Source organism: Kitasatospora sp. MAA4 (assembly GCF_029893355.1).
Taxonomy (GTDB): Bacteria; Actinomycetota; Actinomycetes; order Streptomycetales; family Streptomycetaceae; genus Kitasatospora.
The window spans coordinates 1-55,811 of record NZ_JARZAI010000044.1 but is presented as its reverse complement, the minus strand read 5'-3'; the positions used below and the strand labels follow the sequence as shown (position 1 = coordinate 55,811).

Below are 55,811 nucleotides of genomic sequence, written 5' to 3'. Positions count from 1 at the left end.
GGGCCGACGGGGACGATGACCTGATTGGGGGTGTTGCGGCCGGGCTGGAAGTTGAGGTTGGAGGTGCCGGTGAACGGCGTCCCGGACGGGTAGGCAGCCAGGTAACTGACGTCGGTGGCCTCGGTGGTGGTGAGGTTGAGGACGACCGCGGTCGCGTTCGAGGGCACCGAGCCCTGACCGGTGACCTGGAGCGGCAGCGTGGAGTCCTGGCCGAGCTTGCCGGCGTCGCCGCCGTTGCGGGTGTCCAGGATCCGCGCGGGGGTGGTCGGGGTGAACTTCGATGCGGCGCCGGGGACGTAGTAGCCGTAGACGTCGGCGACGGCGTCGACCGAGCCGGTGTTGGTGGTGACCTCCACGCCGCTCTGGCTCCCGAGCGGGACGGTGACCAGGTTGGCGATGTTGGTACCGGCCGTGTAGTTCAGGTTGGACGTGGTGGGCTGGCTCGCGCCCTCCGGGAACACCGTGAGGTGGCCCGTCTGGTCAGCGTTGGTTGCGGTCAGGTTGAGCACGACCGCCGTCGCACCGGCCGGGGCGTTCGTGCTGATGTACCGCGGCGAGCCGGGCGTCAGCGGCTGGTGGCTGCCCATCATCGGGTTGCGGGTGTCCAGCACTCGGGTGGGCGTGATCGGCACGAAGCCGGCCGGGTCGTACTCGGCGTCGACCTGGGTGGTGGTGGTTGCGGTCGCGCCGCTCTCGTCGGTGAGCTGCGCGGTGACGGTGTACTTGCCCGGCTTGGGGAAGGTGTACGTGCCGGCGGACTGGGCAGTGACGCCGTTTCCGTAGTCCAGCACGGTCTTGCTGATCTTCCACGGGTCGGTGGTGCCGGTGGTCTCGAAGTCGAAGGTGAGCGGCGCGGGCTGCTTCGTCGCGGTCAGCACCGGGACGAGCGGGCCGGGCGCGTTGACCACGACCTGCTGATCGCGGGCGATCACCCGGCCGCCGACGCCGTCCGTGATCGTCACGGTCGGCGTGTAGCGGCCGACCGTCTGGTAGCTGTGGGTGGCGGTGGGGTCGGTGGAGACCACCGCCGGGCTGCCGTCGCCGAAGTCGTACGAGTAACTCAGCTTGGTGGGCCACATGTTCCAGGGGGTCACACGGAGGGTCGCGCTCATCGGCGCGGGGCCCTGGGGCGTGGGAGTGGTGCTTCCCTGGACTGCCATCGAGGCACTGATCAGACCCTCGAACTCGAACGCGCCGCGGTCCCGGAAGGTGCCGCCCGGGCCGGAGTTGGGCACCGTGGGGTCGTCGGTCACAGCGTGGCCCAGCAGGTCCGTGTCCAGCAGACCGGGTGCGTTGGGGTCGGCCGAGTCGATCGCCGGGGAGCCCTCGGAAAGCGTGTTGAACGGTCCGATGTAGTTGAAGGACACGTCGGCGTCGATGTCGTGGGCGGCCTGCCCGGTGGCGGTGCTCATTGCCGCCGCGGTCGGGTAGGCGGTGCCGGACCAGTTGTACGCGGAGCCGCCCGTGATCGGGTGGACGACGTTGTAGTCGCTCCGGCTCTGAGCGGCGGAGTCCGCGGAGACGGCGATCTCGCCCTGCTGGCTTCCCGGTCGGCAGGCCGTGGACTTGGACACGGTGGCGATGTTGTTCTCGATCACGGATCCGGTCGAGCCGCCGGTCAGACTGACGGCGGTGCCGCAGTCGGACACGACCGTGTTGTTGACGACAACGGTGTTCGGCGCACCGGTGGCGGTGATGCCGATGGCGGATTCGCTGTCGATTTCGTTGCCCACGACCGTGGTGCGCTGGACCCCGGCGTCGATCACGACGGGCGAGGGGTCCGACAGGTAGTTCCGGCTGATCGTCGTGTCGGTGCTCTGACCCGACACCTGCAGGCCGACGGCGTAGTTGCCGTCGATCGTGACCCGGGCGGAGTCGGTGATCGCGATCGCGTTGTTCGACTCCGTGAGGTCGAAGCCCTGGATCACGATGTCGTGGGCGCCCGAAACGGCGAAGGCGTGAGCCTGGTGGACCGGGTTCTGGTTGGTCTCGATCGCGGCCTGTGGCCAGTAGGGCTGGAGCGCTCCACCGCCGCTGAAGGTGATGGGGTGGCCCTGCGTTCCGGAGTGGGTGATGGTCACCTGGCTCTGGTACGTGCCTTCGAGCGGGATCTGGACGGTCTGCCCCGGCTGGGCGGCGTCGGCTGCGGCCTGGATCGTGCAGTACGGCTGTGCCTGGGTACCCGTTCCGCTGTCCGAGCAGTGGGCGGTGGCGGCGTTGTCCACGTACAGCGTGGTGGCGTCGGCCGAGGCGGCGGAAGGCAGCGGGAGGCCCAGGACGGTGATGAGGCCGGCGGCTGTGAGGCCGCCGATGGCGCGGTAGTTGCGCACGGTTCTTCCCCCCAAGAAAACGATCAGGGCGCGATGTTATCGGTGGTTGGTTCGGCGGTTCCCAGGGGTGCCCCTGGCTTCCGGGTCAGGGGGATCTCCGGGTTCTCTCGGGGACCGGATCCCTCGTTTCCGCCCTTCGCCCCTCGTACGATCGAAGTACCGAAAGCAGACGGGATGCGGCAACCAAGCGGGGGCCGACCCGAGGGGGAGAGAAGGAACGGACATGGCTGAGCTCTGGAAGTCACTGCCCTCTTGGGTACGCAACATCGTCGTCCCGATCATCGTGCTGGTGCTCGCCTGGAACCTGGTCTGGTTCGTGGTCGGTGTGGTCAGCGCCCTGGTGGGCTTCCTGATCAAGGCGCTGGTGGTGGTCGGCATCGCCGCGGCCGTGGTGATCCTGGTGAAGAAGGCCGCCAAGAGCTGACACCCTGCGCGACCGCACGACGACGCCCGCTCCACCGAACACGGTTGGGCGGGCGTCGTCGTGCGGTCGCGCGGTCTGTCCCGGGGGGCCGTCGGAACCGTCGTGACAGTTGTCATGCCGAACTTCGCACAGGCGGCACTGACAGCCGGTCTGCCCCGCGCGGGAGGCTGGGCGCACGGCAGGAGGCGACCAGCGAAGGAGCGGACCATGAGCGAGAGCGTCATCACCCCGGAGGCCGGCTCGGTGGCCGGCTCGGTGACCGGTGCGGTGACCGGTGCGGTGACCGGGCGGCCGGCGAACCCGCTGGTCAGCGCGCTGCGGCCGCTGGCGGTGGACATCGTCGTCCCGCTGGCCGTCTACTACCTGGCGCACTCGGCGGCCGGCCTGGGCCTGGTCGCCTCGCTCACCCTGAGCAGCGTCGTCCCGGCGGTGCGGACGCTGGTCGGCCTGGTGCGTGAGCGCTCGGTGAACGGGCTGGCGGCGCTGATGCTGGTGGTCAACGTGGTCGGGATAGCGCTCTCCGCGCTGGCCGGCGACCCGCGGCTGATGATCGCCAAGGACGGCGCCGTCAGCAGCGTGATCGGCGTGTCGATCCTCTGCTCGGCCTTCGGCGCCCGCCCGTTGATGAGCGCGGGGCTGAAGCCGTTCCTGACCAGGGGCGAGGCGGGACCCACCGCCGTCTGGGACCGGCTGGCCGCGGAGTCGACGGCGTTCCGCCGGGCCGAGCGCGGCTTCTCGGCGGTCTGGGGGCTCGCGCTGGTGGCCGACTGCGGCTTGCGGATCGTGCTCGCCTACACCCTCCCGGTCACCACGATGGCCTGGCTGACCACGGTGCTGCTGATCGGGACGATCGGGGTCGCCAGCCTGGTGAGCGGCCCGTTCAGTGAGCGTATGAAGGGCCTGCTGGCCGCCGAGATCGCCTGAATCCCCACCTACTGCTGAGGAGAACCCGACCATGCGCGGCAAGGGCATCAACTACGACACCGGCTTCAGTCCCGCCGGTGACACCTCCCGGCCGGAGTTCTCCGCCGACCAGGTCCGGGCGGAACTGCGGGTGATCGCCGAGGAGTTGAACTGCACGGCGGTGCGGATCTCGGGCGGCGACCCGGAGCGGCTGAGCGTCGCCGCCGCGTGCGCGGCCGAACTCGGCCTGGAGATCTGGTTCGCGCCGTTCCCCTGCAACATGACGGCGGAGCAGATGCTGCCCTGGTTCGAGGACTGCGCCCGGCGGGCGGAGCGGGTGCGTGCGGGCGGCGCCGAGGTGGTGCTGGTCACCGGCTGCGAACTGTCCATCTTCGCCCACGGCTTCCTCCCCGGGGACGGCTTCGCCGAGCGGGTGGCCAACGCGATGGCCCCCGACCCCGAGCTCTTCCGCGCGTACGGGAACCCCGCCGAACGGCTGAGCGCCTTCCTGGCCGAGGTCGCCGCCCGCGCCCGGCTGCACTTCGGCGGCCCGCTGAGCTACGCGGCCGGCCCGTGGGAGGAGATCGACTGGACGCCCTTCGACCTCGTCGGCGTCGACGCCTACCGCGACGAGCGCAACGCCGGCCACTACCGGCAGGAGCTGCGCGCGCACTTCGCGCACGGCAAGCCGGTGGTGGTCACCGAGTTCGGCTGCTGCGCCTACCAGGGGGCCGCCGCGCGCGGCGGGATGGGCTGGGACGTCGTCGATCACGAGGTCGAACCGCGCCGGATCAGGGGCGAGTCGGTGCCCGTGCGGGACGAGCAGGAGCAGGTCCGCTACCTGCACGAGCTGCTCGCGGTCTTCGAGGAGGAGGGCGTGGACGCGGCCTTCTGGTTCACCTTCGCCGCCTACGGTGCGCCGCACGACCGCGACGACCCGCGCTTCGATCTCGACCTCGGCTCGTACGGCGTGGTGCGGATGGTCCCGGGCGGCGGCCGTCCGGGGCTCGGCTGGGAGCCGAAGGCGGCCTTCGCCGCGCTGGCAGAGGCGTATGCGGAGCGGGACCGGGCTCGTGCGGGTCGGTGAGTACGCGCCGGTGCCCGGCTCGCGTCGAGGCGAACCGGGCACCGGGGGATTGAGGCAGCTCAGGACGCCGGGTCGGGGTCCGCCTGGACCGGGATGACCTGGCCGGCGGTGCGCCGGGGAGCGGTCTCGGCAGGGGTAGCGGTTTCGGCGGACACGGGGGTGTCGCCGGCGCTGTTCATCGAGCTGAGCAGCTGGCGGGCCAGGCCGAGGCCGGTGCCGCCCATGGTGAGGGCCTTGGCGAACATCTCGCCCATGCCCTCGGCCCCGTTGAGCAGCACCATGTGCTCGACGTTGCCGAACGCCTCCGCGCCGGCCCGCACGATCTCCGGCCAGTTCTCGGCCAACTGCTGGGCGACCACGGCCTCCTGGTTCTCGGCCAGAGCGGCGGCGCGGGCCTTGATCGCCTCGGCCTCGGCGAGGCCGAGGGCCTGGGCGGCGGCGGCCGCGGCCAGACCCTTGGCCTCGGCGGCGGCCGCCTCGGCCTGACCGGTGGCCCGGGTGGCGTCGGCGGAGGCCAGGCCGCGGGCCTTGGTGGCCTCGGCCTCGGCGAGGGCGGCGATCTTCACCCGGTTCGCCTCGGCGACGGCCTTGAGCTCGGTCTCCCGGGCCTGCGCCTCGGCGGCCGAGATCCGGGCGTCGCGGTCGGCCTCGGCCTTGGTGCGGGTCTCGTACGCGCGGGCGTCGGCCGGCTTGCGGACCTCGACCTGGAGCTGCTGCTCCTTGCGGTGCGCCTCCAGCTCGGCGACCTTGGTCTCCTGGACCACCACCTCCTGGCGGGAGGCGGCCTGGGCGAGCGGTCCGGCCTGCAGTGCGCGGGCTGCCGCGGTGTCCATCTCGGCCTGGTAACCAGCCTGCTGGATACCGGAGTTGCGGGTGGCCTGGGCCTTGCGGGCGAACGCCTCCTGCTCGGCCTCGGTGGCCTCGCGGTCGGCCGCGGCGGCCGCGATCCGGGCGTCGCGCTGGACGGCGGCGGCGTGCGGGGCGGCCAGGTTCTTGATGTAGCCCGTCGGGTCCAGGATCTCCTGGATCTGCAGCGAGTCGATGATCAGGCCGAGCTTCTCCATCTCGGAGCCGGACGCGGCCCGGGTCTCACCGGTCAGCCGCTCACGGTCGCGGATCATCTCCTCGACCGTCAACCCGCCGACGATCGACCGCAGGTGTCCGGCGAAGACGTTGTGGACCCGGTGGCCCATCATCTTCTGCTGGTCCAGGAAGCGGCGGGCGGCGTTCGCGATGGAGACCTGGTCGTCGCCGACCTTGAAGATCACCACGCCCTTGACCTGCACCGGGATGCCCTGGGACGTCACGCACTCGACGTCCAGGTCTGCCTCGTTGAGGTCCAGCGAGAGCTTGCGGACCACCTGGACGCCCGGCGTCACGAGCGTCCCGCGCCCGGTGACCACGCGGAACCCGAGGCCGTCCGCGACGCCCTCGGTGCGGTGCCGGGACCCCGAGATGATCAGTGCCTCATTGGGCTCGGCCACCCGCCAGCAGAGCTTGAAGAGAATGACGACCAGAATGACTGCTGCGGCGACCCCACCGCCGACGATGCCGAAGAACATCGGCTTTTCCCCCTTCAGGGCGCACGACGTCCCGTGACTGCGCTCGGTTGTGCAGGATGGCGCGGAACCCCGTGGCGAGAGGAGATTGTGCGCCGATTCCGATCAGTTGGGAAGTCCGGTGGGCTCAGCCGTACGAGGGGGCGACGTAGACCGTCCGCGGCGGCTGGTACTCGACCACCACGATGGGCGTGCCGACCGGCAGCAACTCCCCTGGCGCGGCCGGGTAGGCGAGGAACGCCTCGGTCCCCTGCCGCTGCGGTACGTGCACCAGCACCTCGCCGACCAGCCCCGGCCCGACCTTGCCCGTCACCCGTCCCGTGCAGCCGATCATGCGTCCGCCTCCCCATTCCGGCACCTGGCTGGTGCAGGTGCTCCCAGTGTGGCGCACTGGCCGGGACCTGCCCATACTGCGGACCCCCCTCTGGACCGCCGGGCGGTCGGCCGCTACCGTATGGACGTCTTTTGTGCAGGCAAGACCGCCTGCAGAACGGGAGCTCGGAGCACCGGGCTGAGAGGGCGCTGACAGGTACGCGGGCCGCGTACCGATCGCTGCGTCGACCGCAGGAACCTGGACCGGGTAATGCCGGCGTAGGGAGTAAGAGGGTCTGATGACCATTTTCGATGCACGTTCGGCTGCCCGGACGACGGCGGACGGCGCCAAGAACGCCGAGTCCGCCGAGACCACCGTGACCAGCGCCAAGACCGGGTACCCGACCCCGGCCTGGCGCAAGGCCTACCGCCAGGGCTCGCGCCCCGACCTGCGCGTCCCCTTCCGCGAGGTGCACCTCACCAACGGCAGGACTGTCCCGCTGTACGACACCTCGGGCCCGTACACCGACCCGGAGTACCAGCCCGACGTCCGCCGCGGCCTGCCCGCCCTGCGCGACCCGTGGATCCGCCAGCGCGGCGACGTCGAGGAGTACGACGGCCGCGAGGCCCGCCCCGAGGACGACGGGATCAAGCACACTTCCCCGCGCGGCGGAAACCTGCGCAACCTCGACGCGGTCTTCCCCGGCCGCCCCCGCCGCCCGCTGCGCGCCCGCGACGGCGTCGCGGTCACCCAGCTCGCGTACGCGAAGTTCGGGATCGTCACGCCGGAGATGGAGTTCATCGCCCTGCGCGAGGGCCTGGAGCCCGAGTTCGTGCGCAACGAGGTGGCCACCGGCCGGGCCGTCATCCCGCTGAACGTCAACCACCCCGAGGTCGAGCCGGTCGCCATCGGCACCAACTTCCTGGTGAAGATCAACGCCAACATCGGTAACAGCGCGGTGACTTCGTCCATCGAGGAGGAGGTGGAGAAGATGACCTGGGCGACCCGCTGGGGCGCCGACACGGTCATGGACCTCTCCACCGGCCGCAACATCCACACCACCCGCGAGTGGATCCTGCGCAACTCCCCCGTGCCGATCGGCACCGTGCCGCTCTACCAGGCGTTGGAGAAGGTGGACGGCAAGGCCGAGGAGCTGAGCTGGGAGGTCTACCGCGACACCATCATCGAGCAGTGCGAGCAGGGCGTCGACTACATGACGGTGCACGCCGGCGTGCTGCTGCGGTACGTCCCGATGACCGCGCGCCGCAAGACCGGCATCGTCTCGCGCGGCGGCTCGATCATGGCCGCCTGGTGCCTGGCGCACCATCAGGAGAACTTCCTCTACACCAACTTCGAGGAACTCTGCGACATCCTGCGCGCCTACGACGTCACCTTCTCGCTCGGTGACGGCCTGCGCCCCGGCTCGATCGCCGACGCCAACGACGAGGCGCAGTTCGCGGAGCTGCAGACGCTGGGCGAGCTGGGCCGGATCGCGCGCGCCAAGGACGTCCAGGTGATGATCGAGGGACCGGGCCACGTCCCGATGAACAAGATCAAGGAGAACATGGATCTCCAGAAGGAGATCTGCGACGAGGCGCCGTTCTACACCCTCGGCCCGCTCACCACGGACGTCGCGCCCGGCTACGACCACATCACCTCCGGCATCGGCGCCGCGATGATCGCCTGGTGGGGCACCGCGATGCTCTGCTACGTGACGCCCAAGGAGCACCTGGGCCTGCCCAACCGCGACGACGTCAAGACCGGCGTGATCACCTACAAGATCGCCGCCCACGCCGCCGACCTCGCCAAGGGCCACCCCGGCGCGCAGGCCTGGGACGACGCCCTCTCCGACGCGCGCTTCGAGTTCCGCTGGCAGGACCAGTTCGACCTGGCCCTCGACCCCGAGACCGCCCGCGCCTTCCACGACGAGACCCTCCCCGCCGAACCCGCGAAGACCGCGCACTTCTGCTCGATGTGCGGCCCGAAGTTCTGCTCGATGAAGATCAGCCAGAACATCCGCGACGAGTACGGCGACGGCTCCACCGCCGTGGCCAGCGAACTCGACGAGGAGGCCGCCGCCGGCATGGCCCAGAAGTCCGCCGAGTTCGCCGCCAAGGGCAACCGCGTCTACCTCCCGTTGGCGGACTGACCCCCGAGCGGGTTTGGGGCGCTGCGTTGGGAAGCCGGGGGGCTTCCCAACGCAGCGCCTCGGCGAACAGCCAGACGGTTCGACTTTTTCGATTTCAGATAAGAATTCTAAAAGCCTCGCAGAAGCTGAGGAAGCTGGCTGATCTGTTTTCTGTTGGGTTCATATGTGGTGCGATGGTTCGGGCTAGCTCCATTTTTCGGAGCCCGCCGCTGAAATATCCATGATCCTGAAGTAGTTTTTGCAGGCGTTCCCAAGTGCCGCCCCTGATATCGTCGGGATTGCGATACAGGGATTTATTCTCGAAGGCTTTTGGTAGTTTCGGGTAAGCTGCTCGCAGTGCATCTGGATCGCCAAGCATCCACGCTTCGATCTCCTCGCAAGCGATTCTTGCCTTCACATCGCCGCCAGATGCGGGATTCGAGTTCCCTTCCAGCATCCGAAGGCCCTTCACTTTGTTCACCATGGTGATAATTTCTGACTTCAGCTTCAAGCAGTCATGATCATCGCGGTCAATCAAGACAAGGATGCGGATGTCATTTTCCGCTGCCCATGTGCTATATCCAGCGAGGCGCTGAGGGAGTTTTCGAAGAAGGTCTTCCTTGCCCTGAAATACTCGGGTCTCAAATTCTCTTCCATGCTGTACTCCTGGCATTATCTGCGGTGCTAGCTGATGGATCAGAGCTTGTGCACTTGGCTCTTCGAGAAGAATTTCGAGCACCAGGAACTCACCGCGCCGATTCCGGTGCGAGGGGGTCTCCATGATTGAAGTAGCCCTCCATCCAGAGGTCGCCGAGCAGTGCTCCAGCGTCAATGTGAGATAGGACGGCCTTGCTGTCGGAGGTGCGGAACGCTTGTGTGTAGCCACTTTGGTTTCGGTAGAGCACCCTTAGCTCGTTCGGGCGGATTCCGTTCACCAGGAACGGAGAATGGGTCGATACGAAAACCTGTCCGCGCTCGGCCGCGGAACGGCATTCTTCCGCTAGCTCTACCAGCAGTCGAGGGTGAAGGTGGTTCTCTGGTTCCTCGATCCCGATCAAGCTGGGAGGCTCGGGGTCATGGAGCGCGATCAGATATGACAGCATCTTGAGAGTGCCGTCCGAGGCCCAGCGCGACTGGACGGGATCAGTGAACGGCGCATCCTTTACTTGAAGGAGAAGCCTGCCGTCGTCGAGCGGGCGGGTGCGAACCTCTTGGAGCTGAGGAACGCGAGAGGCAAGGATGCGAAGAATCTCTGCAAGTTGCTCGGGATGTTGCTCATCCAGGTACTGCATGACATTGGGAAGATTGTCACCAGTTCTGGAGAGGCGTTCCTGAGGTCCTGATTCTGGTGTTCCCCGTGCGTCATCAGCAGAAATATACGAGAGGTACCAGCCTGTGATAAATCGTCGGAGTGCGTTGACGCGAGGGTGAGCGGCAAGCTGGCCCAGGGTGCTCACTGCGAGGAGATCCGGAGAGGTCAATTTCTCCGGAACTCTCCGATCTTGCTCCTCGGGGGTCTCTCCAGCGATCACGGTGCCTTCGCCGTATTTGAAGTCCAAGAATGTGTAAGGCTTTCCGTACTGCTTTCCGCGGCGCCATTTGAGTGACTCTGAGGCGACTACCGGACCTCTTGGTCCATCTTCGATGGCGAGGTGATATGTAATCGGCGTAAGGCCGGGCTCGCGATATTTAATCTCGAATTCAACTGCTCCTGAAGAACCCCGAGATCTGATCTCCCTGCCGCGCCCGCGGCGGTCCCACGCGCGTCGAAGCCCATCATCGAAACACTCCGCAAGAAAAGCAAAGACATCGAACAACGTCGACTTTCCGCTTCCATTGGGGCCAGCAAAGACGGTGAGCGGGGTGATCTCCGACAGCTCCAAGTCACGGAGTACGCGGTAGTTACGCACTCGTAGGCTTTCGATTCTTGCTAGCCCAGGGCGGGGGGTGATAGCTGCCATCGATGAGGTTCCGTTCGAAAGGGGGCGAGATGGCGTGTTGTTAAGAGCAGGAACTCATGCCCAGGTCAGAGCAGCGGCCAAGACTGAGCTCCCGCTCCACTCTAGCCACGTTCTCGCAGTTCGCAGGCAAGCGTGAGATGTCTGCTGTCGTCAAGGCTGGTGGCACGTTGGTCGGCTGAGCGTGAGTGTGGCCACTTGCCCTGCGAGCTTCAGCTGAGGCGGTGCCAGCTGGCAGAGATCTCCAGGCTTCCGCTGCCCACGGTCCTCCATCAGCTATCCTCGAGCCCAGGCTGCTTTGGTTCTGTTGATGATCTGCTCGATGAAGATCAGCCAGAACATCCGCGACCTACGTGGCGAGGGCCCCAGCGCCCGTGGCCAGCGAGCTGGACGAGGAGGCCGCCGCCTCCATGGCCGAGAAGTCCGCCGAGCTCGCCGCCAAGGGCAACCGGGTCTACCTCCCGCTGGCGGACTGACCGGCAACGCCTCGGCCCAAGGCGCGGCGCTGTTACCTTGTGGCCCCGCGCGGCCAGAGGACCTGGACCGGCACTCCGAGACGTTCGGCGTAGGCCACAACGTCGGCCGTTCCCCCGTATCCCCGGGCCGGCAGGCCGTCCCAGACGGCAAGGAGCCGATCCGAGAGCTCGACCAGGATCTCGCTGCCGGCCATGTGCGCGGCCTCGTCGGACTCCACCATGCCGGTGCGGTGGACCTCGGACGCGCGTCGTAGGAGTTGGTCGTAGGCAGGGTGGTGCCACGCGGGCAGTCCTTCGCGGTACTCCTTGGCGGGGATGACCACCTCAAGCCGCCCGCCGCGCCGAAGGACGGCTTCGGCGAACCATGCGTCCGGTCCGTCAGCGATGCATGACACGCCGGTCAGCTCAGCCAGGTCCTCGCTGCGGAGAGCCTCGTCCAGCAGCTGCCGGACCTGGTGCTCGATGTCTGCTGCCAACCCTCGGTGCCCGGTGATCCCTATGTGCATCTGGTCCCTCCCTAGAGGTAGACGCCGTGCAGGCGCTCGTCAAAGTCCCTCACGACCTTCGGTGGTGAGGATGTGACAAGTGAACGCCGCAGAGCACGGGCCCGTTCAACGATCCGGCCAGAACGGTACTGGACCCCGGCATCGATCTCCCCTGCTGTTTGCGGCTGAACCAGTCGGCGGGCCGTCCTTCTCTGACATGCTGAAGGTTCGTCGAGAGGGGCCGCAGCGATGCAGTGGAAGATCCACGGGGAACGTCCGATCTACGAGAACCCATGGGTGAACCTGTGGATGGTCGATGTTGAGCAACCCGACGGTCACCGCTGGGAACACCACGTGCTCAAGTTGCGGCACCTGGCCGTGGCAGCCGTCGTGAACAGCGAGAAGCACGTGCTGATGATGTGGCGCCACCGCTTCATCACCGACTCGTGGGCCTGGGAACTTCCCATGGGGCTGATCGAAGCTGACGAGACACCGGCCGCAGCCGCAGCCCGCGAGGTGCTTGAGGAGACCGGCTGGACAACTGGCGAGATGAAGCCGCTCATTTACGCTCAGCCCGCGAACGGGATCACCGACTCGGAGCACTTCGTCTTCCGCGCCGACGCCGTCGAGTACGCGGGGCCGCCGACGGAGCGCAACGAGTCGGACCGGATCGAGTGGATTGCACTCTCCGAACTGCGCGGCATGATCGACCGCCGCGAGATCGTCAGCAGCGGCTCGCTGGTGGGAGTGCTGTACCTGCTGCTGGATGAGGCCGGCCTCTGATCAACCGGTCAGCTCGCCGATCCGGCTAGCGAGCGCCGCAGCGGCACGAGCGTTGCGGTGGGACCCGAGCGAAGTGCGGAACTCCCGGAGATGCGCGAGCACTCTGGGCGACTCCACGACCGCCGCGAGGTCGAGCGCTTTCCCTGCCGTTGCACAAGCCAACTCGACCTCGCGTCGTTGTAGTTGGGTTCGCGCGAGCCAGAACGTGTGGAACGCGCGGCCTCGAAGGTTCGTCGTCGGCTCGGCCTGTAGGGCCTCGGCGATGAGTGGTTCGGCTGCGGATGCGTCGCCGAGCTGACCGAGGGCGATTCCGGTATCGACGGTGAGCTTCGTCCGGTCGAAGTATCGGACCCACGCCGGATCGTCGTCCGCCGGGTCGATCCTCTCGAACTGGTGGAGGGCCTCGCCCAGGGCCCGGTGCGTCGCCTCTTGATCTTGCGCGCTGGCATGGCCGAAGGCTTCGCGCATGGACAGCATCGCCATCAGTCTCGGCGTGCTGCCGTCGAGGCGTGCACTGTCCTGCGCGGCCCGCGCGAGCGTGATGGCGTCCTGGGGTTTGTCCTGGTAGGTCGCCTGGAGACTGAGGCAGGCGAGCACATTGGCGATGAACGGGCGGTCATCGATCTCCCGGGCCAGCCGCAGCGACTCGGTGAAGTAGCTTCGGGCCGTGCTGTATTGCCGTGCGTCGAAGTACGTCCATCCGGTGAGGCGCGCGAGTTCGGCTGCGATGCCGTGGAGACTTCTCCGGAAGTTGGGATCGGCGGTGTCTCGGAGTATGTCCGTGACGTACCTGAGCTGTCCGATGACTGCTGGACGGAGAGCTTCGCCGCCATGCTCGTCATCGCGCCGCCAGTAGTCCTCGATGGAAGCCTGGAGAGAGCGCAGCACGGTGGGTGTGACCCGGGTGCCGGCCGCGATAGCGAGGATGTCGTCTAACTCACTGCTGGGCAGATCTGCCCCAACCGGCCAGGTTTCTCGGACCGGTTGGGCTACTGCGGCCGGTTGACGCTGTCCGGGGATTGCTGGACGCTCCCAGCTTCGAACGGCGAGGCCCAGCATGTGGCCCGGAATCCGGAGACCGTCCGCGATGCGCTCGATGACGGTCATGTTGGTGATCTTCGGCTTCCCATTCATGACTTCGCCCACCCTGCTGGGGGTCAGCTCGCAGGCCCTGGCGATGCGAGAGGGATGGAATCCGCCTTTTCGCTTGGCGAGTTGGAAGATCCGGGCGAAGTCCCGGGCGGTACAGGCGGCGATCATCTCGGGGTCCGCCAGCAGCCGGATCGGCAGCCCCGATGACGCTGTGGACTCGGTCATGTCCGGCACTCCTTACCCCAGGAAGATCATCACTCAGTGTCACGTGGGATAACTGAACGCGAGTTTACCCACTGTGGGTACACGCGCTGGCCTTATGCCGAAACGGACTGTCCCGCGACTCTGGGATTCCCCCGGGGGAAGCCCGGGGCATCTGACTGAGCCGGAGGGCGATCCGTACCGATGAGCCCGTTGGAAACCGCTTCATTCCCAGTCCCGTACGAGTGGGCTGTTGAGCCAAAGGCGGCGGCGGTGCCTCCCGCACGGCGGTTGATCATCGACCTTGCACGTTTCTGGAGGGTGCCACTGTCGGATGACGCCCTGCGCGATGTGGAGCTGTGCGCGAGCGAGGTGTTGGCGAACGCGATCAAGTACAGCAAGGCGCGGTGTCGTGTGACCGTGCGGTGGACGGGCGAGCGGCTGCGCGTGGAGGTCATCGACACCAGCCTTCGCCTTCCCGACCCGGAGACGGCCCAGGACACGGTCACGGGCGGCCGGGGCCTGCGGCTGGTCGCGGGCCTGGCGCACTCGTGGGGCTGGGCGCCTGTCGGTGCGGGCAAGGTCGTGTGGTTCGAGGTCGCTGCCGACCAGGTAGTGACCGGTGACCGGGTCGCGGACCGGCTCTCGCAGGCGCCCTGATCGCTCCTCCGTCTCAGCCCGTGGTGTCGCAGGCGCATTGGCAGCATGCACTACGACCCGCCGGAGAAGCCCCGAGGCTGACGATGCCGCCCGATGGGACGGCTGACCGCTGAACAATCCCAGTGAGGCCGGTCCCTGGTGCGTCAAGGGATGAGGCCAGTCTCGCTGGGCCAGATGCCAGGATGACGCACCTTCAGGAGGAGGATGACCATGGGAAAGCATGGCGGTGGATCGGGCAATGACGGCAAGGGCGATGGCAAGGGTGGTTCCCACTCCGGGAAGCCCGACACGGCTCCGCACGACGGACAGCGCAACACTCCCCCGACCAACCTGCCCAAGCCTGGGGGCAAGTGATGACGTGGGCTGAACTGACGTCGGCTCTGCGGGAGTCCGGGGCGCTCACGGCAGAGTGGGAGAAGGCGTTCGCCACGGTGCCGCGTACCGAGTTCACCCCTGATCGCATCCACTATGAAGGTGAGTGGGTCGACCGGGGGAAGGACAGCGCGCGGTGGTTGGACCTGGTGTGTTCGGACCTGCCGTTGGTCACCCAGCTCTACGACGACGGGCGCACGCCTTCGTCGTCCAGCTCGATGCCGACCGTGGTGGCCACCATGCTGCGGCAGCTCGATGTCGCCGACGGTATGAACGTACTGGAAGTCGGGACGGGTACGGGCTGGACCTCTGCCCTGCTCGCTCGTCGGCTTGGAGGCGAGTTGGTGACCACCATCGAGGTTGACACCAACCTCGCCGACATCGCGAGGAACCGGCTCGGCGGGGCCGGGCTCGGTGCCACGGTGGTGGCCGGGGATGGGACGCTCGGCTACCGGGGCAAAGGCCCGTATGACCGACTGCATGCCACAGCGGCGGTTCAGCGTGTCCCGTCCGCGTGGATCGAGCAGACACGGCCCGGTGGGCTGATCCTGGCCCCCTTCGGCACGGCGTTCTGCAATGGCGCGCTCGTCAAGCTCACGGTGTCGGAAGACGGGCGCTCGGCGTCCGGGCCGTTCGTCGCGGACGTGGCGTTCATGTGGGTTCGCGACCAGCGTCCCGAATCCGGACCGTTCGACATCGACGACGTACGTCACAGCGCCTCCGGCATTGACCCGAAACACGTGGACGAGGAGAGCACTGCGGCCTTCGTCATCGGGCTGCGACTGCCGGGGCTCTTCCGCCAGCGGGTCTGGGCCGACTACGACCCGTTGGGGACCGGCCGTTCCGAGGTTTGGGACGGAGTCTCGTACGCGCACTGTCGCTACGCGGACTGGGACGGCCCACACGCGGTCACCCAGTCCGGCCCCCGCGACCTGTGGGAGGAGATCAGTGCTGCATATGCGTGGTGGGAGCGCAGCGGCAGGCCTGATCTCACGCGTTTCGGGCTGACCGTCACCACGGCCGGCACCCAGCGGGCTTGGCTGGACGACCCGGCCAATGTGCTTCTGCGTCTCGGGGAGTCGGTGGGGTGATGGCCCGGGGAGTGCTGCGCACGGGGGAACCGGGTCTTCCTGCCCCCGGCGGACTGACTGACCGCCGGGTGACGAACGGTCCTGCTCCGGGAAGCCGGAGGGCTGCTCGGAGCAGGGCAGTCCTACCGGATCACGATCTGGAACTGTGCGCTGTCGTCCTGCGGGGTCGGGTCGCCGGGGAGGGTGGCTTCGGCGGTGCCGGTGAGCACGCCTGGCGACATGCCGGAGGAGACGAAGAGCGGGAGGTCAGCGGTGTCCGCTTCGCCGGGGCGGAGGCCGGCGGGGAAGGTGCAGGTCACGGTGTGGCCGAAGGGGAGGATGGTGCAGCTGGTCGGGGAGGTCGGGTTGGCGAAGAAGACGCCGGGTGGCACGTGGGCGGAGAGGGCGAACGGCTGGGTGGTCGTCGCGTCGCCGTTGTTGACCACGCGGACGTGTACTGCCGAGGTGCCGCCGGAGTCGACCAGAACCGGTGCCGGCGGCAGCACCAGGAGGTCCGGGCCGCGTGGGGCGTCGGCCGCTGCTGCGGGCGTTGCCGTGAGCATGAGCGCCAGCACTGATACCGCGAACGAACTGCGGGACATCGTTCTCACCTGCTTCAGCTACGCATCCGCCGGGGCGGCCGGTCGACCGCGCCACGCCCATCGTGCGGACCGCGCGGGCGGGAGACGGCGAAGGCGCGGCTGGATGAACCCGTACGAGGGACAGAATGGGGGCATGTCAGATGAGTTGAAGACCCCCCGCCGGATCGCCGACGACTACGTCGAGCTGGTCGCCGCAGCCGACCCGGCGACGTCCGCCCGGCTGGGCCTGCACCTGGACGACGACCGGCAGCCGGATCTGTCGCCCGAGGGCTTCGAGGCCGCCGCCGACCTCGCCCGCGCTGCGCTGGCCGCGCTCGACGCCGCGCCCACGACGACGGATCCCGCCGAGCTGGCGTGCGCCCGGCTGCTGCGGGAGCGGCTGACGGCCGAGCTGGCCGTGCAGGAGGCGGGCGACCACTTCCGCCAGCTGCGCAACACGGGATCGCCGTTCCACCAGCTGCGCGGGATCTTCACGATGATGCCCACCGCCACCGAGGAGGACTGGGCGGTGGTGGCCGGCCGGCTGCGCAACCTGCCCGGGGCGCTGGACGGTTACCGGGCCACGCTGGTCGAGGGGATCGCGCGCGGGCTGCTCTCGGCTCCCCGGCAGGTCGAGGCGGTGATCGGCCAGCTGACCGCGTGGACCGGCGAGGACGTCGGCGGCGCCGGATGGTTCGCCGAGTTCGTCGCGGACGGTCCCGAGCGGCTGCGCTCCGAGCTGGACGGCACAGCGCGACGGGCGACCGCCGCGGTGTCGGAGTTCCGCGACTGGTTGCGCGACACCTACGCGCCCGCTGCCGAGGGCACCCCGGACGCCGTCGGCCGGGAGCACTACCTGCGCTCGGCCCGCTACTGGACCGGCGCCGACCTCGACGTGGACGAGGCCTACGCGTGGGCCTGGAGTGAGTTCCACCGGATGGTCGCGCAGATGCGGGTCGAGGCCGACCAAGTCCTGTCCGGCTCCACCGTGTTGGAGGCGATGGGGCACCTCAACGAGCACGGCCACGCGGTAAAGGGGGAGGAGGCGATCCGCGACTGGCTGCAGCAGGTCATGGACGAGGCGATCGACGCCCTCGACGGAGTCCACTTCGACATCTTGGGCCCGGTCCGCGCCGTGGAGTCCCGCATCGCGCCGCCGGGGAGCGCCGCAGCGCCGTACTACGCCGGACCGAGCCTGGACTTCAGCCGACCGGGCCGCACCTACCTGCCGACCCTGGGCCGCGAGTCCTTCCCGACCTGGCAGCTCGTCAGCACCTGGTACCACGAGGGCGTTCCCGGCCACCACCTGCAGCTCGCGCAGTGGAACGTGGTCGCCGACCGGCTCAGCCGCTACCAGGTCACGCTCGGCAAGATCAGTGCCAACGTGGAGGGTTGGGCCCTCTACGCCGAGCGCCTGATGGACGAGCTCGGCTTCCTCACCGATCCCGCCAACCGGCTGGGCTACCTGGACAAGCAGATGCTGCGGATCATCCGGGTGATCATCGACATCGGCATGCACCTGGAACTCGCCATCCCCGCCGACTCCGGCTTCCACCCCGGCGAGCGCTGGACCCCGCTGCTGGCCACCGAGTTCATGGCCACCTACCACGGCAGCCCGGCCAAGCGGCGCGCCAGCGAGATCGACCGCTACCTCGGCCGCCCCGGCCAGGCGATCGGCTACAAGCTGGGCGAACGCGCCTGGCTGCGGGGCCGCGCGGCGGCCGAGCAGCGGCACGGCGCGGCGTTCGACCTGAAGTCCTGGCACATGAAGGCGCTCTCCCAGGGCTCCTTCGGCCTGGACGACCTGGCCGACAACCTCGCGGGACTGTAGAGCCGAACCGGGCCGGTCGGTCTCGTCCTGACCGGCCCTGGTTCGGTGGACGCTGCTATATTCATAGTTACTGTTGGCTTTATATAGAGGTGGCCAGTATGAGTGTGACGACGATCGACCTGGACGACGACGCCCTCGCGAAGGCTCTGCGTGTCTCCGGTGGCGCGACCAAGAAGGACGTGGTGAACGCCGCCCTCCGCGAGTACGCCGAGCGGCACGAGCGGGCCACCCAGCGCGCCCGGCACTTGCAGGCCGCCCAGCAGTGGGACTACGAGGGATGGCAGCAGCTCCGTGACGCCGAAAAGCGGGGCGAGGAGTGATCCAGTACCTCGCCGACTCCACCGCCGTATGGCGGCTGGCCCGCGAGCAGTTCCTCAACGACGCGTGGGGAGAGGACATCGACCTGCGCGTCATCGGGTCCTGCGCTCCGCAGCGCACCGAATTCCGTCGCTCTGCCCGGAACCTCGTCCACTACGAGCAGATGGGCGAGATGTTCGCGGACCTGTACCCGGACGTGCCCCTGCCGAAGAACATCTGGGGCTGGATCGAGTCCGCGCAGTTCCGGCTCGCCCAGGCCGGGGGTGCTGTCCGGGCCCTGTCCACCGTCGACCTGATGATCTGTGCGACCGCAGCTCACCACGGGCTGATCGTGCTGCACGACGACAACGACTTCGTCACTGCGGCCGCCGTCCTGCCCGACCTGCTGCAGCGCAGCGTCCGCGACCTTCCGAGCTAGCCGGCGCCTACAACCTCCGCTCCCGCGTGCTGAGAGACTGCGGGCCGTTGTCGAGTGGGGGAGCAGGGGTGGGCGTGGAGTTCGTGGCGGTCGGGGGAAGGGTGCAGTCGCTGTGCTGGGAGGGCGACGAGCTGGTGGACTTCGCCGGGGGTGAGCGCCGTTGGCGACCGGACGGGACGTCGAGTTGTTCGCTGGTCGGGTTCGGCTCCCGGTTCGACCGGGTGGAGCTCTCGCCGTCCGGGCGGTTCGCGGTGGTCTCCGAGGACCGCGGGACCAAGGCGCTGCTGTTGGAAGGGGCCGAGGTGGTGCGTGAACTCGACCGGAGCTACTACCACAGCGCCGATTTCGACTACCCGGTCGCGCTGGGCAGGCTCCCGGACGGCCGGGAGATCGTGGTGCACTGCCCGGACTCCTACGAGGTGCTGCAGATAGACGACCTCTGCTCCGGGCAACGGCTCACTGTCGGTGACCGTACGCCGCAGGACGTCTTCCACTCGCGGCTCTCGGTCGGTCCGGACGGCCGCTACCTGCTCTCGGCGGGCTGGTTGTGGCACCCGTACGGGATCGCCCGGGTCTATGACCTGGCGCAGGCGCTCGCCGACCCGTCGACCCTGGACGGAGACGGACTGCTGCCCCTCTCCTCCACGGGCGCTGAGGTGGGCTCCGCCTGCTGGCTCGACGGCGACCGGATCGCGGTGGCGACGACGGACGAGGTCCTCGATGACGAGGAAGTCCCTGACCCGGGGCCTCGGCAGCTCGGGGTGTGGTCGGTCTCCGGGCAGCGCTGGCTGCACCGCAGCGTCGTCGAGCATCCCCTCGGCACCCTCCTGGCGCGCGGTGACCAGGTCGTCTCGCTCTACGATCACCCCCGCCTGATCGACACCGGGACCGGTGCCGTGCTCGCGCAGTGGCCGGAGGTGAAGGTCGGGCAGCAGGAGGGCAGCTTCGGGTGCGGGGGTGTCCGGACCCCGCCGGTGGCGGTGAGCGCGGACGGTTCGCGGCTCGCCGTCGCGCAGGACGGCGGTATCGCGGTGATGGAGTTGCCGCGGTGAGCAGTGCGTTGAGTGAGGCTGTGCTGCTGGGCTGTGTCGTGCTGGTGGGGTCTTCGGTGCAGCGGTTGGCGGGGATCGGGTTCGCGTTGGTGGCGGCGCCGGCGTTGGTGCTGCTGTTGGGGCCGGGCAGTGGGGTGGTGCTGGCGAACTGCGGGGCGGGGGCGATCAGTGCGATCGGGCTGGCCGGCAGTTGGCGCCGGGTGCGGCTGGGCGCGATGGGGCCGATGGTGCTGGCGGCGGCGTGCACGGTGCCGGCCGGGTCCTGGGTGGCGGCGCGGTTGCCGGGGCCGGAGCTGCTGGCCGGGATGGGCGCGCTGGTGACGGTGGCGGTGCTGCTGGTGATGAGCGGCGCGCGGTTGAACGGGCTGCGCGGGATGCCGGGGGCGTTCGCGGCGGGTGCGGCGAGTGGGTTCATGAACGCGTCCGCGGGGGTCGGCGGCCCGGCGGTGTCGCTGTACGCGGTGAACGCGGGGTGGAGTGCGCGGGAGTTCGTGCCCAACGCGCAGTTCTACGGGGTGCTGGTGAACGCCATGTCGCTCTCCGCGAACGGTCTGCCGCACCTCGCCCGGACCGCGTGGCTGCTGGTCGCGGCGGGCGTCGCGGGCGGCGCGGTGATCGGGAAGGCGCTGGCCGACCGGGTCCCGGAGCAGCGTGCGCGGCGGATCGTCCTGCTGCTCGCGCTGGCCGGCGGGCTCACCACGCTGGGGAAGGGGCTTTGGGGCCTGTAGCAACAATCCCCGACGCGATTGCCGGCGGTGGGCCAGGATTGACGCCATGGCAGAGGAATCGATCACCGCGCGCAGCATCGCCGACGCCCATCTCGACCGGGTCACCGCCCTGGATCCGATGGTCTCCACCTGGCTGGGGGTGAACCCGGGCGACGACCGGCAGTTGGACCTGTCCCTGGACGGGTTCGACGCCCGCGCCGAGCTGGCCCGTCAGGCGCTGGCAGCGCTGGCGCCGGTGACACCGCAGGGGCCCGAGGACGAGGTGTGCGCCCGGCTGCTGCGGGAGCGGCTGACGGCCGAGCTCGCCGTGCACGAGGCCGGCGACCACCTGCGGCAGCTGCGCAACATCGGCTCGCCCGTCCAGTGGGTGCGGGAGATCTTCACCTACATGCCGACGGAGACCGACGAGGACTGGGCGGCCGTGGCCGGCCGGCTGCGCAACCTGCCCGGGGCGCTGGCGGGTTGTCGCGCGACGCTGACCGAGGGCATCGCGCGCGGGCTGCTGTCGGCTCCCCGGCAGGCGGCCGCGGTGGCCGACCAGTACGCCGCCTGGACCGCCGCCGACTGGTTCACCGGCTTCGCCGCCCGCGGAACCGACCGGCTGCGGCCCGAGTTGGACGCGGCTGCGCGTCAAGCGACGGCCGCGGTGGGCGAGTTCAGTGCCTGGTTGCGCGCCGACTACCTCCCGGCCGCGGCCGGTACCCCGGACGGCGTCGGCCGCGAACGCTACCTGCGTGCCGCCCGGTTCTGCACCGGCGCGGACCTCGACCTGGACGAGGCGTACGGGTGGGCCTGGGCGGAGTTCCACCGGATGAACGCCGAACTGCGGGCCGAGGCCGAGCGCGTGCTGCCCGGCGCGAGCCCGCTGGAGGCGGTGCGGCACCTGGACGAGCGCGGCCACACCGTCGACGGCGAGGAGGGGATCCGGGTCTGGCTGCAGGAGTTGATGGACGAGGCGATCGAGGCCCTGGACGGACGGCACTTCGACATCTCGCCGCCGGTCCGCCGGGTCGAGTCGCTGATCGCACCGGAGGGGAGCGCGGCGGCGCCCTACTACTCGGGCCCCAGCCTGGACTTCACCCGTCCGGGCCGCACCTATCTGCCGACGCTGGGCCGAAAGGCCTTCCCCACCTGGCAGTTGGTCAGCATCTGGTACCACGAAGGGGTTCCCGGCCACCATCTGCAGCTTGCCCAGTGGAACGTGGCCGCAGCCCAACTCAGCCGCTACCAGGTCACCTTGGGCAAGGTCAGCGCCAACATCGAGGGTTGGGCGCTGTATGCCGAGCGCCTGATGGACGACCTGGGCTTCCTGACCGAGCCCGCGCGGCGGTTCGGCTTCCTGGACGAGCAGATGCTGCGCACCATCCGGGTGATCATCGACATCGGCATGCACCTGCGCCTCGCCATCCCCGCCGACTCGGGCTTCCACCCGGGAGAGCGCTGGACTCCGGCGCTGGCGGCGGAGTTCATGGCGGCCTACAACGGCAGCCCGGCCGAGATGCGCAGCAGCGAGATCGACCGCTATCTCGGCTGGCCGGGTCAGGCGATCGGCTACAAGCTCGGCGAACGGGCCTGGCGCGAGGGCCGGGCGGCCGCCGAGCGCCGGCTCGGCGCCGCCTTCGACCTGAAGGCCTGGCACATGAAGGCGCTCTCCCAGGGATCGCTCGGCCTGGACGACCTGGCCGGCAGCCTGGCGGGGTTGTGAAGCCACTCCCTGCGGGGGGCGCCGCACGTAGGGTGTTCGGGTGGAGCTGACCATGATTGACATCGCGCCCGGTGATCGCGCTCTGCAGAGCGACGTCGCGCCGCTGATCCGTTCGCTGCGACCGGGGCTGAGCCCGGCGGGCTTCGCGGCGTTCGCGGCCGAGGCGTACGGGCAGGGGCTGGTGTTCACCGCCGCGTACGACGAGCGCGGGCGGTGCGTGGCGGTGGCGGGCCACCGGATGCTGGCGACCAGCCGGGGCCGGGTGCTCTTCATCGACGACCTGGTCACCGACCCGCAGGTGCGCTCCGGCGGCATCGGCGGGTGGCTGCTGGCGCAGCTGGAGGACCGGGCCCGGCAGGCGGGGTGCCAGCGGATCGAGCTGGACTCGGGAGTGTCGAACCACGGCGCGCACCGCTTCTACCACGCACGGCGGATGTCGATCGTGGCCCTGCACTTCGCCCACGACCTGTCGGCGGGACAGTGATGGTGCCGAGAGCGCTGCACATCGTGAACGAGGGGCTGGCCTTCCTGGCCGAGCTGGCGGCCCTGGGGTTCCTGGCCTGGTGGGGGTGGACGGCGGTCGACGAGATCGCCGTCCGGATCCTGCTGGGGCTGGGCGCGCCGGTGGCCGCCGCGGTGCTCTGGGGCCGGTACGCGGCGCCCAGGGCCGTGGTGCGGCTGCCGCTGCCGGGGATCCTGGCGGTGAAGGCGCTGGTCTTCGGCGCGGGTGCGGTCGCGCTCGGGGCAGTGGCGGGCGCGGGCTGGGGGATCGGCTTCGGCGCGGCCGTCCTGCTGAACACGGCGATCGCCACGGTGGACCGCAACGCGATGATGCACCGTCAGCAGGACGGCGGTGAGCCGGGTGGTCCGGGTGAGCCGGGCGCTCAGACCTCGTCCGGTCCGGTGAAGCCGGGCGGGCTGTAGCCGGGGCTGCTGAACTCGGTGGGCCGCGGCTCGCGGCCCTCCGGGTCGGTCACGCCCTCGACACCGGGGCTGGAGAAGCCGGGACTGCCGTAGGCCGCGCTGGTGTAGCCGGGGCTGCTGAACTCGGGAGCGGCGGTGGGTCGGCGGCTGGGCGGGCGTGGCGCGAGGGCCGGGTCGGAGTCCAGGTTGGCCAGCAGGTACGGCAGCAGGCCGCGCTCGCGCAGGGCGTGCTGCCAGGCGGCCCGCGCCTCGGCGACGCCGGCCCGCAGCTCCGGGTCCTCGCCCGCGGGGCCGGCCGCGCTGTCCCGCACGGCGGTGAGCACCAGGCCGACCAGGCCGATCACCAGCGAGACCGCGGCCACCGCGACCGCCGCCCAACCGGAGAGCACCACCGAGCGGCCGTAGGAGACCCCGGTGTCGGCGTCGGTCAGGATGTAGCCGGTGAGCAGCAGCAGGATCGCCGCGCCGACCGACAGCATCGGGACCAGGACGGTCAGCACCGGCCAGAGCCCGCCGCCCCCGGGCGAGCTGAGCTGGGCCAGCAGCTCACTCGTGGTCTGCGGCCCGGGCCGCCCCTTCGGCCGAGGCCGCTCGACGGCCTGCGCCGGGGCCTCGCGCAAACCGACCCGCAGACCGTCCCGCAGGCCGAGGTAGTGCAGGTACTCGGCGAGGGCGGCCTCGGCTATCACGTCCTGGTCGAACAGTGCCTTGGTGCGCAGCTGCTCGGCGTTCAGACCGGTGTGCTGATGTTCTCGCAGGGCAGCGAGGATCGTGCTGTCACGCAGTGCATCGTCGAGGGTTCGCCCGAAATCCGGACGGTCCTCGGCGCGCAGGTGCGGGGCGTGGTTCATGACTACCCCGTTCGCTCCGTCAGGGAGGTGGACGGCCACCGGCAGGCTCGGGCGGCCGACGTGGGTGGGCGCGGACGCCTGGGGTGGGTCCCTCGATGGTAGGGGCCGGGGGGCCGGTGCTGACAGAGCGTTTCCGGATATTCGACGAAGAACCAGGTCAGCGCCTGCGCGCCGGGGCCCGGCTCAGTCGAGCGGCAGCCGGGCCACCAGCAGCCGGCCCTCCATGGTGACCCCGCCGTCCATCGCGACCGCCAGCTCGTCCGCATAGATGTACGGGCCCGGAACGTACGGTCGCTCGCCGCTGTCCGAGTTGGCCTCGCCGGTCAGGTACGGGATCGGGCTGTGCCCGTGCACCACCCGGTGGCCGCCGTACGTCCCGAGCAGCTCGCCGGCGGCCGTCGGGCCGCCCGGGCCGCGGAAGGCGAACCGCTTGGTGAACCGGCGGAAGGCGTCCCACCACTCGTCGGCGCCCTCGTCGGCGAGCAGGTCGTGGACGGCGTCGTTGACCTCGTCGATGGACGCGCCGTACTCCAGGTACGAGGTGGTGTCCGAGTGCAGCAGCAGGTGGCCGTCCTCCAGCGCGATCGCCGGCAGCCGGGAGAGCCAGCTGATGTGGTGGCCCTCCAGCCGTTCCAGGTCGTGCTGCTGGCCGCCGTTGAGCAGCCAGGCGGCGCGGAACGAGGCGGTGCCGGCGGTGGACTGCACGGGCTCGTCGCCGTAGCGGTGGGCGCCGAGGAAGAGCAGCTCGTGATTGCCCATCAGGGCCCGGCAGTACCCGCCGGCGGCGGCCGCCTCGGCGGCCAGCTGCATCACCAGGTCGATGACGCCGATGCCGTCGGGGCCGCGGTCGGTGAAGTCGCCGAGGAACCAGACCCGCGAGCGCCCGGCCGACCAGTGGCCCTCGGCGTCGATCAGGTTCTGCCGGCGCAGCTCGGAGACCAGCTCGTCCAGGTAGCCGTGCACGTCGCCGACCACGTAGAGCGGGCCGACCGGGCCCGGGTCCTCGACCGGCTGGTAGCCCGCGGCGCGCAGGTCCTCCTCGGTCAGCGGCGGGCCGAGCTCGATGGTCGGCGGATCGTCGTGATCGTGGGACGGCACCTGCCCCTGGACCTGCCCCTGCTCGTGCCGCTCCACCTGGGCCTCGCCCACCGGCCAGTGCTGCTCCAGGTACCGCGCGCCGCCGTACCCGCTGTAGGCGGCGTCCTGGCCGGCCCTCTGCTCGCCCGGCGAACCCTGGTACTCCTGCTGGGGGTTGGGCTCGTGATACGAACCGTACGGGAGCACGTCGAGGTCCTGGTGCGGGTGGGGGCCTGAGTGGGGCAGTTCAGGCCCGGGGAAGCGGTCCTCGGGTGTCATTCGCCCATCATAGGAAGACCACTCTCCCGTCGTCCTCACCCGGTGGGTATCCAATCTGTACGAACGTACCCCGCCAGGCCCCGCCGAGAGCTGCGGGACGGTCGGCCCGGACCCGCCGTCGCTGCTCAGACCTCGCCCGGCGGGCGGGGCGGGCTGACGGTGGTTCGGGGGCTGCGCCGCTGGGAGGAGGCCCGGACGATCAGTTCGGTGGGCATCAGCGTCCCCGGCGGAGGCCCGGTGCCGGCCGTTCGGTAGCGCGGCGGGAAGAGCCGCGCGATGTCCACTCCGGTGCCCGAGTCGACCCCCTCGATCGCGTCGATCAGTAGGTTGACGACGGTGGTCCCGATCCGGCGCGGCTTGAGCGAGAGGGTGGTGATCGGCGGCTCGGTGCCGGCGTAGACGTCGCTCTCGCTGCAGCAGACCAGCAGCAGCTCCTCCGGCACCCGCAGGCCGTAGCGGCGGGCGGCGGCGAGCAGGTCGGTGCCGTTCGGGTCGAAGAGCCCGTAGACGGCGTCCGGCCGGTCGGGGCGGGCCAGCAGCCGGTCGGCGGCGACGGCGCCGGCGGCCGGGTCGTGCGCCGGGTAGGCCTCGTACACCGGCTCCTGGCCGACCCGGTCGCACCAGCCTAGGTAGGCGTCGGTGCTCAGCCGGGTGTAGGTGTCGGTGCTGGTGCCGGTGAGCAGGCCGATCCGGCGGGCGCCGGCCTCGCTGAGGTGGTCCAGGATGTTGAGGACGGCGGCCTCGTGGTCGTTGTCGACCCAGGCGGTGACCGGGCAGTTGCCGGGCTTGCCGTCGCTGACCACCGGCACGCCGGACCGGTACAGCTCGCTGACCAGCGGGTCCTGGTCGGCGGGGTCGATCACCACGGTGCCGTCCAGCGCGACGTTGCTCCAGACGTCGTGCCGGGAGGAGGCGGGAAGTACGACCAGCGCGTAGCCGCGGCCGAGCGCGGCGCTGGTGGCCGCGCGGGCCATCTCGGCGAAGTAGGCGAACTCGGTGAAGGTGAACGGCTCCTCGCCGTAGGTGGTGACGGTCAGTCCGATCAGTCCGGACCGGCCGGTGCGCAGCGTCCGGGCGGCGGCGGACGGCCGGTAGCCGAGGCGCTCGGCGACCTCGCGCACCCGGCTGCGGGTTTCGTCGGGCAGGCGGCCCTTACCGTTCAAGGCGTCGGAGACGGTGGTGATGGACACTCCGGCGGCTGCTGCCACGTCCCGGATGCCGGCCCGCTCCAGACGCCGTGAGGTCGTGGGTCGCCGACCGCTCTGGTTGGCTGCTGCTGTCATGGCGGACCGATCGTATGGCGCGTCAGCAGTTCGCGGGACCAGGCCTCGGATCGGGGCTGAAGATACGTTTCTCCATGACAAGGGCCCGGATCATCCCTTGGATCAGGGGTCTGGTTTCGGCCGATTACCTCTGACATGTGCCATGGGAACGAGAGACAATGGCTGATCCGCATCGGTAACCCGACCGGACATCTCACCCCTACGAGTGAGCGTGCTCGGTATCGTTCTCGGCACCCGACCGGGGAACACCGCCGCTTGCCGCGACCGGCGCACACCAACGCGCCGGGGCGCACACGCGGCACCGGGGTGATGCCCCGCAGGGCCGGTCCCAAGAACCGGCTCCGACAGACGAAGGAGAGCACCACCGTGAGCGGTACGGCAGCGCAGGGCCCGCGGCTTCGCCCGAGCCTCGACGGCATCCCCACCTACAAGCCCGGCAAGCCGGCCGGCGCCGACGCCTTCAAGTTGTCCTCCAACGAGAACCCGTACGAGCCGCTGCCCGGCGTGCTGGAGGCCGCCGTCGCGGCGGCCGGCTCCTTCAACCGCTACCCGGACATGGCGGTCACCGAGCTGACCGCTGAGCTGGCCCAGCGCTTCGGCGTCCCCGCGGAGCACATCGCCACCGGACCCGGCTCGGTCGGCGTCGCCCAGTCGCTGGTGCTCTCCACGGCCGGCCCGGGCGACGAGGTGATCTTCGCCTGGCGCTCCTTCGAGGCCTACCCGATCATCACCCAGGTGGCCGGTGCCACCCCGGTGGCGGTGCCGCTGACCGCGGGGGAGGAGCACGACCTCGACGCGATGCTCGCGGCGATCACCCCGCGGACCCGGCTGATCTTCGTCTGCAACCCGAACAACCCGACCGGTGTCGCGATCCGCCGCCCCGAGCTGGAGCGCTTCCTGGACGCCGTGCCCGGCGACATCCTGGTGGTCGTCGACGAGGCGTACCGCGAGTTCCTGCGCGACGAGCTGGTCCCGGACGGCGTCGAGCTCTACCGCGACCGCCCGAACGTCTGCGTGCTGCGCACCTTCTCCAAGGCGTACGGCCTGGCCGGCCTGCGGATCGGCTTCGCCATCGCGCACGAGCCGGTGGCCACCGCGCTGCGCAAGACGGCCGTCCCGTTCGGCGTCAGCCAGCTCGCCCAGGACGCGGCGGTCGCCTCGCTGCGGGCCGAGGACGCGCTGATGGTGCGGGTGGAGGCGCTGGTCACCGAGCGCACCCGGGTCGTCGCGGAGCTGACCGCGCAGGGCTGGACCCTCGCCGACTCGCAGGCCAACTTCGTCTGGCTGCGGCTGGGTGAGCGGACCGTCGACTTCGCCGAGGCGTGCACCGCGGCGGGCGTCATCGTCCGTCCGTTCGCCGGTGAGGGCGTGCGCGTGACGATCGGTGAGGTGGCGGGCAACGACCTCTTCCTCGGCGTGGCGGCGGCGTTCCGCAAGGAGCTCTGACAGCCCAGGGGGTCCCGAACCTTCGGGACCCCCTGCTCCTGCCGTGCTCAGGCCGTCGCGGCCCGTTCGGCGGCGCTGCGCTCGACGCACAGTTCGTTCCCCTCGGGGTCGGCCAGGACGGCCCACCCGGTGCCGTCGGGGTTGCGCAGGTCCTCGACCAGGGTCGCGCCGACGGCCAGCAGCCGCTGGACCTCCTCCTCGCGGGTGCGGTCCTGCGGCTGGAGGTCCAGGTGGACCCGGTTCTTCACGGCCTTCGGCTCGGGCACCGCTATGAAGAGCAGCCGGGGCCCGCCGGTGCCGGCCGGCGGGATCACGGCGGCCTCCGGGTCGCCGGGGACGTCGTCCGCTCCCATCGGCCAGCCGGTCACCTCGGACCAGAACCGGGCGAGGGTGTAGGCGTCCGTGCAGTCGAACGTGATGCTGTGCAGGGCTGAACTCAAGGGGTGCCTCCGACAACGAATGGGTGACGGTCCGTCATTCTTCCAGCAGGACCGTGCGGACGCGTGGTCTCCTGCCTGCGGTTCCCGGGCCAGGATTAAAGGCTGCGGGCCAGATCTCTGGGAAGATCCTGAGAGTTTCGCCAACAGCGCTCCCGTAAACCCGGACCTGCGACGGTGTTATGTCCCGTTGTGTCCGCTCTTGCTTCCCCCGCATGACTCAGCTGGCTCTCAGCCCTCGCTCAGAGCTTCGCAAGAGCGCCAGGCAACTCTTGTGCGCTATGAAGGTCCTCCTGCGACGGCGTGGTGCCGTCCTCGTCAACTCAGTACTCGGTGTGGCCCTCCTCGCCGGAGGTGCCCTGGCTTACACCACCGTGAACAGCAGCAGCAGTGCTGCCGCCAGTAAGCCGACCACCCGCAGCGCGACCGTGACCAAGGGCACGGTCCTGGCCACCGTGTCCGGATCCGGTGCCCTCTCCTCCCCGTCCGATGCCGGACAGAACTTCGTGACCGGTGGCAAGCTCACCGCGGTCAAGGTGTCGGTGGGCGACACCGTGACCGCGGGCGAGGTGCTCGCCACCGTCGACACGACCCAGGCCCAGCAGCAGGTGACCACCGCCCAGGGCGGCGTCACCAGCGCGCAGGCCGCCCTGAACACCGCGGAGGCCAACCTCACCAAGGCGCAGGCCGGGGTCACCACGACCACGACCACCGGTTCGGGCAGCTCCGGCTCCGGCTCCGGCCGCAGCGGCGCCGGCGCCTCCACCCCTGCTCCGCAGACCAGCACGGTCAGCACCACCACGGTCGACCCCTCTGCCGTGGCGCAGGCCGAACAGCAGGTGACGCAGGCCCAGCAGCAGCTCAACGCCGCGCAGATCACGCTCACCAACGCCCAGACGGCGCTGACCGGCACCACCCTGACCGCCTCCGAGGGCGGCACGGTCGCGTCGATCTCCAACAAGGTCGGCGACACCGTCTCCGGCACCGGCTCCACCGACACCTCGGGCTCCGGCAGCGGCGCGAGCAGCAGCGGCACCGGCAGCAAGACGACCAGCGCGTCGACCTCCAGCACGCCGAGCGGCTTCATCGTGCTCACCAACCCGACCGGGATGCAGGTGACCGCGGACTTCTCCGAGCTCGACTCGCTGAAGCTCAAGAAGGGCGAGGCGGCCACCGTCACGCTCAACGCGCAGTCCAGCACCGTCCTCAACGCCACCGTGCTGTCGGTCAGTTCGCTGCCCGTCTCCAGCAGCACCGGCGCCAGCGCGGCGGTCCAGTACGCCGCGACGCTGCAGATCAACGGTGACACCAGCACGCTGCGGACCGGCCTGAGCGCCACCGTCTCGGTGGTCACCGGCGAGGCCGACAACGCGCTCTCCGTCCCGGCGGCGGCGCTGGCCGGCACCGGCACCACGCGCACCGCGACCCTGGTGAAGCCGGACGGCACGACCTCGCGGGTGAGCGTGGCGGTCGGCGTGGTGGGCGACACCACCGTGCAGGTGGTCTCCGGCCTCAACGCCGGGGACAAGGTCCAGATCGCCTCGGCCACGGCCGGCAGCGGCTCCGGCTTCCCGAGCGGCGCCTTCCCCGGCGGCGCGGGTGTGGCCGGCTTCGGTGGCGGCGCCGGTGGTGGCGGCGGCCGGGCCGGTGGTGGCGGCGGCGGTGGCGGCGGCGGCTCCAAGGGCGGCAACTGATGGCCCGGCGCGGCCGAGCGCGTCACTCCGGTACCGCTCCCACCCCCGAGACCGAGACCGGCCCGGCGACGCCGACCCCGGTCATCCAGATCCGCCGGCTCACCAAGGCCTACGGCCACGGTGACGCGACGGTCCACGCGCTGCGCGGACCGGACGATCCGGAGACCGGTCTGCCGGCAGGCGTCAGCCTGGACATCGACGAGGGCGACTTCGTCGCGGTGATGGGTAGTTCGGGTTCCGGCAAGTCGACCCTGATGAACATCCTGGGTTGCCTGGACGTACCGACCGCCGGGCGTTACCTGCTGGACGGCATCGACGTCGGACACCTGGACGAGCAGCAGCTCTCCCTGGTCCGCAACCGCAAGATCGGCTTCATCTTCCAGTCGTTCAACCTGGTCCCCCGCACCAGCGCCCTCGCGCAGGTCGAGCTCCCGCTCGCCTACGCGGGGGTCCGGGCCGCCGAGCGGCGCAAGCGCGCGCTCGCCGCGCTCTCGCTGGTCGGCCTCTCGCAGCGCGCCGGGCACAAGCCCAACGAGCTGTCCGGCGGGCAGCAGCAGCGCGTCGCCGTGGCGCGGGCCCTGGTCACGGCGCCGGCGATGCTGCTGGCCGACGAGCCGACCGGAAACCTGGACAGCCACTCCACCGAAGAGGTACTGCAGATCATCGACGGACTGAACGCGACCGGACGAACGGTCGTGCTGATCACCCACGAGGACGAGGTGGCCATGCACGCCAAGCGCGTGCTGCGGCTGGTCGACGGCAAGGTGATCTCGGACGTCCGGCAGGGGCCGGTCGTCGGCCCGCCGCCGGTGCTCGCAGCCCAGCTCCGCCAGCGCGCCGCCAACGGTGAACTGATCGGAGGCCGACAGTGATCTTCTGGCAGATCATTCGCTTCGCACTCGGCGGCCTGGCCGCCAACAAGGTGCGTTCCGCGCTCACCATGCTCGGTGTGCTGATCGGTGTGGCCTCGGTGATCCTGCTGCTCGCGGTGGGCAACGGCTCCTCGGTCGCGGTGAAGAACTCGATCACCTCGCTCGGCACCAACTCGCTGACCGTCAGCTCCGGCGCGTCCTTCGGCGGCTCGCGCAGCGCGGCCACCACCAAGAAGCTCACGGTGGCCGACGCCAAGGCGCTGGCCGACCCGACCGCCGCGCCGGACATCAAGTCGGTCGCCCCGGTGGTCTCCACCAGCGCCACCGCGATCTACGGGGACATCTCGTACACCCCCGGCTCGATCCTGGGCACCTACCCGGCGTACTTCGAGACCGCCAACGAGAAGATCGCGAAGGGCGACTACTTCAGCGCCGACGACGTGCTGAACTCCCGCAAGGTCGCGGTCATCGGCTCCACCACCGCCACCCAGCTCTTCAACACCGACGACCCGGTCGGCAAGACAATCAGCCTGGGCGGCACGCCGTTCACGGTGGTCGGCGTGCTGCAGACCAAGGGCGGCAGCACCGGCTTCAGCGACCCGGACGACGTGGTGATCGCGCCGCTGCCGACCGTGCAGAACGCCTTCACCGGCTTCAGCTCGGTCAGCCAGATCCTGGTGCAGGCGACCTCCGCCGACACCACCACGCAGGCCCAGGCCGAGATCACCCAGGTCCTGATGGGGACGCACTCGCTGACCGACCCCACCAAGCTCGACTTCCGGGTGAGCAACCAGGCCTCCCTGCTCACCGCGCGGGAGAGCACCACCCAGACCTTCACCGTGCTGCTCGGCGCGGTGGCCGCGATCTCGCTGCTGGTCGGCGGGATCGGGATCACCAACATCATGCTGGTCACGGTCACCGAGCGGACCCGGGAGATCGGCATCCGCAAGGCCCTGGGCGCGCCGAAGGCGGTGATCCTGGGCCAGTTCCTCACCGAGTCGACCCTGCTGTCGGTGCTGGGAGCCGGACTGGGGGTGGGGGTCGGACTCTTCGGCGCGCACTTCAAGGTGGTCGGGATCGTGCCGGTGGTGATTCCCTCGTCGGTGCTCGGCTCCTTCGCGATCGCCGTGGCGATCGGACTCTTCTTCGGCAGCTACCCGGCCAACCGGGCCGCTTCGCTGCGTCCCATCGACGCCCTGCGGCACGAGTGAGGCAGCAGACATGATCACCGAGCGAGACGAGCGGGAGCAGTCAAAGCCCATGCCTACCAACAACAGTGACCTGGTCCGGGCGGACGACACGGTTCAGCTGGCCGCCATCACGGTCGACGCGCCGCGCGCCGAGCTGGAGCCGGGCAGCCCGGCGGCGCACGCCGCCCTGCTGGCGACCCCGCCGGACGCCCGCGACATCACCGCCGAGCTGGCCGCGCCGCCGCGGCGCAAGCTGCCCTGGCTGACCATGCTGCTGGCCGGCGGCGTGATCGCCGCGTCGGCCTTCGCCGGGGGCGCCTGGTACCAGAAGAACCACGGCGCGACGACGGCTGCGAGCGGCGGACGCGGCGCGGCTGCCGCCGCCGCGGGCGGTCGCAGCGGCCGCGGCGGGAGCGGCGCGGCCGGCGGCGGCCAGGCAGCCGGTGCGCCCGGCTTCACCCGCGGCACGGTCAAGCTGGTCGACGGCAGCACCGTCTACCTGACCGACAGCAGCGGCAACACCGTCAAGGTGACCACCAGCGGCACCACCAAGGTGCAGGTCACCAAGGACGGCCAGGTCGGCGACCTGCAGCCGGGCCAGAGCGTGACCGTGGTCGGCACGCCGGACTCCTCCGGCGGCTACGCGGCCTCCCAGCTGACCGAGGGCGGCATCGCCGCAGGCGGCTTCGGTGGCGGTGGCGGCGGCGGGTTCGGTGGCGGCGGCGCCGCGGGCGGTACCTCCAAGAGCGGCTGACGATCCGTCGCGGGGTGGTGACCAGCCGTCAGGGCTGGTCACCACCCCTTTTCCTGGGCTGGGCCAAACGGCTGAGATCCGGCACACTGTCCCCCGCGGCCAGAGGCACTGGCCGCGTGCTCGCGCACTTCGCGCCGTCCACGGGGGACACGTGTCCGCACCAACCACTCCGCAGCCCGCCCCGGCCCGCAAGGGCTCGGCCGCCGCCCTCGGCTGGCTGCTCAGCATCGGCTTCAACGTCGTCGCGCCGATCGTGATCTACAACCAGCTGCACGCCCACGGCGTCGGCGACTTCACCGCGCTGCTGCTCTCCGGGCTCGGCCCGGTGCTGGACATCGCGGTCTACCTGGCCTGGCACCGGCGGGTGGACGAGTTCGCGATCATCTCGCTGGTCTTCGTCGCGCTGACCGCGATCGTCTCGCTGGTCGGCCCGCACGACGCCCGGCTGCTGCTGGTCAAGGACTCCTTCGTGACCGGCCTCTTCGGCCTGCTCTGCCTGGCCTCGCTGGCCGCCCCGCGCCCGCTGATGTTCTACTTCGGCCGCAAGTTCGCCACCGACGGCACGCCCGCGGCGGTGGCCTGGTGGAACGGGCTCTGGCAGTTCCCCGGTTTCCGGACGGTCCAGCGCAACCTGACGATCGGCTGGGGCGTGGGCTATCTGGCCGAGGCGGCGCTGCGGATCGCGCTGGTCTACACCCTGTCCACGAGCGCGATGGTCACCGTCAACAACGTCCTGCCGTACGTCGTCACGGGCGGCCTGGTCTTCTGGACGATCAGCTACGCCAGGCGGGCCCAGGCCCGGGGCGCCGCAGCCGCGGCCGCTGCCGCAAGCCAGCCCCAGGCCGTCTGAGCACGGACGACCCCGCCGTTCATCCACCTCTCATCACTTCCGTGTAACCTCCCGAGTCCGTCATCCGATGGGGTGACGGACCGGCTCGACCCTCGACCTGGGAGGCGGACCCATGATGCAGGGCACTGCGGCAAGTACGGCGCCCACGGCGGCTTCGTCGGTCGGAGCGGCCGGTGCGGGCAGAACGCCGGGTGAGGCCTTCCTGCTCGTGGTGGACGACGAACCGAACATCCGCGAGCTGCTCTCCGCCTCGCTGCGCTTCTCCGGCTTCCGGGTGGAGTCCGCCGCCACCGGCGAGGAGGCGCTGGCCGCGATCGCCGTCGAGCGCCCCGACCTGGTGGTCCTCGACGTGATGCTCCCCGACCTGGACGGCTTCACGGTCGTCGAGCGGCTGCGCGAGCGCACCCGCCGCCAGCAGATCGCCAACCCGACGGGCCTGGCCACCCGCCCGGGCCGGGCGCGGCCGGCCGAGCACCTCCCGGTGCTCTTCCTCACGGCCAAGGACGGGACCGAGGACAAGGTGCACGGCCTGGCGGCCGGCGCCGACGACTACGTCACCAAGCCGTTCAGCCTGGAGGAGCTGATCGCCCGGATCCGGGCGATCCTGCGCCGGGCCGGCGGCCCGGCCGAGGACGGCCGGCTGATGGTCGCCGACCTCACCCTCGACCCGCTGGCGCACGAGGTGACCCGGGACGGCCACGCCGTCTCGCTGTCGCCCACCGAGTTCAAGCTGCTGCACTACCTGATGGCCAACGTCGGCCGGGTGGTCTCCAAGGCGCAGATCCTGGACCACGTCTGGGCGTACGACTTCGGCGGCGACCTGAGCATCGTCGAGTCGTACATCTCCTACCTGCGCCGCAAGCTCGACTCGGGCCCCGACCACGGGCCCAAGCTGATCCACACGGTGCGCGGCATCGGCTACGCGCTGCGCCGACCGCCCCAGCAGGCCCAGGACTGATCCAGGTGCGCCGACTGCTCGCGCGGGTGTCGCTCCGCCTCCCGCGCCGCCTGCCGCGTCCCGGCGCGCTGACCCGCCGCGCCGGGCGCTTCTCGCTCCGCAGCCGGCTGCTCGCCCTCACCCTGGTGCTGGTCGCCACCGGGCTGGCGGTCAGCGACGTCGTGGTGCTCGGCGAAGCGCATCAGCTGCTGGTCGGCCGGCTCGACCAGCAGCTGATGCGCTTCGGCCAGCAGCTGTCCCACCGCGGCGGCAAGCCCGGCGGCAGCGGCGTCAAGCCGCCGACCAGCACTGACGCCGCGCCGAACCTGAAGGTGCTGCCCAGCCAGTTCGAGGTGCGCATGCTGGCCGCCGACGGCAGCGTGCTGCGGGTGGAACGCCAGCCGATGGCCGACACCGACCCCGGCCCGCGGCTGCCCGACGGCGGCGACCCCGATCTGTTCAAGCACCTGGGCGGGGGCTTCAACCTGCCCGCCGAGCACGGCTCCGGCAGCTGGCGGGTGCTCATCCTGCCGATCCAGCGCACCGGTCCGGCGCCCGCCAACGCCTCCTCCTACGTCATGGTCGCGGTCTCCTCGGACGACGTGGAGGCCACCGTCGAGAATCTGCGCGCCGCCTTCCTGGCGATCGGCGTGGCCGTCCTGCTGCTGATAGCCGCGCTCGGCACCTTCGCGGTGCGGGCCGGTCTGCTGCCGCTGCGCCGGATCGAGCGCGGCACCGAGCTGATCGCGGCCGGCGAACTCTCCTACCGGATGCCCGACCTGCCGACCAGCACCGAGGTCGGCCGGCTCTCGGCGGCACTGAACGGGATGCTCGACCAGATCGAGGCCGCCTTCGCCGCCCGCGCCCAGTCCGAGGAGCGGATGCGCAGGTTCGTGGCGGACGCCTCGCACGAGCTGCGCACCCCGCTGGCCGGCATCCGCGGCTTCGCCGAGCTGTACCGGATGGGCGCGCTGCCGTCCGAGGCGGACGTCAACCGGACGATGAACCGGATCGAGAGCGAGGCGGTCCGGATGGGCGGCCTGGTCGAGGACCTGCTCACCCTCGCCCGCCTCGACGAGGAGCGCCCGCTCGACCTCGCCCCGATGGACCTGCGCACGCTGGCCGCGGACGCGCTGCACGACCTGACCGCGCTCGACCCGACCCGTTCGGTCGCCCTCACCGGCCCCGGCGGCACCGGGACCCCGGGCGCCGCCACCGTCCTCGGCGACGAGGCCCGGCTGCGCCAGGTGGTCACCAACCTGGTCGGCAACGCCGTCAAGCACACCCCGCTCGGCACCGCCGTCCGGATCGGCGTGGGCACCGCCGGCGGCGCCTGCGTCCTCGAAGTCGCCGACTCCGGACCGGGTCTGACGCATGATCAGGCAGCTCGGGTCTTCGAGCGCTTCTACCGCGTCGACGGCTCCCGCAGCCGCCACGACGGAGGCGGCGCAGGCCTCGGCCTGGCCATCGCCGCCGCCCTCACCCGCGCCCACGGCGGCACCCTCACCCTCGACACCGCCCCCGCCGCCGGCGCGACCTTCCGCCTCCACCTGCCCCGATCGAGTGGCAACTGACCGAACCCCCTTGCCTGCCGCCACCTGTGTGTGATCGTACGGTTGCGGCTTGTGCCACCCGGTCTCGCCGCTCACACTGGACTGGAAGAGAGGTGTCCTCATGACCGCGCTCGCACTCGAGGAGATCACCGTGGACCTGGACCAGGCCCTGTGGCAGGTGTGGAAGTCCATGGACGTTCCGGAGGGCTTCCGGGCGGAGATCATCGAGGGAGTCATCGCGATGTCACCAACTGGTGGAAGCCGTCATGGCAAGATCAACCAGCGGGTAGCCCTGGCGCTTCATGATTTTCTTCGTGGCACCGGATATGCGCCCGGCCAGGACTTCAATGTCATCGACGGCCTCAAGGTCTGGATCCCCGATGTTCTCGTCGGCCCCGCCGACGTCGACGACATCGAGCACCCCGACGGCCTCGGCCTCCTCGCCTCCGGTATCGGTCTCGTCGTCGAGACGGTCTCCCCCGGCAGCGACGCCCGCCAGCGCGACTACGTCCGCAAGCACCGCGCGTACGCACAGGCCGGTATCCCGGTCTACGTGATCATCGACGACTACGACGACGGTGGCGCGGTCACCGTCCTCAGCGGTCCGGACCGGGGGCGCGGCGCGTACGCCAGCTCCGTCCGCAGCCCGTACGGCGCCGAGGCGTTGGTGCCCGAGGGGCCCGCCAAGGGCTTCGTGATCGGCCCGGAGATCACCGGCGGCCTGCTCGACCCGCAGCTCTGACCGTTCTTCACCCTTTCACCTTTTCCCCCACCCCCGGTGTGTGCCGCCGAACAGGCGTGCGTGATACTGGCTTCTGGCAGAGCTTGTGAACGTGTTCACGTTCACAAGCGCGCAAGCTTGGCATGAATTGTGCGATTCACAGCGAAGAGCACTGTTTGTCGGGCTTGTGCGGCAGGATTCTGGTCGAAGCCAGGTCGAATCGGACAGCGGACCGCAGGGAAGAGGGCCGAAGTGGAGCTAGCAGTCGCTCACGAGACCATCGCGCGATGGCAGTTCGGGGTCACCACCGTCTACCACTTCCTCTTCGTACCGCTCACCATCAGCCTGGCGGCGGTGGTGGCCGGGCTGGAGACGGCCTGGGTGCGGACGGGCAAGGAGAAGTACTTCCACGCCACCAAGTTCTGGGGCAAGCTCTTCCTGATCAACATCGCCATGGGCGTGGTGACCGGGATCGTGCAGGAGTTCCAGTTCGGGATGAACTGGTCGGACTACTCGCGCTTCGTCGGTGACGTCTTCGGTGCGCCGCTGGCGATGGAGGCGCTGATCGCCTTCTTCTTCGAGTCGACCTTCATCGGCCTGTGGATCTTCGGCTGGGACAAGCTGCCCAAGAAGATCCACTGCGCCTGCATCTGGATGGTGGCGCTCGGCACGGTGCTCTCCGCGTACTTCATCCTGGCCGCCAACTCCTGGATGCAGCACCCGTCCGGCTACACCATCGACCCGGTCACCAAGAAGGCGCAGCTGACCGACATCGGCAAGGTGCTCTTCCAGGACACCACGCTCGTCGTGGTCTTCCACACGCTCACCGCGGCCTTCCTGACCGGTGCCGCCTTCATGGTCGGCATCGCCTCCTTCCACCTCTGGAAGGCCAAGCGGCGCCCGGAGACGGCGGACGGCCGCAAGACCGCCGCGATGCGCACCTCGCTGCGCTTCGGCCTGGTCCTCGCGGTGGTCGCGGGCCTGGGCACCGCGATCAGCGGCGACACGCTGGCCAAGGTGATGTTCGAGCAGCAGCCGATGAAGATGGCCTCCGCCGAGGCGCTCTGGGACACCCAGTCGCCCGCGCCCTTCTCGATCTTCGCCATCGGCAACGTCAACGCGGGCCACAACTCGGTCGAGTTGGAGATCCCGGGGATACTCTCCTTCCTCGCCAAGAGCGACTTCAGCTCGCCGGTCCCCGGCATCAACGACACGGCCGCCGCCGAGGCCGCCAGGTACGGCGGCCAACCCGGCGACTACATCCCCAACATCTTCGTGACGTACTGGGGCTTCCGCCTCATGATCGGCTTCGGGATGACCTCCTTCGTGGCCGGCCTGATCGGCCTCTGGACCACCCGCAGGAAGCGCTTCCTCGCGCCCGCCTACCGCACCGCCGAGGACGAGGTGCCCCGGCTGATGCTCACCCCCACCCGGGAGATGGGCCCGTTCCTGACCAGGTGGAGCTGGCGGATCGGCATCCTCACCATGGGCTTCCCGCTGATCGCCAACAGCTTCGGCTGGATCTTCACCGAGATGGGCCGTCAGCCCTGGGCCGTCTTCGGCCTGATGACCACGGCCGACGCCGTCTCACCGAACGTCAGCGTGACCACCCAGGTGATCGCCTTCTCCACCTTCACCGCGCTCTACGCGATCCTCGCCGTGATCGAGGTGAAGCTGCTCGTGAAGTACGCCAAGGCGGGCATCGACCTCACCGACCGTCCCCCGGCCAAGGACCCCACCCTGCGCGGCCCGTCCTCGGACGAGGACGCCGACAAGCCGCTCGCCTTCGCCTACTGAGCCGGGGACCCATCGCCATGCAACTCCACGACATCTGGTTCGTCCTCATCGCCGTCCTCTGGATCGGCTACTTCTTCCTCGAAGGCTTCGACTTCGGCATCGGCGTGCTCACCAAGCTGCTCGCCCGGGACCGGGCCGAGCGCCGTGTCCTGATCAACACGATCGGCCCGGTCTGGGACGGCAACGAGGTCTGGCTGCTCACCGCCGGCGGCGCGACCTTCGCCGCCTTCCCCGACTGGTACGCCACCCTCTTCAGCGGTTTCTACCTCCCGCTGCTGATGATCCTGGTCTGCCTGATCGTGCGCGGGGTCGCCTTCGAGTACCGGCACAAGCGCACCGAGGACCGCTGGCAGCGCAACTGGGAGCACGCCATCTTCTGGACCTCCCTGCTGCCGGCCTTCCTCTGGGGCGTGGCCTTCGCCAACATCGTGCACGGCGTCGCCATCGACCGGCAGAAGAACTACGTCGGCAGCTTCTGGGGCCTGCTCAACCCCTACGCGCTGCTCGGCGGCCTGGTCACCCTCACGCTCTTCACCTTCCACGGCGCGGTCTTCGCCGCACTCAAGACGGTCGGCGACATCCGCACCCGCGCCCGGGCCGCGGCGCTCCGGCTCGGACTGCTGACGGCGGTCCTCGCGCTGGCCTTCCTGACCTGGACCCAGGCCCACTCCGGCACCGGCTGGAGCCTGGCCGCCCTGGTGATCGCCGTACTCGCCCTGGCCGGCGCGCTGGTGGCCAACCAACTGGCCCGCGAGGGCTGGGCGTTCATCCTCTCCGGGCTGACCATCGTGGCCGCCGTCGCGATGCTCTTCCTCGCGCTCTTCCCCAACGTGATGCCCTCCACCCTCGACCCGGCGTTCAGCCTCACCGTCACCAACGCCGCCTCCTCCCCCTACACGCTGAAGCTGATGACGATCGTCGCCGCGGTCTTCACCCCCCTCGTCCTGCTCTACCAGGGCTGGACGTACTGGGTGTTCCGCAAGCGGATCGGCGTCCAGCACATCCCCTCCGCCGAGGTCTGACATGAAGCCCGTCGACCCCCGCCTGCTCAGCTACGCCCGCACCACCCGCGCCTTCCTGGCGGCAGCCGTCCTGCTCGGCGCGGTCGGCGCGGTGCTGGTGCTCTGCCAGGCGACGCTGATAGCCGAGATCGTGGTCCGCTGCTTCCAGCACGGACAGGGGCTCGACCACCTCGGCACCCCGCTGCTGCTCCTCGCCGCCACCGCGGCCGGCCGGGCCGCGGTGGCCTGGCTGACCGAGCTGACGGCCCACCGCTCGGTGGCCAGGGTCAAGTCGACGCTGCGCCGGCGCCTGCTCGACCACGCCACCGCGCTCGGCCCGAGCTACCTCTCCGGCCGCCGCACCGGCGAACTCACCACCCTCGCCACCCGCGGAGTCGACGCCCTCGACGACTACTTCGCCCGCTACCTCCCGCAGCTCGCGCTCGCCGTGGTGGTGCCGGTGGTGCTGCTGGCCCGGATCCTCGGCGCGGACTGGATCTCGGCGGCGATCATCGCCGGGACCCTCCCGCTGATCCCGGGCTTCATGATCCTGATCGGCCTGGCCACCCAGTCCCGGATGGACAGCCAGTGGCAGACCCTGGCCCGGCTCTCGCACCACTTCCTGGACGTGGTCGGCGGCCTGCCCACACTCAAGATCTTCAACCGCGCGAAGGCCCAGGCCGCGACCATCGCCCGGATCACCGACGAGTACCGCCGTGCCACCCTGCGCACCCTGCGGATCGCCTTCGTCTCCTCCTTCGCGCTGGAACTGCTCTCCACCATCTCGGTCGCCCTGGTCGCGGTCTCGATCGGCTTCCGCCTGGTGGACGGCACGCTCGGCCTGGAGACCGGCCTGCTGGTGCTGATCCTCGCCCCCGAGGTGTACTTCCCGCTGCGCCAGGTCGGCGCGCTCTACCACTCCAGCGTCGAGGGCCTGGCCGCCGCCGACGAGATCTTCACCGTCCTTCAGACCCCGCTGCCGCCCGTCGGCACCACCCCCGCCCCGGCCCTGGCCGGCGCCGCCCTGACCGTCGACACCCTGACCGTCCGCCACCCCGGCCGCACCGCGCCCGCCCTGAGCGAGCTCACGCTGACCCTGTCCCCGGGCGAGACCCTGGCTCTCACCGGCCCCAGCGGCGCGGGCAAGAGCACCCTGCTCGCCGTCCTGCTCGGCTTCACCCGACCGGACGGCGGTTCGGTCCGCATCACGGCGGCCGACGGTTCCTCGCACCGCCTGGACGACCTCGACCCGGCCGGCTGGCGCTCGCAGATCGCCTGGGTCCCGCAGCACCCGCACCTCTTCGCCGGCACCGTCGCCGACAACGTCCGCCTCGGCCGCCCCGACGCCCCCGAAGCCGAGCTGCGCACAGCCCTGGCCGCCGCCCACGCCCTGGACTTCGTGCAGGCGCTGCCGCAGGGGCTCGACACGCTGCTGGGGGAGGGCGGCGCGGGCCTCTCGGCCGGCCAGCGCCAGCGCCTCGCCCTGGCCCGCGCGCTGCTCGCCACCGACCGCCCGCTGGTCCTGCTCGACGAGCCGACCGCGAACCTGGACGGCGAGAGCGAGGCCGCCATCGTCGAGGCCGTCCGCACGCTCGCCGCCGACCCGAACCGCACGGTGCTGCTGGTGGCCCACCGACCCGCGCTGCTGGCGGTGGCGGACCGCAACGTTGAACTCCCCTCCCCCCTCACCCCCCACCCAGGCGAGAGGGTCGCGCTGCGGGAGGGGGTGGCGTCGGAAAATCATGCAGCCCCCCGCAGCGACCACCCCGGTAGCCACCCCCGCACCCACCCACCCGAGAGCCCCCAAGCCGCCACCACCCCCCGCTTGAGCCTCGCCACCCTGCTCGGCAGCCTCGCGCTCGGCTGCGCCGTCGCGCTCCTCGCGTTGTCGGGTTGGCTGATCTCCCGCGCCTCGCAGCAGCCGCCCGTCCTCTACCTGATGATGGCCGTCACCTCGGTGCGCGCCCTCGGCGTCGGGCGCAGCGTCTTCCGCTACGCCGAGCGGCTGGTCTCGCACGACGCGGTGCTGCGCACCCTGGGCGGCCTGCGCACCTCGGTCTACCGCCGCCTGGAGCGGCTGGCCCCCGGCGGGCTGCCGGCCTTCCGGCGCGGCGACCTGCTCTCCCGCCTGGTGGCGGACGTCGACTCCGTGCAGGATCGGTACCTGCGCTGGCGCCTGCCGGCGGCCGTCGCGCTGACCGTCTCGCTGGCCTCCGCCGCCGCGCTCGCGCTCTTCCTGCCCGCCGCCGGGCTGCTGCTCGGCCTCGGTCTGCTGCTGGCCGGCGCCGCCGTGCCAGCTCTCTCGATGCTGCTGGCCGGCCGGAGCGAGCGTCAACAGGCGCCTGCCCGAGGCGCGTTGGCCTCGGCCGTGGTCGACACCTTCACCGGGACCGCCGAGCTGACCGTGGCCGGCGCGCTGCCCGCGCGGCTCGGCGCGGTCCGGGCCGCCGACGCGCGGCTGACCGCGCTCGCCTCCCGCTCGGCGGCCACCGCCGCCGTCGGCGCCGGACTGACGGCGCTGCTCACCGGCCTCACCGTGGCGGCGTGCGCCGCCGTCGGCGTGCACGGTGTCAGCAGCGGTTCGCTGTCCGGCCTCTGCCTGGCGGTGGTGGTGCTCACCCCGCTGGCCGCCTTCGAGGCGGTGGCCGGACTTCCGGTGGCGGTGCAGTTCCGCGAGCGCAGCCGGGCCGCCGCCGCGCGGCTCGACGAGGTACTTCGGACGCCCGACCCGGTGACCGAGCCCGCCGTCGCGGCCGCTCTGCCGGCGGATCCGTTCCCGCTCACCGTGCGCGGCCTGCGCGCCCGCTGGCCCGGCCGCTCGCAGGACGCGCTGGACGGTGTCGACCTGGACCTCGCCGCCGGCCGCCGGGTCGCGGTGGTCGGCCCGTCGGGCTCGGGCAAGACCACGCTCGCGCACGTCCTGCTGCGTCTGCTGGACCAGCGGAGCGGCTCGGTCGAACTCGGCCGTCCACAGCCTGTGGACACCCGCACGCTGGACGGCGACGACGTCCGCCGGGTGATCGGCCTCTGCGCCCAGGACGCACACGTCTTCGACAGCTCGCTGCGCGAGAACCTCCGGCTGGCCCGGCCCGGTTGCGGCGACGAGGAGCTGCGCGGCGTGCTCGCGGCGGCCCGGCTGCTGGACTGGGTGGACACCCTCCCCGAGGGCCTGGACACCATGGTCGGCGAGCACGGCGACCGTCTCTCCGGCGGCCAGCGCCAGCGCCTGGCGCTGGCCCGCGCGCTGCTCGCCGACTTCCCCGTGCTGATCCTGGACGAGCCGGCCGAGCACCTCGACCTGCCCACCGCCGACGCGCTCACCGCCGACCTGCTGGCCGCCACCGAGGGCCGGACCACCCTGCTGATCACCCACCGACTGGCCGGCCTGGCCGCGGCCGGGGTGGACGAGATCGTGGTGCTCGATCACGGCCGGGTCGTCGAGCGCGGCGGCTGGGACGAGCTGGCGGCCCGGGACGGCGGCCGGCTGCGCGAGCTCTGGGAGCGCGAACGCCGTGCCGACCAGCTGGTGGCGGCCTGTCGCGAGCCTGCCCAAATCGGGGCGAACTAGGCTCAACCCATGCCGATCACACCCGATCCTCCCGAGGAGGACGCGGAGCCCGTCCCGCATCGCGTCCCCGAGATCTCCTCGCTCGGCCTGGACACCCTGGTCACCGAGGTCGCTGAGCGCCTGCAGTCCGCGGCCGCGGTCACCGACCGGATGCAGCGGCTGCTGGAGGCGGTGGTCTCGGTCGGCGCCGGCCTGGACCTGCACGCCACCCTGGAGCGGATCGCCTCCGGCGCCGCTGAGCTGGTGGACGCCCGCTACGCCGCGCTCGGGGTGATCTCCGCGGACGGCACCGGGCTCTCCGACTTCATCCACGTCGGCATCGACGCGCAGACGGCCGCTCTGATCGGCGACCTGCCCTCCGGGCGCGGCATCCTGGGCGCGCTGATCGACCGTCCCGAGCCGCTGCTGCTGGACGACCTGGCCAAGGACCCGCGCTCGACCGGGTTCCCACCGCACCACCCGGCGATGAAGTCCTTCCTGGGCGAGCCGATCCGGGTCCGCGACGAGGTCTTCGGCAACCTCTACCTGACCGAGAAGCAGGGCGGCGGCGGCTTCACCCCCGAGGACGCCATGGTGGTGCACGCCCTGGCGGCCGCGGCCGGCGTGGCCATCGAGAACTCCCGCCTCTACGAGGCCGGCCTGCGCCGCGAGCGCTGGATCGCGGGCGCCGCCGCCGTCACCACCGCGCTGCTCTCCAGCGACGAGGCGCACGCCGCGCTCGCGGTCGCCGCCGAGCAGGTCAGGGAGTTGGCGGACGCCGCGCTCGGGATCATCGTGCTGCCGACCGCCGACGGCGGCCTGCGCGTCTCGCACGCCTCCGGCGAGGTCGCCGAGTTCGTCGTCGGCGAGCTGGTGCCCGTCTCGGACTACGGGTCCAGGCTGCTGGCGGGCGAGAGCATCTTCGTCGACGACCTGTCCACCGAACCGCGGGTGGGCCTGCGGATCGCCCGCGATTTCGGCCCGGCGATGGCGCTGCCCATGGTGGCGGCCGGCCGGGTGCTCGGCGGCCTCGGAGTCTGGCGCCCGCTCGGCGCGCGGCCGTTCAGCGACGCCGAGAAGCAGCTGGCGCAGACCTTCGCCTCGCAGGCCGCGCTCGCCCTGCGGCTGGCCGAGGGCCAGCGCGACCAGCAGCGCCTGGCGGTCTTCCAGGACCGCGACCGGATCGCCCGCGACCTGCACGACCTGGTGATCCAGCGGCTCTTCGCCACCGGGATGATGCTGGAGAGCGCGGCCCGCCGGGCGGTGGTGCCGGAGGTGAAGGCGCGGCTGGCCACGGCGGTGGACGAGCTGGACGCCACCATCCAGGAGGTCCGCACCACCATCTACGCCCTCCAGCACGACGACCACGGCGACGAGCCGGACACCGTGCGCACCCGGATCCTGCGCGAGGGCAGCCAGGCCGCGGCCGCCCTCGGCTTCAAGCCCTCGATCACCTTCACCGGCCCGGTGGAGAGCCTGATCAGCGAGGTGACTGCCCGCCAACTGCTGGCAGCCGTACGGGAGATGCTGTCGAACGCGGCGCGCCACGCGCGGGCCTCGCGGGTCGGCGTGGAGGTGGACGCCACCGTCCATCTGGACGACGACGGGCACCCGGTCCCCGGCGACCCCGAGCGGCGGGAGCGGGCGGGCCGGCCCGGGGTGCTGCTCACCGTCACGGACGACGGAGTGGGCATCCCGGAGGGCGGGCGGCGCAGCGGGCTGGCCAATCTGCGCCGCCGCGCCGAGCACCTGGGCGGCGACGCCTGGCACGAGCCGGGTCCCGACCGCCGCGGCACCCGGATCCGCTGGTCGGCCCGGCTCTAGCTCCCGTGGGTCAGCGGGTCAGTACGTCGATCGCCAGGGTGCCGGCGACGAGCCCGGCGACCAGCAGGAGCGCCCTCGGGTTGCCGAGGTTGACGGTCCATCCGACGCCGAACCGCTTGCCGACGAAGAGTGCCGGGTCCTGCCGGTTGACGTAGACCATCCCGCCGCGCCAGTAGCGGTCGTCGTCCTGGTGGACGGCGGAGGCCTTGGTGTCGACCGCCGGCTCGTCCGCCGTGAGGTCCTCGGGCAGCGGCACCCGGCTGCCGTTCTGGCCGGTGCGGACCGCGACCACCACCGTGAGCGCGAGGCCGGCCAGGGTCGGCAGCAGCAGCGGCAGCGCCCCCATCGTCCGGTCGCCGTGCCAGATCCCCCAGGCGCCCAGCAGCACGGTCAGGTTGGCGCAGGCGGCCAGCAGCAGCACCGAGACGGTCATCCGGACGATGAAGCGGCGGTGCCGGTACGCACTGGCGGCCGGCCGGGCCGGGTCGAGGTCGGCCCGGGAGCGGAAGGAGAGCCAGGCCACCAGGGTCACCACCAGGGTCAGCGCGGCCTGGACGAAGACCAGCGCGAACGCCGTGCCGACCGACTTTCCGGTGAAGTGGTCCACCGCACCGGAGCCGTTGTAGTGGGTGGGCAGCTGCTGGGGCATCGACGGGTAGCGCAGCACCCCGAGCACCGCGGTGGCGGCCAGCACGAACAGCGCCGGCAGGGTCCACAGCCAGGGGAACGGCTCCGGGCTGGTGCGCAGCGCGGTGTCGACGGCCACGCTCTGCCGCAGCCCGCGGTACCAGTCCTCGCGCTGCTTGACCGCGCGGATCGCCCGGCGCGCACGAACGTAGGCGGCGGCGCCGCCGGCCAGGGCGGCGAGCGGGGGCAGCGCGGCGGCGGGGGAGTCGGGGGCGAGGGCAGCCAGCAGGGCGCCCAGCAGGACGAGTACGCCGCCGCCGGCGCCGAGCAGCAGGCGGTAGGACCGGCGCTGCTCGGCGATCACCGGGTGCTCGCTCTGCGCGGGCGGCACGCGGACCCCGAAGGGCAGCGTGGGGCCGGTGAGCGAGGGGGTCAGCCACGCCGTCAGCAGGATCAGCAGCGGGATCGCCGCATCCGTCCAGAACGCTCCACTGGTCATGCCTGTTCTCCTTGGTCTGTCACATCCACCACGCCCCCCGCGAACGTGGTCAGTGCCGCCCTACAGGCGGCCAGTGCCTCCGGGCCGTCCAGGCCCTGGGCGACGGCCTCCGCCAGCAGCGTGCGCAGCCGGGCCGCCCACTCGTCGGCGAAGCCGGCCGGCGGCGGCCCGGTACGGGCGTCGCGCTGCACCACCGCGCCGGTCTTGCGGTTGAGGATCAGCAGCCCCTCCTGCCGCAGCAGGTCGTAGGCCTTGTTGACGGTGTGGAAGTTGATCCCGAGGTCTGCCGCCAACTGGCGGGTGGAGGGCAGTGGGCTGCCCTGCGCCAACTCGCCCGCCGCGACCGCCTCCACGACCCGGTCCCGGATCTGCTGGTAGATCGGGACCTGGCTGCTCAGGTCGATTCTCAGGATCACGCCGGCTCCCGTTGGTTGCTCTGCTCTATTACTTATAGAACAAAGAGCAGAGGTCGGCAAGCACAATCGGCAACACCCGTTGCGGGGGCCATAGTTGTGGTGGCGTGCAAGACTGGCGCGGGAGACAGGGGTCACGGTGAGCCGCAGCGGCGCGAGCGGGGCGAGCGCGGGACGTGTCCGCGGCGGGTTACGGACTCAGCGGGCTGCCGACGGGCGCCACCAGTGGCAGCTCAAGGCACCGAACGGCAGGATCGTCGCGGTCTCCCCGGCGGTCCACGAGTCCGCCGCCGAGGCCATCCTGGCCTTCGACGCGTTACGTGAGGGTGCAGAGGGTGCAACGGAGTTGACCGCACGGATCACCCACGTGCGGGACGGCATCGGCTGGATCTGGGTTCTCCCCGGCCCCGAGCCGCGCGCTCTGCCCGAGGCCCGCTCCAGCCGCGCCTACGAGCGGCATGCGACCTGCCAGAACGCCTTCCGCCGCTTCGTCGCCCTGCTGAGGCGCGGAGACTGAGGCGCGGAGACTGAGGCGCGGAGACTGAGGTGCTGCGACGCGGTCTGACCCCAGGGGCGGATCCGGGATTCGCCCCTGGGGTCAGGGAGTTACTGCGACCTGACGTAGAAGCCGTAGGGCGTCGGCGCATCCACGAAGCCGGCGACGGTGGTCGCCTGGACGGTGAACGTGTGCGAACCCCAGTTGCCCATGGTGAGCGTGACGCTGTTATAGCCGGTGACGCCGCCGATGCCGTTGACGGCGCCGAAGACGGGGGCGATCTGGGTGCAGGGACCGTAGTCCATCGCGTAGCAGAAACTTGCCACCGAATCAGGGGCGTTGGGGTCTCCGCCGCCGGCCGAGAAGGTGAAGGTGACCTGCTGGCCGACGACGATCGGACCGGGTGACCCGTTGGAGGTGATAAAGACCCGGGGTCCGGACGAGTCGGTCCACACCTGGAAGTAGCACGGCTGGCTCGGCGCGGAGACCTGCTTTCCGTCCGTCGCGTAGGCGTACCAGCTGTAGGAACCGGCCTTCAGCTGGCCCACGTTGACCGTGCTGGGCTGGCTGCTGTTCGACGCGGCGCTGCCCTGGTAGGCGAGGGTGTCGTCCGGGCCGGTGAGGACCATCTCGGTCCACGGCGTGGTCGCGCCGGGGTTCGGGAGGCTCACGCCCGTGGCGCTCAGAGTGACCACGCCGAAATACCCGCGGCCGAGCCAGGGCCCGGGGCTGACCGTGCTGCAGGCCTTCGTGAAGGGGTCGGCATAGTTGTGGACGCTGGACGAGATGGCCGTCGGTCCGCCCTGCGGCGCGGTGAAGTACCCGAAGAGGTCGACCACCAGGTCCACCGAGCCGAACCGGTTGTAGAAGTTCAGCATCCCCGAGTCGTCCACCGGGACGATCACCAGGTTCGGGACGGTCTGGCCCGCGGTGAAGTTGAGGTTCGACGTGCCCGGCGGGGTGCTGCCCGCGCCGGTGAAGACGGTGAGGAAGCCGTCGGAGGTCGGGCCGGTGGCGGTGACGTTCAGGACGACGGCGCTGACCTTGGTGCTGCCCAGGCCGGAGCCCAGGGCGACCGGGCGGCTCAGCGTCTGGCCGGGGCCGACCTTGTGACCGCCCGCCTCGCGGGTGTCGAACAGGCGGGTCGGGCCGGTGGCGGTGTAACCGGAGCCGGTGGGGGCCGCGGTGTAGAAGCCGAAGACGTCCGCCACCACGTCGGTGGTCCCGAGGTGGTTGTAGATGTCCACGCTGCCGTCGGCGCCGAGCGGGACGGTGACCAGGTTGGGCACGGTCTGGTGGGCGGCGAAGTTGAGGTTCGACGTCCCGGGGCGCGCGGTGCCGTGCGGGTAGACGGTCAGGAAGCCGGCGTCCGTGGTGTCGGTCGCCGTGACGTTCAGGACGACCGAGGTGGCGCCGTACTGCGGGACGCCGCCCTGGCCGGCCACCGGCACGTTGATGGTGCCGAACTGTCCGATCGGGCCGCCCTGGGGCACGCCGAGGCCGTCCCGGGTGTCCAGCACCCGACCCGGGGTGACCGGGAGGTAGGTGGAGCCGGCGAGCGCGGCGTTGTCGGTGTAGTAGCCCGACATGTCGGCGATCACGTCGACCGAGCCGAACCGGTTGTGGATGTCGACCTTGCCGTCCGTCACCGGGACGGTGACCAGGTTGGCGACGGTCTGACCGGCCGTGAAGTTGAGGTTGGAGGTGGACGGCTGCTGCGCACCGTCCGGGTAGGCGGTCAGGAAGCCGTCAGCGGTGGTGTCGGTGGCGGTGACGTTGAGCACCACCGCCTTCACGTCGGCGGCGGGCAGACCCAGCGAGAAGGACAGGTTCCCGTCGGGGCCGAGCGGGGTGGCCGTGGGCACGCCGGTCGCGCTGCGGGTGTCGAGCAGGCGGGTCAGGTTGGTCCGGACGAACGTCCCGGGCTGGGCGGGGAGCTTGGCGGGCAGCGTGGGCGTGGCCACGGGCGGCACTGCGTCGTGGGGCGCGGCGGCCCCGGCGGACTGGCTGCCCGCGCTGCTCTGCGCGGTCGTGCTGCCCTGGGCGGCGGCGATCGGGGCGGCGGTGGCCAGCAGCGCCAGCGCGGTCGTGCCGATCAGGGCGAGACGACGCAGCGAGGCTGCCCCGGAGCGGGGCGTGCGCGCGGCGTCGTCGGTGGATGAATCCATCCAGCGGCTCCATGAGAATGAGATGCGGTCATGGGAGCGCGCGTCGCCCGTGCCTGAGAAAGTCCCGCCCCCGTACCGGATGATGATCACCCGGTACGTACTTACTATCAGCACCGGACGGCGACATCCGCCGTGGGGTGATCACAGTTGGGCAAATGTTCGACGGCGCACCGTCAGCGGACGAGCAGCTGCTCGATCACCTGCGCCACGCCGTCCTCCTCGTTGCTGACGGTGCGCCGGGCCACGGAGGCGAGCACGTCGGGGTGGGCGTTGGCGACGGCGTAGCCGGTGCCGGCCCAGGCCAGCATCTCCAGGTCGTTGGGCATGTCGCCGAAGGCCAGCACCTCGGTGCGGTCGATGCCCTGCTCGGCGCACCAGCGGGCCAGCGTGCTCGCCTTGGTGACGCCGGGGGCGCTGATCTCCAGGAGCGCGATCGGGCTGGAGCGGGTGATCTCGGCAGCGCTGCCGACGGCCGCGCGGGCCTGTGCGAGGAAGTCGTCCGGGTCCAGGTCGGGGTGCCGGGCGAGCAGCTTGTAGCAGTCCGCGACGCGCTGGTCGGCGAGCAACTCCTCGGCGGGGGCGATCGGGTGGTCGTCCTCGGCGCCCCACATCGGCACCTGGTACTGCGGTTCGCGGGCGAAGCCGCCGGGGAACTCGAAGGCGAACGCCGTCCCGGGCAGCCGGTCGCGCAGCAGGGCCACCACCTTGCCGGCCTCCTCGGCCCCCAGTGGGAAGCTCTCCAGCACCCGTTCGCGCCGGACGTCGTAGACCACCCCGCCGTTGGAGCAGATCGCCACGCCGTGGCCGCCGATGTGCGGGCCGAGCCACTGCATCCAGCGAGGCGGCCGACCCGTGACGAAGACCACCTGGATCCCGGCCGACTCGGCGGCCGCGAGCGCAGCTGCCGTCCGGGTGGAGACCGTGCCGCCCTGGCAGAGCAGGGTGCCGTCGAGGTCGGTCGCGATCAGTCGCGGACGTGGGGAGGCCTGGTTCACGCGTCCATCCTCGCAGGTGCCGCCCGCCGGATCAGTGAATTGGCGGCACACGGTCAACCCCCGTGTGACCGTGTGCCACCCTCGCCGTCTATTCTTTTGGACGGCTCGCGCTCGAACATACGCTGTACCCTCCCCGACCTGTCAACCATGCTGGAAATTTCGGAATCTGTTCATGTCAGTCGTCTAATTCAGTGGATACTGGGGCCTTCCGAACAGATCGTCGAAGGCCCGTCGAAGGCCCGCGGACCAAGGAATGGTGACGTCGATGGGTGAGCCGATGGGTGAGCAGCCCCCAGCCTGCCGACGAACCATCGCGGAGAAGCTCGACCATCTCTTCCAGGAGATCCACCCGGCGGGCCGCGGCCCGTTCAGCTACCACGAGGTGGCCCACGCGATCCGCCGCCAGGCGGAGGCGGGCGGGCCCACCGTCTCGCACGGCACGCTCCAGCAGATCCGCACCGGTGCGAAGACCAATCCGACGGTCAACACCCTGGAGGTCATCGCGGCCTTCTTCGGCGTCCCGGCCGCGTACTTCCTGGACGACACGGTGGCCGAGCTGGTGGACGCCCGGGTGCGCGAGCTCAAGGCCGACGCCCAGGAGGTCGGCCGGTCGCGGGCGGCGGGCGGGGCGGGCGGGTCGGACGACGGGGTGGCCGACGAACTCGCCGGGGTGCTGGCCGACAGCAACATCCGGGCTGTCGCGTTCCGGCTGGCCGGACTCTCGCCCAAGGCGCTCAAGGCGCTGCGCGCCATCGTCGACCAGGTGCGGGCGGTCGAGGGCCTGCCCGCCGTGGGCCGGGTCGGCCGGGTCGGGCGCCGCCGGTCCAGCTAGCCGGTAGCCGAGCAGTAGCCGGTCGTAGCGGTAGGCCGGTCCCTCCGGTCCGTCTAAGCTACTGTCCGATCACTCTCGGACGACACCAGAGGGGCAGGGCAGCCGTGAAGTGGCGCAGCCGTTCCGGTGACCGGTTCACCGCGCTGGCCGAGCAGCTGGCCGTCCCGCGACCCTTCGACCTCGCGGAGTTCTGCCAGGGCATCGCCGAGCGGCGCGGCCGTCCGCTGCGCCTGGTGGCGCTGGAGGGCGCAGTCGCCGCCGAACTGCCGTGCGGCATGTGGCTCGGCATGGACGACGCCGACCTGGTCTTCTACGAGGCCGGGGCCGAGCCGATCCTGAAGACCCAGATCGTCCTGCACGAGATCTCGCACATGCTGCTCGACCACACCTCGCCGCAGGGGCCGGCGGCCGCACTGCGCGCCGAGGCCGACCGGATCCGCGCCGTCCAGGACGCCGTCCGGGCCGCCGAGCACGCCGCCGAGCAGGCCGCCGGCCGCGCCGCCGACCAGGAACTGGGCCTCTCCACCGACCGGGTGCTCAGTCTGCTCGCCCGCAGCGGCTACAGCTCCCACCAGGAGACCGAGGCGGAGTCGCTGGCCACCCTGATCCTGGAGCGCGCCACCCGGGCCGGGGCCCACGCCGCCTCGCCGGACTCCGCCGACGTACTGGCCCGGCTCGACGACGCCTTCGGCCATCCGATCCGCAGCATATGAACGAGCAGCTGAACGAGCAGGCGAACGAGCAGAGGAACAGCCGATGAGTACCGCGAAACTCGTCGTGCTGGCCATGCTCTGGACGGTCACCGCCTGGCGGCTGCCGTCCGCCGTCCGGGTGCCCAAGCAGCGCGCGCTGTGGACCGCGTTCGCCGCCCTGACCCTCGCCAGCACGGTCGGTGTGCCGGGCCTCGCGAGCCGGATCGACGCGTTCAGCGGCGTGCACAACCTCGCCGTGCTGTTCAAGAACCAGATCGGCATCGTCGCCTGCGCCGCGGTGCTCTCCTTCGTGGTCGGCATGGCCCGCCCCGACCTGGCCCCGCGGGTCCGCCGTCCGCACCTGGTGGCGGGCCTGGCCGTGCTGGCCGCGCTGACCGTCTCGTTCGCCCTGGTCCGGCAGCCCGCCGAGGTCGCCGACTTCTACCAGGCCTACCGCTCCTCGGAGTTCGCCGGCTGCTACGCGCTGGTCTTCAACGGCTACCTCGGCGCCTCGATGGCGGTGGCCGGCTGGCTCTTCTGGACGTACGCCCGGCGGGCCGGGGCCGGCTGGCTGCGGACCGGTCTGCGGGTGCTGGGCGCGGGCACCGCCGTCGGCGTCTGCTACGCGCTGCTGCGCTGCTGCGAGGTGGTGCTGCACCTGTGCGGGCGGGGGCTGTTCGTGGGCCAGTCGGTACTGGACGGCGTCGAGCTGACGGCGATCACGCTGATCCTGGTCGGCAACGCGATCCCGGCGGTCGGCGTCGCCTGGCACGCCCTGCGCGACTGGCGCACCGCGCGCCGGATCCGCGGCCTGTGGGCGGCGCTGACCGGCGCGGTGCCCGACGTCGTCCTCGCCGCGCGCCTCGGCCGGGGTCCCCGGGTGCGGCTGCACCGCCTGGTGATCGAGATCCGCGACGCCGCGCTCGTGCTGGCCCTGCACGCACCCGAGGAGCTGCGCGAGCGCGCCCGGCACGCCGCCGAGCGGACCGGTCTGCGCGGCGAGGAGCTGGCGGCGTCGGCCGAGGCGTACTGGCTGCGGGCCGCCCGCGAGGCGCGGCTGGCCGGGCACGCCCCCGCGGGCCGGACGCCCGACGAACCCCCGGTGCCGACCGCCGGCAGCAGCTTCGCCGAACTCGACTTCGCCTCCGAGACCCGACGCCTGCTCCGGCTGGCCGAGGCCTACCACTCACCCGCCGCCGAGGCGTTCGCGCTCTCCGCCACCACCACAGCCGTTCACCACGACCTCCAGGACACCCAGTGACCGCACCTGCCCACCCGGTGGAGTCCCGCCCCGCCCGCCTGATCACCGACGGCCTCGAACCCAAGAACTGGATCATCGCCGTCACCCTGCTGATGGGCTGGCACGCGCAGCGCCTGGTCGGCGTCGCCTGGGGGCTGGAGGCCGCGCTCTTCTCCGGCGTGATCCCGATCCTGCTGATCAAGGCCGGCGAGCGTCGCGGCCACTGGGGTGACCGGCACGTCCGCCGCCGCCAGGACCGGCTGGTCGTCATACCGCTGATCATGGCCTCGGTGGTCTGCGGGATGGCCCTGATGCTCTTCGGCAACGCCCCCTCGGAGATGGTGGCGCTGGTCGCGGCGATGCTCGCCGCCCTGGTCGTCATCCTGGCCGTCACGGTGTTCTGGAAGGTCAGCGTGCACACCGCGGTCTCCTCCGGCGCGATCGCGATGCTGGCCATCGCGTACGGCCCGTGGATGCTCGGCCTCTACCCGCTGGTGGCCGTGGTCGGCTGGTCGCGGGTGGAGCTGAAGGACCACACGCTCGCCCAGGTGCTGGTCGGCACGGTGCTGGGCGCGGCGGTCGCCGTCGCCACCTTCCTCGCCCTGCGCTGACCGGACATCGCCGGGACTCCGCCGGGAACGACTGTGGGACCAGGCCCTGTTCGGGCCTGGTCCCACAGTCGTTCAGGGGTGGTGGGTCAGCCTGCGGTGACCGTCAGGGTGAGCGGTCCGCCCGGGACGGCCGGCTTGCCGGGCATCCCGTACGAGGTGCTCAGCCAGCCGGCGTCGCTGATGGTGAAGCCGACGGTGTAGGTGCCGACGGCGATCGGGTTCTGCAGGTAGAGGCTGAAGGAGACCGTGCCGTCCGGGTTCTGGTTGACGCCTCCGGTGGACTGGCCCACGACGGTGCCGGAGCTGTCGTAGACGTAGCTGCTGACGTCGACGACCGGTGCGGTCGGCGCGTTGACCTTGGCGTTGACCACGAACGACTGGCCGCCGGCCTTGCTCTGCGCGATCGTGGTCACGTTCAGCGCGGCCGAGGTGACGGTCGGCGGGGTGGTGTCCGCGACGCCCTTGACGTTCACTCCGGGGTCCGGCGCGCCGAAGTCCGAGCCGTACAGGGCCATGTTGCCGGCGCCGTCGAGGATGCTGATCCCGGCCACGGTGCAGGAGGAGGCCTGCCCGTTGTTCGACTTGAACATCACGCCCGGCACCGAGTAGCTGCCGTCCGCGTTGAGCGTCGGGGTGGTCGACCCCACGGTGCAGGCGCCGTTCGAGAAGAGCTGGACCGTCTGGACGCCGCCCTGCGCGCCGTTGATGCGCATGGAGACCTGGAACGGCGTGTTCGCCTGCCAGGAGTTGACCGGGTTCGGGGTGGCGGTGAAGTGGTCCGCGCTCAGCGTGCTGTTCGAGGTGACCGTGATCGGCACCGCGTTGAGGCCGGTGAAGGTCTGCGTCTGGCCCGCGTTGTTGGTCAGCGAGAGCGCCGACACGGTCCAGACCCCGGCCTGGGTACCGGCCGGGAAGACCACCAGGACGGTGCAGAACGCATCGGTGATCTGCTGCTGGCAGGGCCCGTACTGCTGCCCTGCGTCGTTCATCTCCGCGAAGGTCGTGCTGAGCGTCCGGCCGCCCGGGCCGGCGAGGGTCAGGGTGCCCTGCCCGAAGCCGGACTGCTGGTCCTGGACGGTGAGCGAGTACTGCGTCAGGTTGTCGACGCCGTCGTACAGGGCGGCAGGCGCGTTGGCGATGTTGGTGACCTGGGCGAGGCTCTGGTAGCTCGGCGTCACCGTCGAGACGGCCTCGGTGGCGGTGAGCACGTTGCCGTAGCCGTTGAGGGCGGAGCCGGCCAGGACCAGCTGTTCCTGCGAGGTGGCCTCGAAGGCGCTGACCAGGCTGACGACCCACTTGGCGGTCGTCGACGCCGCGTAGCGCGGCACGGGGAAGGTGTACGAGTAGCTGGAGCTGGCTGCGTTGCCCGAGACGACCGTGGCGTTGTTGGACAGGCTCTGGGTGGACAGGTAGTCGACCACGTAGCTCTGGCCGATGTAGGTGTCCGGGGTGCTGCCCTGCTGGCGGATGACGATCTCGCCGCCGGTCTGGGTGGCGGCGGGGTTGGAGTCGGTGAGCGTCCAGTTGACGGCGACCGAGGCGGTGCCGGTCGAGGCGTCGACGGTCGGCGAGGCGAACTTCAGGGAGGAGAGCGCCAGTTGGTCGCCTGCGCTGAAGTAGCCGAAGATGTCGGCGACGACGTCGGTGGTGCCGGCGAAGTTGTAGAAGTCGACCTTGCCGTCGGCTCCGACGGGGACGGTGACCAGGTTGGGGACGGTCTGTCCGGC

49 protein-coding genes, 1 pseudogene and 1 riboswitch are annotated in these 55,811 nt (G+C 70.9%); of the genes and pseudogenes, 33 read left to right on the top strand and 17 right to left on the bottom strand.

All coding sequences use genetic code 11. The features are described from left to right. A partial coding sequence (locus P3T37_RS35220; RefSeq protein ID WP_280728038.1) for a PKD domain-containing protein occupies positions 1-2,330 on the bottom strand: 2,330 nt, incomplete at its 3' end. Positions 2,331-2,553: 223 nt separating this feature from the next. Here P3T37_RS35220 and P3T37_RS35215 point away from each other — a divergent pair. The 3 genes from P3T37_RS35215 (at position 2,554) to P3T37_RS35205 (ending at position 4,744) form a co-directional block, all read left to right on the top strand. After that, positions 2,554-2,754, top strand: a complete 201-nt coding sequence (locus P3T37_RS35215; RefSeq protein WP_035799234.1) for a DUF5326 family protein — start codon at positions 2,554-2,556, stop codon at positions 2,752-2,754. Positions 2,755-2,961: 207 nt separating this feature from the next. After that, positions 2,962-3,678, top strand: coding sequence for a VC0807 family protein (locus tag P3T37_RS35210; RefSeq protein WP_280728037.1), 717 nt, complete (start codon positions 2,962-2,964; stop codon positions 3,676-3,678). A 31-nt stretch (positions 3,679-3,709) separates the two neighbouring features. Further along, the gene (locus P3T37_RS35205; RefSeq protein ID WP_280728036.1) at positions 3,710-4,744 is read left to right on the top strand and encodes a hypothetical protein; all 1,035 of its coding nucleotides are present in this window, start codon (positions 3,710-3,712) and stop codon (positions 4,742-4,744) included. A 59-nt stretch (positions 4,745-4,803) separates the two neighbouring features. On the opposite strand, the gene P3T37_RS35200 is transcribed toward P3T37_RS35205, so the two are convergent. Further along, the gene (locus P3T37_RS35200) at positions 4,804-6,306 is read right to left on the bottom strand and encodes a flotillin family protein (protein WP_280728035.1); all 1,503 of its coding nucleotides are present in this window, start codon (positions 6,304-6,306) and stop codon (positions 4,804-4,806) included. Between the two features lie 124 nt (positions 6,307-6,430). Then, the gene (locus P3T37_RS35195) at positions 6,431-6,637 is read right to left on the bottom strand and encodes a hypothetical protein (protein ID WP_280728034.1); all 207 of its coding nucleotides are present in this window, start codon (positions 6,635-6,637) and stop codon (positions 6,431-6,433) included. 146 nt (positions 6,638-6,783) lie between these two features. Continuing rightward, positions 6,784-6,919, top strand: a riboswitch (TPP riboswitch). Between P3T37_RS35195 and thiC the strand changes: the two genes are divergently transcribed. Then, positions 6,915-8,765 (top strand): phosphomethylpyrimidine synthase ThiC, encoded by a 1,851-nt coding sequence (thiC, locus tag P3T37_RS35190; RefSeq protein WP_280728033.1) that lies wholly within the window; start codon positions 6,915-6,917, stop codon positions 8,763-8,765. (Overlaps the previous riboswitch by 5 nt.) Positions 8,766-8,859: 94 nt before the next feature. Here thiC and P3T37_RS35185 read toward each other — a convergent pair whose 3' ends face one another. From P3T37_RS35185 to P3T37_RS35175, 3 genes are all read right to left on the bottom strand, one after another. Then, positions 8,860-9,525, bottom strand: coding sequence for a DUF4276 family protein (locus tag P3T37_RS35185; RefSeq protein WP_280728032.1), 666 nt, complete (start codon positions 9,523-9,525; stop codon positions 8,860-8,862). Then, complete coding sequence (locus P3T37_RS35180; protein WP_280728031.1) at positions 9,491-10,705, bottom strand: AAA family ATPase; 1,215 nt, start codon at positions 10,703-10,705, stop codon at positions 9,491-9,493. The genes P3T37_RS35185 and P3T37_RS35180 overlap by 35 nt, the downstream gene beginning before the upstream one ends. Before the next feature lie 505 nt (positions 10,706-11,210). Further along, positions 11,211-11,684: a hypothetical protein gene (locus P3T37_RS35175; RefSeq protein ID WP_280728030.1), complete on the bottom strand. Its 474-nt coding sequence runs from the start codon at positions 11,682-11,684 to the stop codon at positions 11,211-11,213. Between the two features lie 228 nt (positions 11,685-11,912). Here P3T37_RS35175 and P3T37_RS35170 point away from each other — a divergent pair, with 228 nt between their 5' ends. Beyond that, positions 11,913-12,446: an NUDIX hydrolase gene (locus tag P3T37_RS35170; RefSeq protein WP_280728029.1), complete on the top strand. Its 534-nt coding sequence runs from the start codon at positions 11,913-11,915 to the stop codon at positions 12,444-12,446. On the opposite strand, the gene P3T37_RS35165 is transcribed toward P3T37_RS35170, so the two are convergent. Then, positions 12,447-13,763 (bottom strand): hypothetical protein, encoded by a 1,317-nt coding sequence (locus P3T37_RS35165; protein ID WP_280728028.1) that lies wholly within the window; start codon positions 13,761-13,763, stop codon positions 12,447-12,449. A gap of 180 nt (positions 13,764-13,943) precedes the next feature. Here P3T37_RS35165 and P3T37_RS35160 point away from each other — a divergent pair, with 180 nt between their 5' ends. Together P3T37_RS35160 and P3T37_RS35155 are read left to right on the top strand one after the other, a co-directional pair. After that, entirely contained in the window at positions 13,944-14,399 is a 456-nt protein-coding gene (locus P3T37_RS35160) for an ATP-binding protein (RefSeq protein ID WP_280728027.1), read from the top strand. A gap of 353 nt (positions 14,400-14,752) precedes the next feature. Continuing rightward, positions 14,753-15,862: a methyltransferase domain-containing protein gene (locus tag P3T37_RS35155; protein WP_280728026.1), complete on the top strand. Its 1,110-nt coding sequence runs from the start codon at positions 14,753-14,755 to the stop codon at positions 15,860-15,862. A 122-nt stretch (positions 15,863-15,984) separates the two neighbouring features. Here P3T37_RS35155 and P3T37_RS35150 read toward each other — a convergent pair whose 3' ends face one another. Next, entirely contained in the window at positions 15,985-16,443 is a 459-nt protein-coding gene (locus P3T37_RS35150; RefSeq protein ID WP_280728025.1) for a hypothetical protein, read from the bottom strand. A 133-nt stretch (positions 16,444-16,576) separates the two neighbouring features. Between P3T37_RS35150 and P3T37_RS35145 the strand changes: the two genes are divergently transcribed. The 8 genes from P3T37_RS35145 to P3T37_RS35110 all read left to right on the top strand — a co-directional run bounded on the left by P3T37_RS35145 (position 16,577) and on the right by P3T37_RS35110 (position 23,398). After that, positions 16,577-18,253, top strand: coding sequence for a DUF885 domain-containing protein (locus P3T37_RS35145; RefSeq protein WP_280728024.1), 1,677 nt, complete (start codon positions 16,577-16,579; stop codon positions 18,251-18,253). A gap of 98 nt (positions 18,254-18,351) precedes the next feature. After that, the gene (locus P3T37_RS35140; protein WP_280728023.1) at positions 18,352-18,573 is read left to right on the top strand and encodes a type II toxin-antitoxin system VapB family antitoxin; all 222 of its coding nucleotides are present in this window, start codon (positions 18,352-18,354) and stop codon (positions 18,571-18,573) included. Further along, positions 18,570-18,989 (top strand): PIN domain-containing protein, encoded by a 420-nt coding sequence (locus tag P3T37_RS35135; RefSeq protein ID WP_280728022.1) that lies wholly within the window; start codon positions 18,570-18,572, stop codon positions 18,987-18,989. The genes P3T37_RS35140 and P3T37_RS35135 overlap by 4 nt, the downstream gene beginning before the upstream one ends. 68 nt (positions 18,990-19,057) lie before the next feature. Next, positions 19,058-20,041, top strand: coding sequence for a hypothetical protein (locus tag P3T37_RS35130; RefSeq protein ID WP_280728021.1), 984 nt, complete (start codon positions 19,058-19,060; stop codon positions 20,039-20,041). Continuing rightward, on the top strand, positions 20,038-20,769 hold the full coding sequence (locus P3T37_RS35125; RefSeq protein WP_280728020.1) for a sulfite exporter TauE/SafE family protein: 732 nt from the start codon (positions 20,038-20,040) through the stop codon (positions 20,767-20,769). Before P3T37_RS35130 ends, P3T37_RS35125 begins: the two co-directional genes overlap by 4 nt. Positions 20,770-20,815: 46 nt before the next feature. Then, the gene (locus tag P3T37_RS35120; RefSeq protein WP_280728019.1) at positions 20,816-22,474 is read left to right on the top strand and encodes a DUF885 domain-containing protein; all 1,659 of its coding nucleotides are present in this window, start codon (positions 20,816-20,818) and stop codon (positions 22,472-22,474) included. A 52-nt stretch (positions 22,475-22,526) separates the two neighbouring features. Then, the gene (locus P3T37_RS35115) at positions 22,527-22,958 is read left to right on the top strand and encodes a GNAT family N-acetyltransferase (RefSeq protein ID WP_280728018.1); all 432 of its coding nucleotides are present in this window, start codon (positions 22,527-22,529) and stop codon (positions 22,956-22,958) included. After that, complete coding sequence (locus P3T37_RS35110; protein ID WP_280728017.1) at positions 22,958-23,398, top strand: YrdB family protein; 441 nt, start codon at positions 22,958-22,960, stop codon at positions 23,396-23,398. The genes P3T37_RS35115 and P3T37_RS35110 overlap by 1 nt, the downstream gene beginning before the upstream one ends. Here the strand turns inward: P3T37_RS35110 and P3T37_RS35105 are convergent. The 3 genes from P3T37_RS35105 to P3T37_RS35095 form a co-directional block, all read right to left on the bottom strand. Next, positions 23,359-24,249 (bottom strand): hypothetical protein, encoded by an 891-nt coding sequence (locus tag P3T37_RS35105; protein ID WP_280728016.1) that lies wholly within the window; start codon positions 24,247-24,249, stop codon positions 23,359-23,361. The two genes, P3T37_RS35110 and P3T37_RS35105, sit on opposite strands and share 40 nt — an antisense overlap. A gap of 183 nt (positions 24,250-24,432) precedes the next feature. Further along, entirely contained in the window at positions 24,433-25,605 is a 1,173-nt protein-coding gene (locus tag P3T37_RS35100; RefSeq protein ID WP_280728015.1) for a metallophosphoesterase, read from the bottom strand. A 125-nt stretch (positions 25,606-25,730) separates the two neighbouring features. Beyond that, on the bottom strand, positions 25,731-26,888 hold the full coding sequence (locus tag P3T37_RS35095; RefSeq protein WP_280728014.1) for a LacI family DNA-binding transcriptional regulator: 1,158 nt from the start codon (positions 26,886-26,888) through the stop codon (positions 25,731-25,733). A gap of 366 nt (positions 26,889-27,254) precedes the next feature. On the opposite strand from P3T37_RS35095, the gene hisC reads away from it, so the two are divergent. Then, positions 27,255-28,334, top strand: a complete 1,080-nt coding sequence (gene hisC / locus P3T37_RS35090) for a histidinol-phosphate transaminase (RefSeq protein ID WP_280728013.1) — start codon at positions 27,255-27,257, stop codon at positions 28,332-28,334. A 47-nt stretch (positions 28,335-28,381) separates the two neighbouring features. Here hisC and P3T37_RS35085 read toward each other — a convergent pair whose 3' ends face one another. Further along, positions 28,382-28,774 (bottom strand): VOC family protein, encoded by a 393-nt coding sequence (locus P3T37_RS35085; protein ID WP_280728012.1) that lies wholly within the window; start codon positions 28,772-28,774, stop codon positions 28,382-28,384. Between the two features lie 278 nt (positions 28,775-29,052). Between P3T37_RS35085 and P3T37_RS35080 the strand changes: the two genes are divergently transcribed. From P3T37_RS35080 to P3T37_RS35025, 12 genes are all read left to right on the top strand, one after another. Continuing rightward, entirely contained in the window at positions 29,053-30,465 is a 1,413-nt protein-coding gene (locus P3T37_RS35080) for a biotin/lipoyl-binding protein (protein WP_280728011.1), read from the top strand. Then, the gene (locus P3T37_RS35075) at positions 30,465-31,337 is read left to right on the top strand and encodes an ABC transporter ATP-binding protein (RefSeq protein WP_280728010.1); all 873 of its coding nucleotides are present in this window, start codon (positions 30,465-30,467) and stop codon (positions 31,335-31,337) included. Before P3T37_RS35080 ends, P3T37_RS35075 begins: the two co-directional genes overlap by 1 nt. After that, positions 31,334-32,548, top strand: coding sequence for an ABC transporter permease (locus tag P3T37_RS35070; RefSeq protein WP_280728009.1), 1,215 nt, complete (start codon positions 31,334-31,336; stop codon positions 32,546-32,548). The genes P3T37_RS35075 and P3T37_RS35070 overlap by 4 nt, the downstream gene beginning before the upstream one ends. Positions 32,549-32,597: 49 nt before the next feature. Continuing rightward, positions 32,598-33,281, top strand: a complete 684-nt coding sequence (locus P3T37_RS35065; protein WP_280728008.1) for a hypothetical protein — start codon at positions 32,598-32,600, stop codon at positions 33,279-33,281. A gap of 151 nt (positions 33,282-33,432) precedes the next feature. Continuing rightward, positions 33,433-34,131 carry a VC0807 family protein gene (locus P3T37_RS35060; RefSeq protein ID WP_280728007.1) on the top strand — a complete coding sequence of 233 codons (699 nt, stop codon included), beginning with the start codon at positions 33,433-33,435 and terminating at the stop codon, positions 34,129-34,131. Positions 34,132-34,243: 112 nt separating this feature from the next. Continuing rightward, the gene (locus P3T37_RS35055) at positions 34,244-35,089 is read left to right on the top strand and encodes a response regulator transcription factor (protein WP_280728006.1); all 846 of its coding nucleotides are present in this window, start codon (positions 34,244-34,246) and stop codon (positions 35,087-35,089) included. 5 nt (positions 35,090-35,094) lie between these two features. Beyond that, positions 35,095-36,642 carry a HAMP domain-containing sensor histidine kinase gene (locus tag P3T37_RS35050; protein WP_280728005.1) on the top strand — a complete coding sequence of 516 codons (1,548 nt, stop codon included), beginning with the start codon at positions 35,095-35,097 and terminating at the stop codon, positions 36,640-36,642. 100 nt (positions 36,643-36,742) lie between these two features. After that, entirely contained in the window at positions 36,743-37,363 is a 621-nt protein-coding gene (locus P3T37_RS35045; protein WP_280728004.1) for a Uma2 family endonuclease, read from the top strand. Positions 37,364-37,594: 231 nt separating this feature from the next. Next, positions 37,595-39,139 carry a cytochrome ubiquinol oxidase subunit I gene (locus tag P3T37_RS35040; RefSeq protein WP_280728003.1) on the top strand — a complete coding sequence of 515 codons (1,545 nt, stop codon included), beginning with the start codon at positions 37,595-37,597 and terminating at the stop codon, positions 39,137-39,139. A 17-nt stretch (positions 39,140-39,156) separates the two neighbouring features. Continuing rightward, positions 39,157-40,161, top strand: coding sequence for a cytochrome d ubiquinol oxidase subunit II (gene cydB / locus P3T37_RS35035; protein ID WP_280728002.1), 1,005 nt, complete (start codon positions 39,157-39,159; stop codon positions 40,159-40,161). Between the two features lies 1 nt (position 40,162). Continuing rightward, positions 40,163-43,708 (top strand): thiol reductant ABC exporter subunit CydD, encoded by a 3,546-nt coding sequence (gene cydD, locus P3T37_RS35030; RefSeq protein WP_280728001.1) that lies wholly within the window; start codon positions 40,163-40,165, stop codon positions 43,706-43,708. Positions 43,709-43,717: 9 nt separating this feature from the next. After that, positions 43,718-45,511 (top strand): GAF domain-containing protein, encoded by a 1,794-nt coding sequence (locus P3T37_RS35025; protein WP_280728000.1) that lies wholly within the window; start codon positions 43,718-43,720, stop codon positions 45,509-45,511. A gap of 10 nt (positions 45,512-45,521) precedes the next feature. Here P3T37_RS35025 and P3T37_RS35020 read toward each other — a convergent pair whose 3' ends face one another. After that, complete coding sequence (locus P3T37_RS35020) at positions 45,522-46,637, bottom strand: DUF5808 domain-containing protein (RefSeq protein ID WP_280727999.1); 1,116 nt, start codon at positions 46,635-46,637, stop codon at positions 45,522-45,524. Next, positions 46,634-47,053, bottom strand: coding sequence for a GntR family transcriptional regulator (locus P3T37_RS35015; RefSeq protein WP_280727998.1), 420 nt, complete (start codon positions 47,051-47,053; stop codon positions 46,634-46,636). The genes P3T37_RS35020 and P3T37_RS35015 overlap by 4 nt, the downstream gene beginning before the upstream one ends. A gap of 136 nt (positions 47,054-47,189) precedes the next feature. Here P3T37_RS35015 and P3T37_RS35010 point away from each other — a divergent pair, with 136 nt between their 5' ends. Further along, positions 47,190-47,567 (top strand): hypothetical protein, encoded by a 378-nt coding sequence (locus P3T37_RS35010; RefSeq protein WP_280727997.1) that lies wholly within the window; start codon positions 47,190-47,192, stop codon positions 47,565-47,567. An 89-nt stretch (positions 47,568-47,656) separates the two neighbouring features. Here the strand turns inward: P3T37_RS35010 and P3T37_RS35005 are convergent, their stop codons facing one another. Next, a complete protein-coding gene (locus P3T37_RS35005) occupies positions 47,657-49,714 on the bottom strand; it encodes a hypothetical protein (RefSeq protein ID WP_280727996.1) in 2,058 nt (685 codons plus the stop codon). A gap of 173 nt (positions 49,715-49,887) precedes the next feature. Next, the gene (locus tag P3T37_RS35000) at positions 49,888-50,709 is read right to left on the bottom strand and encodes an HAD family hydrolase (protein WP_280727995.1); all 822 of its coding nucleotides are present in this window, start codon (positions 50,707-50,709) and stop codon (positions 49,888-49,890) included. Positions 50,710-50,974: 265 nt separating this feature from the next. Here P3T37_RS35000 and P3T37_RS34995 point away from each other — a divergent pair, with 265 nt between their 5' ends. The 4 genes from P3T37_RS34995 to P3T37_RS34980 all read left to right on the top strand — a co-directional run bounded on the left by P3T37_RS34995 (position 50,975) and on the right by P3T37_RS34980 (position 54,084). After that, positions 50,975-51,541 (top strand): helix-turn-helix transcriptional regulator, encoded by a 567-nt coding sequence (locus P3T37_RS34995; protein ID WP_280727994.1) that lies wholly within the window; start codon positions 50,975-50,977, stop codon positions 51,539-51,541. A gap of 104 nt (positions 51,542-51,645) precedes the next feature. Continuing rightward, on the top strand, positions 51,646-52,254 hold the full coding sequence (locus tag P3T37_RS34990) for a hypothetical protein (protein WP_280727993.1): 609 nt from the start codon (positions 51,646-51,648) through the stop codon (positions 52,252-52,254). Positions 52,255-52,297: 43 nt separating this feature from the next. Next, complete coding sequence (locus tag P3T37_RS34985; protein ID WP_280727992.1) at positions 52,298-53,494, top strand: MAB_1171c family putative transporter; 1,197 nt, start codon at positions 52,298-52,300, stop codon at positions 53,492-53,494. Next, positions 53,491-54,084: a hypothetical protein gene (locus P3T37_RS34980; protein ID WP_280727991.1), complete on the top strand. Its 594-nt coding sequence runs from the start codon at positions 53,491-53,493 to the stop codon at positions 54,082-54,084. The genes P3T37_RS34985 and P3T37_RS34980 overlap by 4 nt, the downstream gene beginning before the upstream one ends. A gap of 86 nt (positions 54,085-54,170) precedes the next feature. Here the strand turns inward: P3T37_RS34980 and P3T37_RS34975 are convergent. Then, positions 54,171-55,811: pseudogene (locus P3T37_RS34975) on the bottom strand (hypothetical protein); the annotation flags it as partial.

Coding starts and splice junctions, on each gene's coding strand:
- P3T37_RS35215 (WP_035799234.1), top strand. CDS start 2,554: ATGGCTGAGCTCTGGAAGTCACTGCCCTCTTGGGTACGCAACATCGTC.
- P3T37_RS35210 (WP_280728037.1), top strand. CDS start 2,962: ATGAGCGAGAGCGTCATCACCCCGGAGGCCGGCTCGGTGGCCGGCTCG.
- P3T37_RS35205 (WP_280728036.1), top strand. CDS start 3,710: ATGCGCGGCAAGGGCATCAACTACGACACCGGCTTCAGTCCCGCCGGT.
- P3T37_RS35200 (WP_280728035.1), bottom strand. CDS start 6,306: ATGTTCTTCGGCATCGTCGGCGGTGGGGTCGCCGCAGCAGTCATTCTG.
- P3T37_RS35195 (WP_280728034.1), bottom strand. CDS start 6,637: ATGATCGGCTGCACGGGACGGGTGACGGGCAAGGTCGGGCCGGGGCTG.
- thiC (WP_280728033.1), top strand. CDS start 6,915: ATGACCATTTTCGATGCACGTTCGGCTGCCCGGACGACGGCGGACGGC.
- P3T37_RS35185 (WP_280728032.1), bottom strand. CDS start 9,525: ATGGAGACCCCCTCGCACCGGAATCGGCGCGGTGAGTTCCTGGTGCTC.
- P3T37_RS35180 (WP_280728031.1), bottom strand. CDS start 10,705: ATGGCAGCTATCACCCCCCGCCCTGGGCTAGCAAGAATCGAAAGCCTA.
- P3T37_RS35175 (WP_280728030.1), bottom strand. CDS start 11,684: ATGCACATAGGGATCACCGGGCACCGAGGGTTGGCAGCAGACATCGAG.
- P3T37_RS35170 (WP_280728029.1), top strand. CDS start 11,913: ATGCAGTGGAAGATCCACGGGGAACGTCCGATCTACGAGAACCCATGG.
- P3T37_RS35165 (WP_280728028.1), bottom strand. CDS start 13,763: ATGACCGAGTCCACAGCGTCATCGGGGCTGCCGATCCGGCTGCTGGCG.
- P3T37_RS35160 (WP_280728027.1), top strand. CDS start 13,944: ATGAGCCCGTTGGAAACCGCTTCATTCCCAGTCCCGTACGAGTGGGCT.
- P3T37_RS35155 (WP_280728026.1), top strand. CDS start 14,753: ATGACGTGGGCTGAACTGACGTCGGCTCTGCGGGAGTCCGGGGCGCTC.
- P3T37_RS35150 (WP_280728025.1), bottom strand. CDS start 16,443: ATGTCCCGCAGTTCGTTCGCGGTATCAGTGCTGGCGCTCATGCTCACG.
- P3T37_RS35145 (WP_280728024.1), top strand. CDS start 16,577: ATGTCAGATGAGTTGAAGACCCCCCGCCGGATCGCCGACGACTACGTC.
- P3T37_RS35140 (WP_280728023.1), top strand. CDS start 18,352: ATGAGTGTGACGACGATCGACCTGGACGACGACGCCCTCGCGAAGGCT.
- P3T37_RS35120 (WP_280728019.1), top strand. CDS start 20,816: ATGGCAGAGGAATCGATCACCGCGCGCAGCATCGCCGACGCCCATCTC.
- P3T37_RS35115 (WP_280728018.1), top strand. CDS start 22,527: ATGATTGACATCGCGCCCGGTGATCGCGCTCTGCAGAGCGACGTCGCG.
- P3T37_RS35110 (WP_280728017.1), top strand. CDS start 22,958: ATGGTGCCGAGAGCGCTGCACATCGTGAACGAGGGGCTGGCCTTCCTG.
- P3T37_RS35105 (WP_280728016.1), bottom strand. CDS start 24,249: ATGAACCACGCCCCGCACCTGCGCGCCGAGGACCGTCCGGATTTCGGG.
- P3T37_RS35100 (WP_280728015.1), bottom strand. CDS start 25,605: ATGACACCCGAGGACCGCTTCCCCGGGCCTGAACTGCCCCACTCAGGC.
- P3T37_RS35095 (WP_280728014.1), bottom strand. CDS start 26,888: ATGACAGCAGCAGCCAACCAGAGCGGTCGGCGACCCACGACCTCACGG.
- P3T37_RS35080 (WP_280728011.1), top strand. CDS start 29,053: ATGAAGGTCCTCCTGCGACGGCGTGGTGCCGTCCTCGTCAACTCAGTA.
- P3T37_RS35075 (WP_280728010.1), top strand. CDS start 30,465: ATGGCCCGGCGCGGCCGAGCGCGTCACTCCGGTACCGCTCCCACCCCC.
- P3T37_RS35065 (WP_280728008.1), top strand. CDS start 32,598: ATGCCTACCAACAACAGTGACCTGGTCCGGGCGGACGACACGGTTCAG.
- P3T37_RS35055 (WP_280728006.1), top strand. CDS start 34,244: ATGATGCAGGGCACTGCGGCAAGTACGGCGCCCACGGCGGCTTCGTCG.
- P3T37_RS35045 (WP_280728004.1), top strand. CDS start 36,743: ATGACCGCGCTCGCACTCGAGGAGATCACCGTGGACCTGGACCAGGCC.
- cydB (WP_280728002.1), top strand. CDS start 39,157: ATGCAACTCCACGACATCTGGTTCGTCCTCATCGCCGTCCTCTGGATC.
- cydD (WP_280728001.1), top strand. CDS start 40,163: ATGAAGCCCGTCGACCCCCGCCTGCTCAGCTACGCCCGCACCACCCGC.
- P3T37_RS35025 (WP_280728000.1), top strand. CDS start 43,718: ATGCCGATCACACCCGATCCTCCCGAGGAGGACGCGGAGCCCGTCCCG.
- P3T37_RS35020 (WP_280727999.1), bottom strand. CDS start 46,637: ATGACCAGTGGAGCGTTCTGGACGGATGCGGCGATCCCGCTGCTGATC.
- P3T37_RS35005 (WP_280727996.1), bottom strand. CDS start 49,714: ATGGATTCATCCACCGACGACGCCGCGCGCACGCCCCGCTCCGGGGCA.
- P3T37_RS34995 (WP_280727994.1), top strand. CDS start 50,975: ATGGGTGAGCCGATGGGTGAGCAGCCCCCAGCCTGCCGACGAACCATC.
- P3T37_RS34985 (WP_280727992.1), top strand. CDS start 52,298: ATGAGTACCGCGAAACTCGTCGTGCTGGCCATGCTCTGGACGGTCACC.